Annotated in this window: 34 protein-coding genes and 6 pseudogenes (1 of these 40 only partly in view); 24 read left to right on the top strand and 16 right to left on the bottom strand. The window is 70.0% G+C overall.

The annotated features are described in order from the left end of the window. Nucleotides 1-170 precede the first annotated feature (170 nt). A complete protein-coding gene (locus IE262_RS31880; RefSeq protein ID WP_134038361.1) occupies nucleotides 171-1,871 on the bottom strand; it encodes a Stk1 family PASTA domain-containing Ser/Thr kinase in 1,701 nt (566 codons plus the stop codon). A 356-nt stretch (nucleotides 1,872-2,227) separates the two neighbouring features. Here IE262_RS31880 and IE262_RS31875 point away from each other — a divergent pair, with 356 nt between their 5' ends. From IE262_RS31875 to IE262_RS31860, 4 genes are all read left to right on the top strand, one after another. Further along, the gene (locus IE262_RS31875; RefSeq protein WP_189878613.1) at nucleotides 2,228-3,796 is read left to right on the top strand and encodes a protein kinase domain-containing protein; all 1,569 of its coding nucleotides are present in this window, start codon (nucleotides 2,228-2,230) and stop codon (nucleotides 3,794-3,796) included. Between the two features lie 612 nt (nucleotides 3,797-4,408). Continuing rightward, nucleotides 4,409-5,635 (top strand): pyruvate dehydrogenase (acetyl-transferring) E1 component subunit alpha, encoded by a 1,227-nt coding sequence (gene pdhA / locus IE262_RS31870; RefSeq protein WP_134038367.1) that lies wholly within the window; start codon nucleotides 4,409-4,411, stop codon nucleotides 5,633-5,635. Then, on the top strand, nucleotides 5,632-6,627 hold the full coding sequence (locus IE262_RS31865) for an alpha-ketoacid dehydrogenase subunit beta (RefSeq protein WP_189878586.1): 996 nt from the start codon (nucleotides 5,632-5,634) through the stop codon (nucleotides 6,625-6,627). The genes pdhA and IE262_RS31865 overlap by 4 nt, the downstream gene beginning before the upstream one ends. A 10-nt stretch (nucleotides 6,628-6,637) precedes the next feature. Further along, on the top strand, nucleotides 6,638-8,110 hold the full coding sequence (locus tag IE262_RS31860) for a dihydrolipoamide acetyltransferase family protein (RefSeq protein ID WP_189878585.1): 1,473 nt from the start codon (nucleotides 6,638-6,640) through the stop codon (nucleotides 8,108-8,110). A 95-nt stretch (nucleotides 8,111-8,205) separates the two neighbouring features. On the opposite strand, the gene IE262_RS31855 is transcribed toward IE262_RS31860, so the two are convergent. Continuing rightward, entirely contained in the window at nucleotides 8,206-9,036 is an 831-nt protein-coding gene (locus tag IE262_RS31855) for a D-alanyl-D-alanine carboxypeptidase family protein (RefSeq protein ID WP_373305195.1), read from the bottom strand. A 284-nt stretch (nucleotides 9,037-9,320) separates the two neighbouring features. Here IE262_RS31855 and IE262_RS31850 point away from each other — a divergent pair, with 284 nt between their 5' ends. After that, entirely contained in the window at nucleotides 9,321-9,998 is a 678-nt protein-coding gene (locus IE262_RS31850; protein ID WP_134038378.1) for a GntR family transcriptional regulator, read from the top strand. Further along, nucleotides 9,995-11,302, top strand: a complete 1,308-nt coding sequence (locus IE262_RS31845) for an MFS transporter (RefSeq protein ID WP_189878583.1) — start codon at nucleotides 9,995-9,997, stop codon at nucleotides 11,300-11,302. The genes IE262_RS31850 and IE262_RS31845 overlap by 4 nt, the downstream gene beginning before the upstream one ends. Before the next feature lie 146 nt (nucleotides 11,303-11,448). On the opposite strand, the gene IE262_RS31840 is transcribed toward IE262_RS31845, so the two are convergent. After that, a complete protein-coding gene (locus IE262_RS31840; RefSeq protein WP_134038384.1) occupies nucleotides 11,449-12,273 on the bottom strand; it encodes a maleylpyruvate isomerase family mycothiol-dependent enzyme in 825 nt (274 codons plus the stop codon). A gap of 204 nt (nucleotides 12,274-12,477) precedes the next feature. On the opposite strand from IE262_RS31840, the gene IE262_RS31835 reads away from it, so the two are divergent. The 3 genes from IE262_RS31835 (at nucleotide 12,478) to IE262_RS31825 (ending at nucleotide 15,555) form a co-directional block, all read left to right on the top strand. Beyond that, complete coding sequence (locus IE262_RS31835) at nucleotides 12,478-13,329, top strand: carbon-nitrogen family hydrolase (RefSeq protein ID WP_189878581.1); 852 nt, start codon at nucleotides 12,478-12,480, stop codon at nucleotides 13,327-13,329. 166 nt (nucleotides 13,330-13,495) lie between these two features. Continuing rightward, complete coding sequence (ctaD, locus tag IE262_RS31830) at nucleotides 13,496-15,208, top strand: aa3-type cytochrome oxidase subunit I (RefSeq protein WP_189878579.1); 1,713 nt, start codon at nucleotides 13,496-13,498, stop codon at nucleotides 15,206-15,208. Next, nucleotides 15,205-15,555: a cytochrome C oxidase subunit I gene (locus IE262_RS31825; RefSeq protein WP_308432821.1), complete on the top strand. Its 351-nt coding sequence runs from the start codon at nucleotides 15,205-15,207 to the stop codon at nucleotides 15,553-15,555. The genes ctaD and IE262_RS31825 overlap by 4 nt, the downstream gene beginning before the upstream one ends. Before the next feature lie 4 nt (nucleotides 15,556-15,559). Here IE262_RS31825 and IE262_RS31820 read toward each other — a convergent pair whose 3' ends face one another. Both IE262_RS31820 and IE262_RS31815 read right to left on the bottom strand, forming a co-directional pair. Then, complete coding sequence (locus tag IE262_RS31820) at nucleotides 15,560-16,069, bottom strand: LURP-one-related/scramblase family protein (RefSeq protein WP_134038653.1); 510 nt, start codon at nucleotides 16,067-16,069, stop codon at nucleotides 15,560-15,562. A gap of 72 nt (nucleotides 16,070-16,141) precedes the next feature. After that, nucleotides 16,142-16,315: pseudogene (locus IE262_RS31815) on the bottom strand (AraC family transcriptional regulator); the annotation flags it as partial. 51 nt (nucleotides 16,316-16,366) lie between these two features. Between IE262_RS31815 and IE262_RS31810 the strand changes: the two are divergent. Continuing rightward, the gene (locus tag IE262_RS31810) at nucleotides 16,367-16,762 is read left to right on the top strand and encodes a cupin domain-containing protein (RefSeq protein WP_229877660.1); all 396 of its coding nucleotides are present in this window, start codon (nucleotides 16,367-16,369) and stop codon (nucleotides 16,760-16,762) included. 120 nt (nucleotides 16,763-16,882) lie between these two features. Here IE262_RS31810 and IE262_RS31805 read toward each other — a convergent pair whose 3' ends face one another. Beyond that, the gene (locus IE262_RS31805) at nucleotides 16,883-17,074 is read right to left on the bottom strand and encodes a hypothetical protein (RefSeq protein ID WP_189878576.1); all 192 of its coding nucleotides are present in this window, start codon (nucleotides 17,072-17,074) and stop codon (nucleotides 16,883-16,885) included. Nucleotides 17,075-17,483: 409 nt separating this feature from the next. On the opposite strand from IE262_RS31805, the gene IE262_RS31800 reads away from it, so the two are divergent. Next, nucleotides 17,484-17,702: an SH3 domain-containing protein gene (locus tag IE262_RS31800; RefSeq protein ID WP_189878574.1), complete on the top strand. Its 219-nt coding sequence runs from the start codon at nucleotides 17,484-17,486 to the stop codon at nucleotides 17,700-17,702. Between the two features lie 106 nt (nucleotides 17,703-17,808). Further along, complete coding sequence (locus IE262_RS31795; protein WP_189878572.1) at nucleotides 17,809-19,644, top strand: NHL domain-containing thioredoxin family protein; 1,836 nt, start codon at nucleotides 17,809-17,811, stop codon at nucleotides 19,642-19,644. Nucleotides 19,645-19,660: 16 nt separating this feature from the next. Here IE262_RS31795 and IE262_RS31790 read toward each other — a convergent pair. Beyond that, nucleotides 19,661-19,893, bottom strand: a pseudogene (locus IE262_RS31790) (hypothetical protein). Nucleotides 19,894-20,047: 154 nt separating this feature from the next. Beyond that, nucleotides 20,048-20,704, bottom strand: coding sequence for a TetR/AcrR family transcriptional regulator (locus IE262_RS31785; protein ID WP_134038405.1), 657 nt, complete (start codon nucleotides 20,702-20,704; stop codon nucleotides 20,048-20,050). Nucleotides 20,705-20,818: 114 nt separating this feature from the next. Here IE262_RS31785 and IE262_RS31780 point away from each other — a divergent pair, with 114 nt between their 5' ends. Then, nucleotides 20,819-21,799 carry an NAD(P)-dependent alcohol dehydrogenase gene (locus IE262_RS31780; RefSeq protein ID WP_189878570.1) on the top strand — a complete coding sequence of 327 codons (981 nt, stop codon included), beginning with the start codon at nucleotides 20,819-20,821 and terminating at the stop codon, nucleotides 21,797-21,799. Between the two features lie 104 nt (nucleotides 21,800-21,903). On the opposite strand, the gene IE262_RS31775 is transcribed toward IE262_RS31780, so the two are convergent. Continuing rightward, a complete protein-coding gene (locus IE262_RS31775) occupies nucleotides 21,904-23,217 on the bottom strand; it encodes a M18 family aminopeptidase (RefSeq protein WP_189878568.1) in 1,314 nt (437 codons plus the stop codon). A 177-nt stretch (nucleotides 23,218-23,394) separates the two neighbouring features. Next, nucleotides 23,395-25,224 carry an acyl-CoA dehydrogenase gene (locus tag IE262_RS31770; protein ID WP_134038414.1) on the bottom strand — a complete coding sequence of 610 codons (1,830 nt, stop codon included), beginning with the start codon at nucleotides 25,222-25,224 and terminating at the stop codon, nucleotides 23,395-23,397. 150 nt (nucleotides 25,225-25,374) lie between these two features. On the opposite strand from IE262_RS31770, the gene IE262_RS31765 reads away from it, so the two are divergent. After that, nucleotides 25,375-25,851: an SseB family protein gene (locus IE262_RS31765; protein ID WP_134038417.1), complete on the top strand. Its 477-nt coding sequence runs from the start codon at nucleotides 25,375-25,377 to the stop codon at nucleotides 25,849-25,851. Nucleotides 25,852-25,986: 135 nt separating this feature from the next. Further along, nucleotides 25,987-26,688: pseudogene (locus IE262_RS31760) on the top strand (pirin family protein); the annotation flags it as partial. A 60-nt stretch (nucleotides 26,689-26,748) separates the two neighbouring features. On the opposite strand, the pseudogene IE262_RS31755 reads toward IE262_RS31760, so the two are convergent. The 3 genes and pseudogenes from IE262_RS31755 to IE262_RS31745 all read right to left on the bottom strand — a co-directional run. Beyond that, nucleotides 26,749-26,847 (bottom strand): annotated as a pseudogene (locus tag IE262_RS31755) (NUDIX domain-containing protein); the annotation flags it as partial. Between the two features lie 41 nt (nucleotides 26,848-26,888). Continuing rightward, nucleotides 26,889-27,248, bottom strand: coding sequence for an ASCH domain-containing protein (locus IE262_RS31750; RefSeq protein WP_189878566.1), 360 nt, complete (start codon nucleotides 27,246-27,248; stop codon nucleotides 26,889-26,891). Then, nucleotides 27,245-28,024 (bottom strand): annotated as a pseudogene (locus tag IE262_RS31745) (hypothetical protein); the annotation flags it as partial. The gene IE262_RS31750 and the pseudogene IE262_RS31745, both read right to left, overlap by 4 nt. Before the next feature lie 163 nt (nucleotides 28,025-28,187). On the opposite strand from IE262_RS31745, the gene IE262_RS31740 reads away from it, so the two are divergent. The 7 genes and pseudogenes from IE262_RS31740 (at nucleotide 28,188) to IE262_RS31710 (ending at nucleotide 37,576) form a co-directional block, all read left to right on the top strand. After that, on the top strand, nucleotides 28,188-29,210 hold the full coding sequence (locus IE262_RS31740; protein WP_189878564.1) for a WD40 repeat domain-containing protein: 1,023 nt from the start codon (nucleotides 28,188-28,190) through the stop codon (nucleotides 29,208-29,210). Between the two features lie 285 nt (nucleotides 29,211-29,495). Next, nucleotides 29,496-30,223 (top strand): annotated as a pseudogene (locus IE262_RS31735) (transposase); the annotation flags it as partial. A 74-nt stretch (nucleotides 30,224-30,297) separates the two neighbouring features. Next, nucleotides 30,298-31,116: a class I SAM-dependent methyltransferase gene (locus IE262_RS31730; protein ID WP_189878562.1), complete on the top strand. Its 819-nt coding sequence runs from the start codon at nucleotides 30,298-30,300 to the stop codon at nucleotides 31,114-31,116. Nucleotides 31,117-31,229: 113 nt separating this feature from the next. Continuing rightward, nucleotides 31,230-31,439: a hypothetical protein gene (locus IE262_RS31725; protein ID WP_189878560.1), complete on the top strand. Its 210-nt coding sequence runs from the start codon at nucleotides 31,230-31,232 to the stop codon at nucleotides 31,437-31,439. Further along, nucleotides 31,436-32,119: a hypothetical protein gene (locus tag IE262_RS31720; RefSeq protein WP_189878557.1), complete on the top strand. Its 684-nt coding sequence runs from the start codon at nucleotides 31,436-31,438 to the stop codon at nucleotides 32,117-32,119. The genes IE262_RS31725 and IE262_RS31720 overlap by 4 nt, the downstream gene beginning before the upstream one ends. A gap of 66 nt (nucleotides 32,120-32,185) precedes the next feature. After that, on the top strand, nucleotides 32,186-36,328 hold the full coding sequence (locus IE262_RS31715) for a CHAT domain-containing protein (protein WP_189878555.1): 4,143 nt from the start codon (nucleotides 32,186-32,188) through the stop codon (nucleotides 36,326-36,328). 126 nt (nucleotides 36,329-36,454) lie between these two features. Continuing rightward, nucleotides 36,455-37,576 carry an AI-2E family transporter gene (locus IE262_RS31710; RefSeq protein WP_229877658.1) on the top strand — a complete coding sequence of 374 codons (1,122 nt, stop codon included), beginning with the start codon at nucleotides 36,455-36,457 and terminating at the stop codon, nucleotides 37,574-37,576. 33 nt (nucleotides 37,577-37,609) lie between these two features. Here IE262_RS31710 and IE262_RS31705 read toward each other — a convergent pair whose 3' ends face one another. Further along, nucleotides 37,610-39,730: a SpoIIE family protein phosphatase gene (locus tag IE262_RS31705; protein WP_134038433.1), complete on the bottom strand. Its 2,121-nt coding sequence runs from the start codon at nucleotides 39,728-39,730 to the stop codon at nucleotides 37,610-37,612. 720 nt (nucleotides 39,731-40,450) lie between these two features. On the opposite strand from IE262_RS31705, the gene aspS reads away from it, so the two are divergent. Next, nucleotides 40,451-42,214 (top strand): aspartate--tRNA ligase, encoded by a 1,764-nt coding sequence (gene aspS, locus IE262_RS31700; protein WP_189878553.1) that lies wholly within the window; start codon nucleotides 40,451-40,453, stop codon nucleotides 42,212-42,214. A gap of 259 nt (nucleotides 42,215-42,473) precedes the next feature. Then, on the top strand, nucleotides 42,474-43,811 hold the full coding sequence (locus IE262_RS31695; protein ID WP_134038439.1) for an MFS transporter: 1,338 nt from the start codon (nucleotides 42,474-42,476) through the stop codon (nucleotides 43,809-43,811). A 176-nt stretch (nucleotides 43,812-43,987) separates the two neighbouring features. Here IE262_RS31695 and IE262_RS31690 read toward each other — a convergent pair whose 3' ends face one another. Then, nucleotides 43,988-44,902, bottom strand: a complete 915-nt coding sequence (locus tag IE262_RS31690) for a hypothetical protein (protein WP_229877656.1) — start codon at nucleotides 44,900-44,902, stop codon at nucleotides 43,988-43,990. A gap of 80 nt (nucleotides 44,903-44,982) precedes the next feature. After that, a protein-coding gene (locus tag IE262_RS31685; protein ID WP_189878552.1) for an ATP-binding protein crosses the window boundary here: on the bottom strand, nucleotides 44,983-45,182 show its final stretch. It continues 250 nt past the right edge of the window; 200 of the gene's 450 nt are visible here — the last part of the coding sequence; its start codon lies beyond the right edge, outside the window; the stop codon is at nucleotides 44,983-44,985.

The following is a 45,182-nucleotide window of genomic DNA, read 5'->3' as shown; positions in this document are numbered from 1 at the left end:
CGCCCGCGAACTGCAGTTACTCCTCGCGGTCTGGACCGGCGCCTGCCCCACCTGTCACCGCAACACGCCACAACCCATACCGACCTGACCAAGCACTACTAGCGCTCATGGGAGGGGGCCCGGTGGATTCACCGGGCCCCCTCCCATGAGCGGTGACGGGATCAGCCCGGTCAGGAGGCCGGGTTGCCCGTCGAGACGTCCAGGATGATCGTCGGCATGTCATCGGGGTCGACGTTGTCGTTGGTCGAGGGGTACTGCTGCATGACCGTGCCCTCGCCGTAGGTGTTCTCGTCGACCTTCTTGGTCTCGTACCGCCAGCCGGCCGCCTGGAGACACTTCTTCACCGAGTCGATGTTCTTGAACTCGAAGCTCGGGAGCTTGATCTTGTCGGGCTCGGTGTACGACTTCAGAGGCTCCGTGCACCTCTCCGTCTCGATGGTCTTCGAGGGGTCCGGACCCTTGTGCCCGGCCGCATCCGGGGTCGAGTCGGGGGCACCGGTGCTCGTACCACCGCTCGCACCGCCCCCCTCCTCCTCGCCGCCGCCGTTCATGAGCATGGCCCCGAGCAGAGCCGTGATCGCCACGAGCGCGACGACGACCGCGCCGGCGATGACACCCGTGTTGCTCTTGCCACCCCCTGAGGATCCCGAGGCGGATGTCGGTTGCTGCGGGGTGATGTTGTACGGAGGCGGGGTCGCCGGCCCCGGCTGCGGCGAGTACGCGGCGTTCTGCGGCGCCATCTGATAGCCGCTCTGCCCGCTCTGCTGCGGATAGCCGTACGCCGGGGAGGGCGGCTGCGGAGCCGGGGTGGGGGTCGGCGGACTGTACGGGCCGGGCTGGTACGGCGTCTGTACGTTCCCCTGCGGTGCCGGGGCCGACTGGTCGACCGGCGGGAAGACGGCGGAGCCCACACCGGCGCCGCTCGACGTCTGCGCGCCCGGGACGATGCTCGGCGGCGGGGCGGCCTGGAGCGAGGCGGCCACCCGCAGACACTCGCCGCGCATGGCCTCGGCGCTCGGGAAACGCTCGTTCGGGTTCTTCCTCAGGGCGCGGGCGACCAGCGCGTCCACCGCCGGGGGAAGGGAGCGGTTGATCGAGGAGGGGGCGACCGGCTCCTCCTGGACGTGCGCGTACGCGATCGCCAGCGGAGAGTCCGCCTCGAACGGCAGCCGCCCGGTGGCCAGCTGGAACAGCATGATGCCGACCGAGTACAGGTCACTGCGCGCGTCCACGCCCCGGCCCAGCGCCTGCTCCGGCGAGAGGTACTGCGGGGTGCCGACGACCATGCCGGTCTGCGTCATGGACGTGACGCCGGACTGCATGGCGCGGGCGATGCCGAAGTCCATCACCTTGACCACGCCGCGCTTCGTCATCATCACGTTGCCCGGCTTGATGTCGCGGTGGACCAGGCCCATCTCGTGGCTGATCTCCAGCGCCGCCAGCACATCCGCGGTGATCTTCAGCGCCTTGTCGGCCGGCATCGCGCCGTACTGGCGGACGTCCGCGTCGAGCACCGAGCCGAGCGGCCTGCCCTCGACGTACTCCATGACGATGTACGGAGTCGGCGCGCCGCCCCCAGGGGCGGAGCCGTCGTCGAAGAGGACGTCCTCGCCGGTGTCGAAGACCGAGACGATGTTCGTGTGCGTGAGTTTCGCCACGGCCTGGGCCTCGCGGCGGAACCGCTCGCGGAAGGCCTGCTCGCGCCCGAGCTCGGTGTGCAGTGTCTTGATCGCCACCTGCCGGTCGAGCACCGAGTCGTAGGCGAGGTGCACCGAGGCCATGCCGCCCTCACCGAGCAGGTCGCGCAGCTGGTAGCGGCCACCGGCGAACGACCGCCCCGCATACCGGCCCTGTGCGCCGTCGTGGCTCATGTTTCTGCGTCCCCCATCGGCGCGGGCGAATGTGCCGGCGTGGCTCCCGCGTTCGGCGATCCTCGTGCTGTTGTGAGTGATTCCCGGCCAAGTCTGCCCGAGGGCACTGACACGTCAAGCGCGGTGCCCGATCCGTGACCGTACGCGAAGGAAGCGTCGCGGAAGCGTTACCGGGGTCGTACCAGCGCTCCACACAATGTGCACGAGGGGTGGTGTGGAAGGTTTCATGGCCGGTCCCTCCTGAATCTTCCCCTCGCCAAGACGGACCGGGGCCTTGCGCGGAGGCTGTAGCGTGGCCCGACGGAAGACCGTGACAACGAGGCCGCGCGGACCGCGGGCAGAAACGACGGCGAGGACTGATGGCACAGCAGCGCGCTCAGGGCCCGTCCGACCCCGAGGCGGCTGGCGGCGGTATGTCAGACGCGCCGGAGATGTGGGGCAACAGAGGGCTTGTCGGGGACGGCCGGTACCGGCTGACCGGCAGACTCGGCCGTGGCGGCATGGCCGAGGTGTTCGCGGCCGAGGATGTGCGCCTCGGCCGTACGGTCGCGGTCAAGCTGCTGCGTTCCGATCTCGCCGAGGACCCCGTCTCCAAGGCGCGCTTCACGCGTGAGGCGCAGTCGGTGGCCGGGCTCAACCACCATGCGATCGTCGCGGTGTACGACTCCGGTGAGGACGTCGTGAACGGCACCCCCGTGCCGTACATCGTGATGGAGCTGGTCGAGGGCCGGACGATCCGTGACCTGCTGCTCAACGCCGAGGCCCCGGGCCCCGAGCAGGCGCTGATCATCGTCTCCGGGGTGCTGGAGGCGCTCGCCTACTCGCACCAGCACGGCATCGTGCACCGCGACATCAAGCCGGCGAACGTCATCATCACCCACTCCGGCGCCGTGAAGGTCATGGACTTCGGCATCGCGCGCGCCCTGCACGGGGCGTCCACGACGATGACGCAGACCGGCATGGTCATGGGCACCCCCCAGTACCTGTCCCCGGAGCAGGCGCTCGGCAAGGCCGTCGACCACCGCTCCGACCTGTACGCGACGGGCTGTCTGCTGTACGAGCTCCTCGCGCTCAGGCCGCCGTTCGTCGGCGAGACCCCGCTGTCGGTGGTCTACCAGCACGTCCAGGACCTCCCGGTGCCGCCCTCCGAGGTCTCCGACGGGGCGCCGCCGGAGCTCGACGGGCTGGTGACGCGCTCGCTGGCCAAGGAACCGGACGACCGGTTCCAGACGGCGGAGGAGATGCGCGGACTGGTCCAGTACGCCCTGCAGATGCTGTACGACCAGGGCGGCCACACCGGCACCTGGAACACCGGGCCCGTGACCGCGCACGACGGCAGGCAGACCCCGGCCGCGGGCTTCGCGGGCACGGCCGCGATGCCGCACCCCGGGGATTCCGGTACCGCGCAGATCCAGCAGCCGATCCTGCCGAACGGTGGCGGCCGGGACGACGGGGGCTTCGAGGGGCACGGCAACCGGGGCAGCGGCCGCGGCAAGCTGTGGATCCTCGCGGTGCTCGCGGTCGTCGCCATCGCGGCGGGCGTCGCGCTGGCGCTGCAGAACACGGGCGGCGGGGGAGACGGTGGCGGGACCCGCGAGTCGCCGACCGCCACGCAGTCCAAAGAGCAGAAGGACCCCACCGCGTCGCCCAGCGACGAGGCGACGGGCGAGGCCACGCACGAGGACACCGGAACGGGTTCCGGCTCTGACTTCACGCCCTCCGACGCACCGTCCCCGAGCTTCACCCCGTCCTTCACGCCGAGCGAGCCGTCGGGCGGTGAGCCCTCGAACACCGCCAGCCAGAGCCAGGAGGAGCCGCCCACGGACGAGCCGACGACTCCGCCGGACGAGGGAGACGACACCCCGAGCCTGCCGACGGACGGCGGCATCACGGGTGGCGCAGGCAACGAGGGGGGCGGGACCTGACGAGGGTTCCGGACGCCCCGGACCGGCCGGACTGAGATACCACCGGCCGGACTGACACCACCGCGGACTGATACCACCAGCCGGACTGGTACCACCGCTGAACACAACCCCACGCGCGCGTGTGGCCCGAAAACGGGCTTCACGCGCGCGTGGCGTTTCTTCCCGGCGCGGCGGAGGAGGGCGCCCAGAGGGGCGTGTGGAGCACAAGGGGTGGTACAGAGGAGCGCGGCAGGCGCTTCCCGCTCCGCCGTGCGGCATGAGGGACGCGGGAGGAGAACTCTTCCCGAGGCCGGGGTGACCGGGATAACGTGCCGGTGTTCCGGCCCCCTGCGAGGCTGTAACCAGTGCTGTGGCCAGCAGCTGTTCCCGATGATGCGAGTTACTTGGAAATCCGACAAAAAGTACTTGGAAATCCAAGAAAAAACGCAGGTCAGGAGGGGTTTCACAGGAATGTGCGGCACTGGGTAACGTGCTTTCTGCAGGGCGCTCGCCGGGGCACCTGTCACGCCTGTTCCCGGCCGAGGGCACCCACCCCGTGCACGGGTATCGGGACCAGGCGAGCCGCACTGGTTACCCGGCAATCCCGGGGGCCGGACCGACGGAGGAGCACACGTGACCGTGGAGAGCACTGCCGCGCGTAAGCCGCGACGCAGCGCCGGAGGCAAGGCCGGCACCACCGGCACCAAGAGCAGCACCACCGGCACCAAGCGCACCACCAGCCGTACCGCCGCGAAGAAGGCGCCCGGCACCGAGCCCGAGCTCATCCAACTGCTGACGCCCGAGGGCAAGCGGATCAAGAACGCCGAGTACGACCCGTACATCGCCGGCATCACCCCCGAAGAGCTCCGCGGCCTGTACCGCGACATGGTGCTCACCCGGCGCTTCGACGCCGAGGCCACCGTGCTGCAGCGTCAGGGCGAGCTGGGCCTGTGGGCCTCGCTGCTCGGCCAGGAGGCCGCCCAGATCGGTTCGGGCCGGGCCGTGACCGACGACGACTACATCTTCCCGACCTACCGCGAGCACGGCGTCGCCTGGTGCCGCGGAGTCGACCCGACCAACCTGCTCGGCATGTTCCGCGGCGTGAACAACGGCGGCTGGGATCCGAACAGCAACAACTTCCACCTCTACACGATCGTCATCGGCTCCCAGACGCTGCACGCGACGGGGTACGCGATGGGCGTCGCCAAGGACGGCGCGAACTCGGCGGTCATCGCGTACTTCGGTGACGGCGCCTCCAGCCAGGGCGACGTGGCCGAGGCGTTCACCTTCTCCGCGGTCTACAACGCCCCCGTCGTGTTCTTCTGCCAGAACAACCAGTGGGCGATCTCCGAGCCCACCGAGAAGCAGACCCGCGTGCCGCTCTACCAGCGCGCCCAGGGCTTCGGCTTCCCCGGCGTGCGCGTCGACGGCAACGACGTCCTGGCCTGCCTCGCGGTCACCAAGTGGGCCCTGGAGCGCGCCCGCAACGGCGAGGGCCCCACCCTCGTCGAGGCGTACACGTACCGCATGGGTGCCCACACCACCAACGACGACCCCACCCGCTACCGCCACGACGACGAGCGGGCGGCCTGGGAGGCGAAGGACCCGATCGCCCGCCTGCGCAGCTACCTCCAGTCCCAAACTGACACGGACGAGGGATTCTTCGCGGAACTCGAAACCGAGAGCGAGGCGTTGGGAAGGCGAGTGCGCGAAGTGGTGCGTTCCATGCCGGACCCGGACCACTTCGCCATCTTCGAGAACGTGTACGCGGACGGGCACGCCCTCGTCGACGAGGAGCGCGCCCAGTTCGCCGCGTACCAGGAGTCGTTCGCCGATGTGGAGGAGGGGACGCAGCGATGACCGCACAGGCTGTGGCAGGAAAGAACATGGCGCTGGCCAAGGCGATCAACGAATCGCTGCGCAGGGCCCTTGAATCCGACCCCAAGGTCCTGATCATGGGCGAGGACGTCGGCAAGCTCGGCGGCGTCTTCCGGGTGACGGACGGACTGCAGAAGGACTTCGGCGAGGACCGGGTCATCGACACCCCGCTCGCCGAGTCGGGCATCGTCGGCACGGCGATCGGCCTCGCTTTGCGCGGCTACCGCCCGGTGGTGGAGATCCAGTTCGACGGCTTCGTGTTCCCGGCGTACGACCAGATCGTCACCCAGCTCGCGAAGATGCACGCCCGCTCGCTGGGCAAGGTGAAGCTGCCGGTCGTGGTCCGCATCCCGTACGGCGGCGGCATCGGCGCCGTCGAGCACCACTCCGAGTCCCCGGAGTCGCTGTTCGCGCATGTGGCGGGCCTGAAGATCGTCTCGCCGTCGAACGCGTCCGACGCCTACTGGATGATGCAGCAGGCCATCCAGAGCGACGACCCGGTGATCTTCTTCGAGCCGAAGCGACGCTACTGGGACAAGGCCGAGGTCACCCCCGAGGCCATCCCGGCCCCGCTGCACAAGGCGCAGGTCGTCCGCGCGGGCACCGACCTCACGCTCGTCGCGTACGGCCCGATGGTGAAGCTCTGCCAGGAGGTCGCGGACGCGGCCGCCGAGGAGGGCAGGTCCCTGGAGGTGCTGGACCTGCGCTCGGTCTCCCCCCTGGACTTCGACTCGATCCAGGCATCGGTGGAGAAGACCGGCCGCCTGGTCGTGGTGCACGAGGCCCCGGTGTTCTTCGGCTCCGGCGCGGAGATCGCCGCCCGCATCACCGAGCGGTGCTTCTACCACCTGGAGGCACCCGTGCTGCGGGTCGGCGGCTACCACGCCCCGTATCCGCCGGCGCGGCTGGAGGAGGAGTACCTGCCGAACCTGGACCGGGTACTGGACGCCGTCGACCGCTCGCTGGCGTACTGAGGAGAGGGTCGTGACGACGATGACTGAAGCGTCCGTGCGGGAGTTCAGGATGCCCGACGTGGGCGAGGGACTCACCGAGGCCGAGATCCTCAAGTGGTACGTCCAGCCCGGTGACACGGTCACCGACGGACAGGTCGTGTGCGAGGTCGAGACGGCGAAGGCGGCCGTCGAGCTCCCCATCCCGTACGACGGTGTCGTGCGTGATCTGCACTTCCCCGAGGGCACCACCGTGGACGTGGGCACGTCCATCATCGCGGTGGACGTGACGGGCGGCGCTCCCGCCGAGGTCCCGGCGACTCCCGCGCCGGCCAAGGAGGAGACGGCCAAGGGAGAGACGACCAACGGAGAGACGGCCAAGGAGGAACCGGCCGAGCCCGAGGGCCGTAAGGCGGTCCTCGTCGGCTACGGAGTCGCCGAGTCGTCCACCAGGCGCCGCCCCCGCAAGGGAATCCGGCCCGTGGAGCCCCCGCCCGCCGAGGGCAAGCTGTACACGGCCTCCGCCCTCCCGGGCGTCCAGGGCGAGCTGAACGGACACGGGACCGGTGCGCCGCCCCGCCCGCTCGCGAAGCCCCCGGTGCGCAAGCTGGCCAAGGACCTCGGGGTCGACCTGGCGACGGTCACCCCGTCCGGCCCGGACGGCATCATCACGCGCGAGGACGTGTACGCGGCGGTGGCCCCTCCTCCGGCCGCCGAGCCGGTCGCCGGGACGCCCACGGCCGCCCCGGCCGCGCCCACCGCCCCCGCGGCACCGGTCTCGGCACCGGCGGTGCCGTACGCCGGCGCCCGTGAGACCCGCGTCCCGGTCAAGGGCGTCCGCAAGGCGACCGCGCAGGCCATGGTCGGCTCGGCGTTCACGGCGCCGCACGTCACGGAGTTCGTGACCGTCGACGTGACCCGCACGATGAAGCTGGTCGAGGAGCTGAAGCAGGACAAGGAGTTCGAGGGCCTGCGGGTGAACCCGCTCCTGCTGATCGCCAAGGCCCTGCTGGTGGCGATCCGGCGGAACCCGGAGATCAACGCGTCCTGGGACGAAACCAACCAGGAGATCGTGCTCAAGCACTATGTGAACCTGGGCATCGCGGCCGCGACCCCCCGCGGTCTGATCGTGCCCAACATCAAGGACGCCCACGACAAGACGCTCCCGCAGCTGGCCGAGGCCCTGCGCGAGCTGGTGGGGACGGCGAGGGAGGGCAGGACCTCCCCGGCGGCCATGCAGGGCGGCACCGTCACCATCACGAACGTCGGCGTCTTCGGCGTCGACACGGGCACGCCGATCCTTCCCCCCGGCGAGTCCGCGATCCTCGCCGTCGGCGCCATCAAGCTCCAGCCCTGGGTCCACAAGGGCAAGGTGAAGCCCCGCCAGGTCACGACCCTGGCGCTGAGCTTCGACCATCGCCTGGTGGACGGGGAACTGGGCTCGAAGGTACTGGCCGACGTGGCGGCCATCCTGGAGCAGCCGAAGAGGCTGATCACCTGGGCGTGACGAAGGGGGCCACCGACGAGCGGTGGCCCCCTTCGGGTAGTCCTGCGACTTCGGGCCGTCCTGCGACCTCGGGCAGCCCTGTGACGGCCTGAGCCTCAGACGGCGAAGCCGTAGGTCATGATCTTCTTCGCGTCCGACTCACGCGCCGCGATGGAGGTCGAGGCGAGGACGGTGCCGATGACGGTCTTGCCGTTGCGGGTGGCGGCGAAGACGAGGCAGTACTTGGCCTCGGGGCCGGAGCCCGTCTTCACGCCGATGGTTCCGCTGTAGCTGCCGAGCAGCCCGTTCGTGTTCGTCCACGGGCTCATCGTGCGGGTACTGCCCGTCTTGGTGATGGTCTTCGCCGTGTACGACTTCGTCTTCACGATCGTGCGGAACGTGGAGTTCTTCATCGCGCTGCTGGCGATTTTCGTCAGGTCGCGCGGCGTCGAGTAGTTGGACCCGTTGCCGATGCCGTCGAACGAATCGAAGTGCGTGTTGGTCAGACCGAGGTCCTTGGCCGACTTGTTCATCTTCGAGATGAACGACTTCACGCGGTCCGCACGCGTCGTGCCCGAACCGAACTTGTCGGCGAGGGCGTACGCCGCGTCACAGCCGGACGGCAGCATCAGGCCGTACAGCAGCTGACGGACCGTGACCTTGTCGCCCACGATCAGGCGGGCGGACGAGGCGTTGTTGCGGACGATGTAGTCGCTGTAGGCCATCTGGATCGTGACCTTGGCGTCGAGGTTGAGGTTCGGCTGCGCCAGCACGACCTTCGCCGTCATGATCTTCGTGGTGGAGCCCGTGGACAGCCTGGTGTCGGCTGCCTTGGTGTAGAGCGACTTGCCGGTCCCGTTGTTCATCGCGTAGCCGCCCTTGGCGGCGATCGTGGGCTTGGTCGCGGCCTGCGCCGGGGCCATGCCGAGGGCGCCGGTGGTGAGCAGCGCGCCGGTGGTGACGACTACGGCGGCGGCTCTGCGGACACGCCTGTCCCGAATGACGGTATTCAAGTTAAGTACCCCGATTGCGTCAAATGTCTGAGGAGAGCGGCCGGTTGGTGGTCGAGCGCCAAAAGGGCCGCTCTCGTGTGACACGTAAGTAGCACAAAAGGTTGTGCTGTTGCCGAGGGGGGTGCCTGTTGCGCGTCGGCGGTCCCGTGCTGGTGGGCCGTCATCCCGGATCGTGGACGGGAAAAGCCATGCGTACGTGTTGTATCTATGCTGTGGGCATGCCTTCAGCCCCGCCCGTGACCGAGAACCTGACCAGCCAGAAGCAGCCCCCCGCCGCCGACCGTGTCTACGCACACGTCAAGCAGGGCGTCCTGGAGCGCCGTTACGAGGGTGGGACGCTGCTCACCGAGGGCGAGCTGGCCGAGGCGGTCGGGGTGTCCCGCACCCCCGTGCGGGAGGCGCTGCTGCGGCTGGAGGTCGAGGGGCTGATCAGGCTCTACCCGAAGAAGGGCGCCCTCGTGCTGCCCGTCTCCGCACAGGAGATCGCGGACGTGGTCGAGACCCGCCAGCTCGTGGAGGAGCACTCGGTTCGCAAGTCGGTGCCCGCCTCGCCGCAGCTCATCGCCCGCCTGGAGGAGCTCCTGGAGCAGCAGCGGGCGCAGGCGGCCGCGGGGGACCTGGCCGCGGCGGCCGTGACGGACCGCTGCTTCCACGCCGAGATCGTCCGCAGCGGCGGCAACGAGATCCTCTCCCGGCTCTACGACCAGCTCCGCGACCGGCAGTTGCGCATGGGGGTGGCCGTGATGCACGCCCACCCGGACCGCATCACCAAGACGCTGGCCGAGCACCAGGAGATCCTGGAGGCGCTGCGCTCGGGCGACGCGCAGGCGGCGGTGGACATCGTCCACCGGCACGTCAGCTGGTTCTCCAACCTGGCGCGGGGCGAGGTGCGATGAGTACGCGTTCGAGCGCGGGTTCCGTCTCCCTGCCCGGAGATCCGCCCGGTGGCCGCCGCGCGGTCGCCGTCTGGGGCATAGGTGTCGCCGTCTACTTCGTCGCGGTCATCTTCCGTACGTCGCTGGGGGTCGCCGGTCTCGACGCCGCCGACCGTTTCGACGTGGGCGCCTCCGCCCTGTCCACCTTCTCGATACTCCAACTGCTCGTGTACGCGGGCATGCAGATACCCGTGGGCCTGCTGGTCGACCGGCTCGGCACCAAGAGGGTGCTGACGATCGGTGTGCTGCTCTTCACGGCGGGCCAGTTGGGGTTCGCCTTCTCCCCCTCCTACGGCATGGCGCTGGCCTCGCGCGCGCTGCTGGGCTGCGGTGACGCGATGACGTTCATCAGCGTGCTGCGGCTCGGCTCACGCTGGTTCCCGGCCCGGCGCGGGCCACTGGTCGCGCAGCTCGCGGGGCTCGCGGGCATGGCGGGCAACCTGGTCTCGACGCTGGTGATCGCGCGGCTGCTGCACGGCGTGGGCTGGACGGCCGCGTTCGCGGGCAGCTCGGCGGCGGGCGTCCTGGTCCTCGTACTGATGCTCCTGTTCCTGAAGGACCACCCGGAGGGGCACGAGCCGGAGCCGTTCCCGCACCACGGGGCGGCGTATGTGCGGCGGCAGATCGCGGCGTCCTGGCGCGAGCCCGGTACGCGGCTCGGGCTGTGGGTGCACTTCACGACGCAGTTCCCGGCGATGGTGTTCCTGCTGCTGTGGGGCCTGCCGTTCCTGGTCGAGGCGCAGGGGCTCACCCCGGCGTCGGCCGGTGACCTGCTCACCCTGATCGTGCTGTCCAACATGTTCGTCGGTCTGGTGTACGGGCAGGTCGTCGCCCGGCACCACGCGGCCCGGCTGCCGCTGGCGCTGGGCACGGTGGGGACGACCGCGGTGGTGTGGGCGACCACCCTCGCGTACGACCGGGCGCCGATGTGGCTGCTGGTCGTCCTGTGTGTGGTCCTCGGCGCGTGCGGCCCCGCCTCGATGATCGGCTTCGACTTCGCCCGGCCGGCGAACCCGCCCGAGCGTCAGGGCACGGCCTCCGGCATCACGAACATGGGTGGTTTCGTCGCCTCGATGACGACGCTGTTCGCGGTCGGCCTCCTCCTGGACGCGACCGGCGGCGCGTACCGCATCGCCTTCTCGGTCGTGTTCGTCCTCCAGGCCCTGGGCCTCGTCCAGATCCTGCGCCTGAGCCGCCGCGCGGCCCGCCGGGAGCGCGAGCGCCTGGTGGCGAGCCGGGTGGAGACGGTGCATGTGCCCGCGTGACGCGGGTGCCTGGTCGTAAGGGCTGTTCGCAGCCGAGGTGTTGCGTCTCCCCTTCCGACCGGACCTTCGCCGAGGCCCGCTACACCGGCACCCGCACTACGCCGGCACCCGCACTACCCGCCACCCGCGCTGCACCACCAACCGCACTACACCGTCACCGCGAACGACCGCAGGATGGCCTTGACCAGCTCGGGGTCACCCTCGCCCTTGACGCGGTCGGCGACTCCTTCGGCGGTGACGCGGCCGCAGGCCAGGCGGACGTAGGTCTCCCAGTCGAGGCTGAGGGTGGCGGCGGGCCCGAGGGAGGGGGCGGTCTCCAGGGTGCCGCGGCCCTGGATGTCCACACGGACGGTACGGATGAACTCCACCGGGCCGTGCACGTCGAAGACGATCGCCGAACTGCGGGGTGCCTGGGCGTCCTCGGCGACGACCTTCGGCAGGACGGAGAGCAGCTCGTCACGGGCCACGTAGGCGCCGGGCGAGTCGAGGTTCCCCGGCTGGCCGAGGGCCGCACGCAGGTCCTGCTCGTGCACCCAGACATCGAACGCCCGGTTCCGCATGGCCTGCTCAAGGGTGAGCTCGACGCCGAGGGGGCCGCGCACCTTGGCGTCCGGCTGCCGCGACTCGTTCCGCAGCTGGCGGTTGCGGCGGATGATCGTGTACTCCAGCTCGGAGGTCATCTCCGGCGCCGTGTGGTGGCGGCGGACGTCGACCTGCATCTCCATGTACCGCTGGTGGTCGTTCGTCACGTGGTACAGGTCACGCGGCAGCGTGTGGATCGGGCGCGGGTCGCCGAGCATTTCGCATTCCATGCCGATGACGTGGGAGACGATGTCGCGGACGGACCAGGCGGGGCATGGGGTCCTCCGGTTCCACTCGCCCTCCACGAGCGGCTGCACCAGCTCGGATATCGCGTCCACGGAGTGGGTCCAGGCGTCGGCGTAGGGCTGAAGAGTGGGATGCAGACTCACGGAACGGGACCCCTCGGGCGGTCGGTACGGGAACTGTGTGGGCGGTGGTGTGGATGGGGGGTGGGGGGTGGGTTGCGGGTGTCGGCGGCTGTCGGTGGGCGTCGTGGAACGTTAAGTTACGCTGCTACGAGGCAGCCCGGCAGTGCTTTCGTGTGACGATCGTAGGCCCGTATGGACGGCTCCCCATGCCAGGACGGTGGTAGTGTGCGCGCCTCGCTCATCCAGATCGGCGTAGACGAGGGCGAATCGGTCGACTCGCGTCGACGGCGGGCCGCCTCCCTGGTCCGCGAACAGTCCGGTGCCGATCTCGTCGTCCTTCCCGAGCTGTGGACGACCGGCGCCTTCGCGTACGAGGAGTTCGCGACCGAGGCCGAGCCGCTTCAGGGGCTCACGTACGAGGTGATGGCCGAGGCCGCCCGGGACGCGGGCGTGTGGCTGCACGCGGGCTCGATTCCCGAGAAGACGGCATCCGACAGCGGCTCCGCCGCGGGTGCGGGCCCCCACGGTTCTCTCTACAACACGTCTCTCATCTTCTCCCCCTCCGGTGAACTCGCCGCCGCCTACCGTAAGATCCACCGCTTCGGCTTCGACAAGGGCGAGGCCGTGCTGATGGGCGCGGGCGCCGAACTCGTGACGGTCCGGCTGCCCGGCCCCGCCACCACCCCCGGCCTCGCCACCACCCTCGGCCTCGCGACCTGCTACGACCTCCGCTTCCCCGAACTCTTCCGCGGTCTCGTCGACGCCGGCGCCGAGATCCTCGTCATCCCGGCGGGCTGGCCGGAGCGCCGCCGCTCCCACTGGACGCTGCTGGCTCAGGCGCGGGCGGTGGAGAACCAGGCGTACGTCCTCGCGTGTGGAACGGCCGGTAGCCATGCGGGGGTTCCTCAGGCGGGTCACTCGATCGTGGTGGATCCGTGGGGCGAGGTGCTGGGCGAGGCGGGCTCCGGTGAGGAGGTTCTCACGGTGGAGTTCGACCCGGGGAAGGTGGCCGCCACCCGGGAGCAGTTCCCGGCCCTGAAGGACCGGATGCTGGGGCTTCGGCCTCCCGCGCGCTGAGCAGCCGCCGCGTCGCTCTGATTGCCCTGATTGCTCCATGCGGGTGTGTCCGTCACGCGATCGGCCGAGTGTCGACCGCTCGGGGCGTCGGCCCCGACCGCGGTGACCGCGAGGATGACGGGCGACTGACGCGGGGGAACCGCCAGCATGGGGAGACGCACGGCTTGTGAGCATTCTCAACGATTCCGAGGGGTCGATCGCCGCCTACGACAGCGAGTTGCCCGTCCGACGCAGGCAGCCCGGCAACGTCGTGGTGAAGTGGCTGACGACCACCGATCACAAGACGATCGGAACGCTGTATCTGACGACATCCTTCGGCTTCTTCTGCCTGGGTGGCGTCCTGGCGCTGCTCATGCGGGCCGAACTGGCCCAGCCCGGCACGCAGGTCATGTCGAACGAGCAGTACAACCAGGCGTTCACGATGCACGGCGCCGTGATGCTGCTGATGTTCGCGACACCGCTGTTCGCGGGCTTCACGAACTGGATCATGCCGCTGCAGATCGGCGCACCGGACGTGGCCTTCCCACGGCTGAACATGATCGCCTACTGGTTCTACCTGTTCGGCTCGCTGATCGCCGTCGGCGGCTTCCTCACGCCGCAGGGCGCCGCCGACTTCGGCTGGTTCGCCTACTCGCCGTTGACGGACATCGTCCACTCCCCGAACATCGGCGCCGACATGTGGATCATGGGTCTGGCCTTCTCCGGCTTCGGCACCATCCTCGGCGCGGTCAACTTCATCACCACCATCATCTGCATGCGCGCACCCGGTATGACGATGTTCCGCATGCCGATCTTCACCTGGAACGTGCTGCTGACCTCGGTCCTGGTCCTCTTCGCCTTCCCGGTCCTGGCGGCGGCGCTGTTCGCGCTGGAGGCGGACCGCAAGTTCGGCGCGCACATCTTCGAGGCGGCCAACGGCGGTGCGCTGCTGTGGCAGCACCTGTTCTGGTTCTTCGGCCATCCCGAGGTGTACATCATCGCGCTGCCGTTCTTCGGCATCGTCTCCGAGGTGATCCCGGTCTTCTCCCGCAAGCCGATGTTCGGCTATCTGGGCCTGATCGGCGCGACGATCGCCATCGCGGGACTTTCGATCACCGTGTGGGCGCATCACATGTTCGTCACCGGCGGTGTGCTGCTGCCGTTCTTCTCCCTCCTGTCCTTCCTGATCGCCGTGCCCACCGGGGTGAAGTTCTTCAACTGGATCGGCACGATGTGGAAGGGCAGTGTGTCCTTCGAGACGCCGATGCTCTGGGCGACCGGCTTTCTCGTCACGTTCCTCTTCGGTGGCCTGAGCGGTGTCGTCCTGGCCTCGCCGCCGATGGACTTCCACGTGTCCGACTCGTACTTCGTCGTGGCGCACTTCCACTACGTGGTGTTCGGCACCGTCGTCTTCGCGATGTTCTCCGGCTTCCACTTCTGGTGGCCCAAGTGGACGGGCAAGATGCTCGACGAGCGCCTCGGCAAGGTCACCTTCTGGACGCTGTTCGTCGGATTCCACGGCACGTTCCTCGTCCAGCACTGGCTGGGTGCCGAGGGCATGCCGCGCCGTTACGCCGACTACCTGGCCGCCGACGGCTTCACCACCCTGAACCTGGTCTCGACGATCAGCTCCTTCGTGCTGGGCCTGTCGATCCTGCCGTTCCTCTACAACGTCTGGAAGACCACCAAGTACGGCAGGAAGGTCGAGGTCGACGACCCGTGGGGCTACGGCCGTTCGCTGGAGTGGGCGACCTCCTGCCCGCCGCCGCGGCACAACTTCCTCACCATGCCGCGGATCCGCAGCGAATCCCCGGCGTTCGACCTGCACCACCCCGAGATCGGAAGGGCCGAGGCCGAGGCGTACGGAGTTCCGGCGATGACCGACCGAGGACAAGGGTGAGCGATCTGCCCGGGCCGGGCCGCGGGGCTGACAGCGGGCTCAGCAACGAGGTGGAGGGATACCTGCTGTGGCAGTCCCGCATCGCGGAGGCGACGAGGCGCGCGCAGGCGTTCGTCCGGCCCATGGAATGGCTGACCACGGCGCAGCGCACGGAAATCGAGCAGCACTACATCGCCGACAGTCTCGTGCAGGCGCGAAAGGACCTCGAACGTATCGCGGCCCGGTGCGTGTCGCTGCGTGCCGAGTACGAGAGCCGCTATCGAAGCCTGCGGCGCCGCTGTGTGGGCTGGACGCTCGCCGCCTGCGCCTGCTTCACCACGGTGGCCACGCTGTTGCTGATCCTTTGAGGCCTCACGGAGCGCCGTTCGCACCACTTTCCCGCTCCCGTTCCGCCAGGTGGATCACGCACACCGTCACGGCGATCAGCAGCGCGGGGTCCGCGTCCTCCCGGACGACGTCCACCCCGTACGTCTCCCGGATGTGCAGCCATCTGCGGGAGATCACCGCCAGGAGTTCGCCGTCGTACTCGACGGCGAACTCACGGTCGAGGATCTTGCCGCTGACGTCGAGTTCGGTGTCGTCCACGAGGGACACCCGGTAGTGGTTGCGCAGCAGGGAGAGGCGTTTGCGGCGGACGGTCGCCAGGGGCTGCCCGTCCCGCTCGATCACCATCGTGTCCCGGAGCGCGAACATCTTCTGGCGGATGTCGATCAGGACGCGCCCCTGGGTGTCCTTCAACTCGAAGGTGTCCCGCAGCCGCAGCGCCTTGCCGTCGACGAGGAACGCCTTGCGGCCGTGGTCGTCCTCGATCCAGTAGTCCTCGCCGATGCCGAGGAGCCGGTCCCGTACCAGGTATCTCATGCCTCCACCGGTTCCCCGGGGGGCGGTCCGAAACGCCGCCGGTAGGCCGACGGGCTGAGTCCCGTCTCCCGCCGCAGCCGCGCACAGCGTGAGCTCGTACAGCGGCCGCGCGAGCCCGAGTTCGGGTCGTGGCAGACCGGACAACTCGGTGGCGACGCCCACCTCGAACGGGTTCGTGGCCTCGTCGACGATCACCACGACACGGTGCGGGGGCGATGTGTGTGCGTGCGAGGATCCTTGCGGAATATGCGATTTCTAGCACTCGTACGCGCGGGCGGCAGCCCCGACGATGGCCCTATGGAACCCACGGAACCGATCTCTCTCGCCAAGGCGCTCGCGTCCTTCGACGCCCTGTGGAGCCCCCGTGTCGTCACGACCGTCAACGACTACGACGTACGCCTCGCCAAGGTGGCCGGCGAACACGTCTGGCACGCGCACGACCACACCGACGAGTTCTTCCTGGTGCTGGACGGCGAACTGCACATCGCGCTGCGCGAACCGGCCGGTGAACGGACCGTCGTGCTGCCCAAGGGGGCGGTCTTCACCGTCCCGCGCGGGACCGAGCACAAGCCGATCGCGCCGGAGGGTGCCACGATCCTGATGTTCGAGCCGTCGGGGACACTCAGTGTGGGTGACCGCCATGACGAGGTCCCGGACCATGTGGACGCGACGACGGGACACGCGCTCGGCTGAGCCGGTGCCGCTGCCGGCGTCCGCAGGGGCGGTGTGCGCGGGGGCGGTGTGCGCGGCGGCGGTGTGCGCGGGGGCGCCGGAGCGGTCCGGGCGCCCCCGCGCTGGGTCAGGACCCGCCGGTTACCGGTAACCCTCCCGTATGTCCAGGTCCCGCTCGTCGTGGCAGGGGTCGTAGGAGCGGCGCGGCTCCTCCTGGGTGCCGTGGCGCTCGGGCATCTCCCTGGGGTCGTGCCGGTGCGCGCCGCGGTCCTGTCTGTCGTCCTGGTGCGCGGCGCGGTCGCGGGTGCCGGGGCCGCCGGTCTCGTCTGCCATGGAACTGCTCCTCGGAGTCGGCCCCCCTGCTTGCGTCGAATATCCCTCCAACGCCCCCCGTACGCATCCGGTGCGGCATCGGCTACGGAACGTGACAGTAGGGGGTGGTGCGGGGAGGGCTGCCCGGCCGTGGACGGAACATCAAAGAACCGTCGACGGAGGATCAACGACACGACCCTGACTGTCCTGACAGCCTCGAAGGACAGCAATCAGGGGAGGTTGAATGTCACATCCTGTGCATGCAAACGCCGACAGCGGCAGCGGGTACCGAAGGGCGGGTCTGCTCGGCAAGCGTGGCTCTTCGGTGGCCGTGGCCGCCCTCGCGACAGTCATGATCGGCGCGAGCGGCGTCGCAGCGGCGGGCCCGGCGGCGGCAGCGCCTGTCAAAACCGCTTCGTGCACCACATATGTGGCGACGCAGACACTGAACGTCCGCAGCCAGCCGTCGACGTTCGGCGACATCACCGGCAGCCTCACCCAAGGCGACTCGGTATGCGGCAGCCGAGTCGTCAGCACGCTGAAGGGCGGGACCTACACGGCGTGCGGGGCGACCTCGTCCACCTGGGTCACGTTCGGCAAGGCCGCCCGCTACGTCGCCGCCACCTGTATGAGAGCGCTCAAGGGATAAGCCTTCCGAAGGGCCGCAGCATCCGACTCGCTCGGCCATCCGTGACTCGGGCTGGTTCCCGGGCGGCCCGGGAACCAGCCCGAGTCACGGATGGCACTCTTGACGCATGAACGCTGCCTCTCCCGTCCCGCGCCGTGCCCGTGTCCGTGCCCCTGAGCTGATCGGCAAGGGCGGCTGGCTGAACACGGGAGGCAAAGAGCTGACCCTCGCCGACCTGCGAGGTAAGTGCGTTGTTGTAGATTTCTGGACGTTTTGTTGCGTGAACTGCCTCCACGTCCTGGATGAGCTCCGGGAGCTGGAGGAGAAGCACCGGGACACGGTGGTGGTCATCGGCGTCCACTCGCCGAAGTTCGTGCACGAGGCCGACCACCGGGCGGTCGTGGACGCGGTCGAGCGGTACGGCGTCGAGCACCCCGTCCTCGACGACCCCGAGCTCGCCACCTGGAAGCAGTACGCGGTACGGGCATGGCCGACGCTGGTGGTGATCGACCCCGAGGGGTACGTGGTCGCGCAGCACGCCGGCGAGGGGCACGCGCACGCGATCGCGCGGCTGGTCGAGGAGCTGGAGGCGGAGCACGAGGCGAAGGGCACGCTGCGCCGCGGCGACGGCCCGTACGTGCCCCCGGAGCCCGAGCCCACGGTGCTGCGCTTCCCCGGCAAGGCGCTGCCGCTGCCCTCCGGCACCTTCCTGGTCAGCGACACCACCCGGCACCAGCTGGTGGAGCTCGCGGCGGACGGCGAGACCGTCGTCCGGCGCATCGGCTCGGGCGCCCGCGGCTTCGCGGACGGTACGGGGGAGACGGCGAGCTTCAGCGAACCGCAGGGTCTGGCGCTGCTGGACGACGGCTCCGTGGTCGTCGCCGACACCGTCAACCACGCCCTGCGGCGCCTGGACCCGGCCACCGGTGAGGTCACCACCCTCGCGGGCACGGGCCGCCAGTGGTGGCAGGGCTCGCCGACGTCCGGTCCTGCGCGCGAGGTGGACCTGTCGTCCCCGTGGGACGTCGCGGTCTTCGGGGGGCGGGTGTGGATCGCCATGGCCGGCGTCCATCAGCTGTGGACGTACGACCCGGCGCAGCGCACGGTCGCGGTGGCGGCGGGCACGACCAACGAGGGGCTGGTCGACGGGCCCGGCCCCGAGGCCTGGTTCGCGCAGCCCTCGGGTCTCGCGGTGTCGGCGGACGGGGACCGGCTGTGGCTGGCCGACTCCGAGACGAGCGCCCTGCGCTGGGTGGACCGGGACGGAGCGGTCCACACGGCCGTCGGCACCGGACTGTTCGACTTCGGGCACCGTGACGGCGCCGCCGAACAGGCCCTGTTCCAGCACCCGCTGGGTGTGACGGCCCTGCCGGACGGCTCGGTCGCGGTCAGCGACACGTACAACCACGCCCTGCGCCGCTACGACCCGGCGACGGGTGAGGTGACCACGCTGGCCACGGATCTGCGGGAGCCGTCGGACGCGGTGCTGGCCGGCGACGACATCGTGGTCGTCGAATCGGCCCGCCACCGGCTGACCCGGCTGCGGCTGCCGGAGGAGGCCGTGCAGGTCGCCTCGGTGGCCCACCGCACCCAGCGCGCCGCCACGGACGTCGCGCCCGGCACGCTCCGGCTGGACGTCGTCTTCCAGGCCCCGAAGGGCCAGAAGCTCGACACGCGCTACGGCCCGTCGACCCGCCTCCTCGTCTCCTCCACCCCGCCCGAGCTGATCCTCAAGGGCGAGGGCGCGGACACGGATCTCTCCCGCACGATCGAACTCGACCCCGCCGTGCCGGAGGGCGTGCTGCACGTCTCGGCGATGGCGGCGTCCTGCGACGACGACCCGGCGAACGAGTACCCGGCGTGCCACGTCCACCAGCAGGACTGGGGCGTGCCGGTCCGTGTCACGGAGGGCGGGGCGGACCGGCTGCCGCTGGTGCTGGCGGGGATGGACGAGGACGCCTGACCGGGCTCGCTCGCGGTCACACGCCGCCGTACCCGTCGCGGTGATGGTGGTGCCCGTCCTCGTCGATCACTGGCGTCGCGGGCGGCACCACCACGCGCCGCCGCTTGGCGATGCTGCTGAACGTCGCGACCCCGATCAGCCCGACGATCATGAAGATGACGCCGACCAGGTCGAGGTTGACCCCCTGCATGTCCCAGTCGGTGGCGAAGGTGAGGTGGCGATCAGAATGATGCATCCGCCCAGGCCCATGAGTCACTGCCTCCCTGTGTGGTCCGGTCGTTCCGGTCGACTCCGGGTACCCGGGAGGCCCATGCCCATGCCGGGGCATCCCTTGCGAAGGGTGCCGGGGAAACGACCCTGCGTAACAACGGGCCGGATGATCTGAGGACCTGGGGCTGCGCCGCTATGAGCCGCCGGCCGCGAGCGGAAGGCTGCGCAGCGACAGTGCGCTCGGCGGGGGCAGCGCCCTAGGGGGCGCGTCGGCGCGGAACGACTGGAGCAGGTACGCCAACAGGCGCCGGGACGCCGCACGGTCATGCGGCAGCGCGTTGACCAGAGCGCAGTGGGACAACAGGGCCACGGCGATGTCGGAAGGGTGGAAGTCGGCGCGCAGCGCGCCCGCGGCCTGGGCCCTGCGGACCAGGGTCATGAGGTCCCGCTCGGCCCGTTCCCGGGCCCGCGCGTGGTCCACCGTGCTGTCCGGGAAAGCCGCGACGAACGCGGCCGGGAATCCCCTTTCCTCCCGCTGAAGTTCGCAGGCCGTCTCGATCAGCCGCTGGAAGCCCCGCCACGGGTCGGGGTCGGCCAGCGCCTCGGCGAGCGCCCGAACGCAGGTCTCCATCTGCTGCGCGAACGCGGCCCGCACCAGGGCGTCCCGGGTCGGGAACCGCCGGTACAGCGTCGCCACGCCGACCCCCGCTCGGCGGGCCACGGTCGCCATGGGCGCGTCGATCCCGTGCTCGGCGAAGACCGCGCGGGCGGCGACGAGGATGCGCTCCCGGTTGCGCCGGGCGTCCGCCCGAAGCCCGTCCGGGTCCGCGATCCGAGAGGATTCCCCCACCACTGTCTCTCACCTCCGTCCAACCGGACGATGTCGTCCGATTCACAGCCTACGCTCGCGCCCAGATGCCCCGACGGCCGCTGGTGCCCCAGGTGAGAACGATGGGTGAGAACGATGGACGACCGCACGATGAAAGCCGTGCTGTTCGACCGCTTCGGCGGTCCTGAGGTGCTGTACGTGGGCCGGGTGCCACGCCCCGAACCGGCACCCGGCGAGGTCTTGGTCCGGGTGCGGGCGTTCAGCGTCAACGGCGGCGAACTGGCCGCTCGTTCCGGCCGCGTCCGCCTCATCACCGGCCGGAAGTTCCCGCAGCGCGTCGGGTTGGACTTCACCGGCGAGGTCGCCGCACTCGGCACCGGCGTGACGGGCGTCGCGGTCGGCGACCGGGTGTGGGGCTGCGTGGGTCGCACCTCCGGATTCGGCACCGCCGCCGAGTACGTGGCCGTGCGGGCCGAGTGGCTCGGCCGGGTCCCGGACGGACTGGACCTGGTGGCCGCCGCCGCGCTGCCCGTGGCCACCACGGCCGTCACCGCGCTCCGCGACAAGGTCGCGCTGCGTCCCGGCGAACGACTGCTCGTACGGGGCGCGGCGGGCGGCGTCGGCAACGCCGCCGTCCAGCTCGGACACGCCTACGGCGCCGAGGTCACGGCCCTGGCCCGCGCCGCCAACCTCGACTTCGTCCGCACGCTCGGCGCCCGCCACGCCGTCGACCACCGGACCGTCGACCACCGGACTGTTCCGCCGGCGGGACTGGAACCGTTCGACGTGGTCCTCGACACGGCGGGCACCGACCTGCGGGCCTTCCGACGCCTGCTGAAGCCCGGCGGACGCATGGTCACCATCGCCTTCGACCTGACGCGCCCCGCCGCCTCGCTCGGCTACATCGCGGCCAGCGCCGTACACGGACCCCGCCGGGTGCGCTTCTTCAGCGGCAACCCCAAGCGGGCGCTCTTCGACGACCTCGCCCGCCAGGTGGCCGAGGGCAAGCTGCGCCCGGCGGTGGACACGGTCTTCCCGCTGGAGGAGACAGCGGCGGCACACCGGGCGCTGGAGGCGGGTGGGGTGCGGGGCAAGTACGTGGTCAGGGTCGACTAGGCGTGCTGTTGCCTGGTCGGAACGTGCTGTCACAGACCGCACAGGCTGGTGACAGCCACTCTTCGAGACGGAGGCCGCCGCCTCAGCCCTGCCTCACCCTTGCCTCACCCTTCCAGGAACGCCGCCAGCGAGTTCGCCAGCAGATACGGGTCATCCGCGGCGCACAGCTCCCGCGCGCTGTGCATCGACAGGATGGCCACGCCGATGTCGACGGTCTTGATGCCGTGGCGGGCCGCCGTGATGGGGCCGATGGTGGTGCCGCAGGGCATGGAGTTGTTGGAGACGAAGGACTGGAAGGGGACGCCGGCCTTGTCGCAGGCGGCGGCGAACACCGCGCGGCCCGCACCGTCCGTGGCGTAGCGGTTGTTGACGTTCACCTTGAGGATGGGCCCGCCGCCCGCGCGCGGGTGGTGCGTCGGGTCGTGCCGCTCGGCGTAGTTGGGGTGGACGGCGTGGCCCGTGTCGGAGGACAGGCAGACGCTGCCCGCGAAGGCCCGCGCCCGGTCCTCGTACGCGCCGCCGCGGGCGAACACCGAGCGCTCCAGCACCGAACCGAGCAGCGGGCCGTCCGCGCCCGTGTCGGACTGCGAGCCGTTCTCCTCGTGGTCGAAGGCCGCGAGGACGGGGATGCAGGGCAGCGTCACATCACCGGCGGCCTCGGCGGTGGCGATCGCGACGAGTGCCGCCGCGGCCGCGTGCACGGACAGCAGGTTGTCCATGCGCGGGCCCGCCACGAGTTCCTTGTCGCGGCCCAGGTAGGCGGGCGCCTCGACGGAGTGCGTCATCAGGTCCCAGCCGGTGACGTCGCCCGAGTCCAGGCCCGACTCCCGCTCCAGGAAGGAGATGAGGTCGCCGTCTCGGACGTCGTTGCCGAGGCCCCAGATCGGCTGCAGATGGCGCTGTTTGTCGAGCTTGAGGCCCTCGGACGACACCGAACGGTCCAGGTGGATGGCGAGCTGGGGGACCCGGAGCAGCGGGCGGTCGATGTTCACGAGGCGGGTCGAGCCGTCGCGGAGGGAGAGGCGGCCGGCGAGGCCCAGGTCGCGGTCCAGCCAGGAGTTGAGCAGCGGGCCGCCGTAGATCTCGACGGCGACCTGACGCCAGCCGTGCGCGCCGCTGTCGGGCAGCGGCTTCACTCTCAGGTTGGGGGAGTCGGTGTGCGCGCCCACGATACGGAAGGGGGTGTGCGGCTCGGCGCCCTCGGGGACGTACCAGGCGACGATGGCGCCGCCGCGCAGCACATACCGGCCGCCGGCCGTACCGTCCCACGCGTCCGTCTCCGCGACCTGGCGGAAGCCGGCCTTCTCCAGCCGCTCGGCGGCGTTCGCCACGGCGTGGTACGGCGACGGACTGGCCGCCAGGAAGGTCATGAGGTCGTCGGTGTGGCCGCGGTCGAAGCGGGCGACTGTGCTGCTCATGGGTTCACCTTAACGACGTACGAGGGCCCGCTCCCGGGGATGGGGAGCGGGCCCTCGTAAGGGGGCTGTGGAAGAGTCGGACCCCTTACCGGACGGACAGGCTCCGCTTAGTCGCCCAACTCGGCCGGAAGCGGCATCAACCACCCCGCGGGGCAGTCACCCCAAGGGGTACGGGGCCTAGAACGCCGCCTCGTCCAGCTCCATCAGATCCAGGTCGACGCCCTCGGCGACCTTGCGGGCCAGGGTCACCCCCGGCAGGACGTTGGCCGCGAAGAACCTCGCCGCCGCGATCTTGCCGGTGTAGAAGGCCTTGTCCTTGGCCGAGGCGCCGGACTGAAGCTTTTCCGCCGCGACCGCCGCGCCCCTGAGGAGCAGGTAGCCGACGATCACGTCACCGGAGGCCATCAGCAGGCGGGTGGTGTTGAGCCCCACCTTGTAGATGTTCTTGACGTCCTGCTCGGTGGCCGCGAGGTCCGTCAGCATCAGGCCGACGATCGCCTCCAGCTCCACCGCGGCCTTGGCGAGGTGGTCGCGGGCGCCCGCCAGTTCCTCGCCGCCCTCGCCGAGTGCCAGGAACTTCTTGATCTCCTCGGCGAGCGAGTTCAGCGCGGCACCCTGGTTGCGGACGATCTTCCGGAAGAAGAAGTCCTGGCCCTGGATCGCGGTCGTGCCCTCGTACAGGGTGTCGATCTTGGCGTCGCGGATGTACTGCTCGATCGGGTACTCCTGCAGGAAGCCGGAGCCGCCGAACGTCTGCAGCGACTGGGCGAGCTGCTCGTAGCCCTTCTCGGAGCCGTAGCCCTTGACGATCGGCAGGAGCAGGTCGTTCAGCGCGTGCTCCGCCGAGGCGTCCTCGCCGTTCGCCTCCTTCACGGCGATGGCGTCCTGCACCGACGCCGTGTGGAGCACGAGGGCGCGCATGCCCTCCGCGTACGCCTTCTGCGTCATCAGCGAGCGGCGCACGTCCGGGTGGTGCGTGATGGTGACCTTGGGGGCGGCCTTGTCCATGAAGTTCGCCAGGTCCGGGCCCTGGACGCGCTCCTTGGCGTACTCCAGCGCGTTCAGGTAGCCCGTCGACAGCGTGGAGATCGCCTTCGTGCCGACCATCATCCGCGCGAACTCGATGATGCGGAACATCTGGCGGATGCCGTCGTGCTTGTCACCGATCAGCCAGCCCTTGGCGGGGTGACGGTCGCCGAAGGTCATCTCGCAGGTGTTGGAGGCCTTCAGGCCCATCTTGTGCTCGACGTTCGTGGCGTACACGCCGTTGCGCTCGCCCAGCTCGCCGGTCTCGAAGTCGAAGAGGTACTTGGGCACGAGGAAGAGGGAGAGCCCCTTGGTGCCGGGCCCGGCACCCTCGGGCCGGGCCAGCACGTAGTGGAGGATGTTCTCCTCCATGTCGTGCTCACCGGACGTGATGAAGCGCTTCACGCCCTCGATGTGCCAGGAGCCGTCCTCCTGCTGGACGGCCTTGGTGCGCCCGGCGCCCACGTCCGAACCGGCGTCCGGCTCGGTGAGCACCATGGTGGAGCCCCAGGTCCTCTCGACCGCGATCTCGGCGATCTTCCGCTGCTCCTCGGTGCCCTCGTCGAACAGGATGCGGGCGAAGGCCGGACCGGACGCGTACATCCAGATCGCCGGGTTGGCGCCGAGGATCAGTTCCGCGTACGCCCAGATCAGGGACGGCGGAGCGGTCGTGCCGCCGACCTCCTCGGGCAGGCCCAGACGCCAGTACTCCGCGTCCATGAAGGCCTTGTAGCTCTTCTTGAAGGACGCCGGGACCGGAGCGGTGCCGGTCTCCGGGTCGAAGACCGGCGGGTTGCGGTCGGCGTCCGCGAAGGACTCGGCCAGCTCGTTCTCCGCGAGGCGGGTGAGCTCTTCCAGGATGCTCCTGGCGGTGTCCGCGTCCATCTCCGCGAACGGGCCGGTGCCGTACAGCTTGTCGCGCCCGAGTACTTCGAAGAGGTTGAACTCGATGTCGCGGAGATTCGACTTGTAGTGCCCCATGGCGACAGCTCCGTGGAGAGATCGGCGAGGCACTGTCTCCTCGCGGCTGGTTCATCTACTAACAAGTAGCTACGGCTACCGATGATGCTACCCATGGGTAATAAGAAGCAAGCCTGATCGGGGCAACTGTGACTGGTTACTCTTTGCGGCATGTACGGATACGGCCAGCCGATGGGCGGTACAGACCCGCAGCAGCAGTACGCCCCGCCGCCGCAGCAGCCGATGGGCGGCGGGTACGGGCAGCAGACGCCGCTGTACCCCGAGCCGTCCCCGCCGTCGCTCGCGGACGCGGTGCGGGCCTTCACCACGGGTCAGACGTCCGCCGAGGACTTCCAGCAGGTCTTCGCGACGTCCAAGGTCTACTGCCCACGCGGTGACAACCCCGGCTTCCTCGCGCTGCACAACACGCAGCAGCCCGTGATCCCGATGTTCACCTCGCTCAAGGAGCTGCGCCGGTACGCCGGCAAGGAGTCCAAGTACTTCGTGATCACCGGCGCCGAGGTCATCGACCTGCTGCCCACCGGCTACGGCTTCGTGCTCGACATGGAGGGCGAGCACCGCATGGTCTTCGACGCGAAGGCGGTCGAGCAGATGGTCGAGTTCGCGATGCGGCGCATGTACGGCTGACGCGTACGGCTGGACATGTACGGCCAGGTATCGGACGCCCGGAGGGAATGCCCTCCGGGCGTCCTGCGTTTGGGGTGGCAGAAAGTTCAACAATCAACTAACCTGAGCGCACAAGGAGGTACCGACATGCCTGCAGTAATCGACGGGATCTTCGACCACCAGGACAGCCAGGGCGGTGGCGGCACCATCACCAACGGCGACACCCAGTGGATGACGGCCGGCTCCGGCCTCCTCCACATCGAGGCGCCGCCGGAGCAGCTCGTCCTGTCGGGCGGCCTCTTCCACGGCCTCCAGCTGTGGGTGAACCTCCCGGCCAAGGACAAGATGATGGCCCCGAGATACCAGGACATCCGGGGCGGCCAGGTCCAGCTGCTCACCTCCCCCGACGGCGGCGCGCTCCTGCGCGTCATCGCCGGTGAGCTGGACGGTCACCAGGGCCCCGGTATCACGCACACCCCGATCACGATGATCCACGCGACGCTGGCACCCGGCGCGGAGATCACGCTGCCGTGGCGCGAGGACTTCAACGGCCTCGCGTACGTGCTGGCGGGCAAGGGCTCGGTGGGCGCGGAGCGCCGTCCGATCCACCTGGGCCAGACGGCGGTCTTCGGCGCGGGCGGCTCCCTGACGGTCCGCGCGGACGAGAAGCAGGACGCCCACACGCCGGACCTGGAGGTCGTCCTGCTGGGCGGACAGCCGATCCGTGAGCCGATGGCCCACTACGGCCCGTTCGTGATGAACACCAGGGACGAGCTCCAGCAGGCGTTCGACGACTTCCAGAAGGGGCGGCTGGGGACGATTCCGGCCGTGCACGGGATGTCGGAGGGCGGGCTGTAGGGCTTGCTGGGGCTACATGCGGACGAGCCCGTCTGGACAGGGCCGGGGCTCGTCCGCGCCTGCCCGGTTCAGGACGATGACGGCGGCAACCAGCAGGGTCATGGATTCGAGGGCGGGCGGGAGTGCTTTGGGCTGGTCGTCAGTCTGCGGCTGAGCCACTGTCCCGTCCCTTCGTTGGCCGGTTGGTGGGCCGCTTCGGCCTACTGATCAGCGGTACGTACGATTTCGATCGCGAGCGCGCCAAGGGCTTCCTTCTCGGGTGGGTAGATGGCTCGGATGTTGTTGAGCTGCTGGTCTCGGGTGGCGGTGGGGTTGACGTTGGCCGGGCCTTCGCCGTCAAGCAGGGCCGCGAAGCCGGGGTACTCGGTGACCCGCTTGACCTTCACGTCGCAGGTTTCGTCGGTGCCCTTGATCCGGAAGCGGATGATGTCGCCGACGGTGAGGTCTGCGAGGTGCGGGTATTTCACCCGCACCTCGATGGTCTTGGTGCCCGCGGCGACGAGGTCGAAGTACTGGCGGTAGAGGTTGAGCTCGCGGACGCGGGCACTGGTGTCGGTCATGGGGCGGAAACGCTCCTGGGGGCCGGCGCGGTCATCATGCGGCTGATTTCGGCGGCCAAGTACGAGCGGAAGAAGTGGCGGGGGTCGGACAGCAAGGTATCGGTCATGGTCAGCAGCTGCTCGGCGTACTTCGCGATGGTGCCGGGCCACTGACGGGTGTCGAGCATCCAGTCGGTGGCGCCCTCGGGCAGGGGAGCGCGGCCCTCGCGGATCAACGACTTGGACAGCTTGGCGCCGGTGTCGGTGAGGACTTGGGGGCAGAACAGCCGAGCCGGGAGCTGTCCGCGGGTGAGGCCGACTGCTTGGAGGGCTTCGTCGACGAGGTGGGAGCCGAAGACCCAGTCGCCGCCCTTGACCATGACATGCAGGGTGCCGTGCGGGCTGGACAGGGCCAACTCCTTGACCATGTTGCGGTACAGAGTGGCCAAGTCGAGGTAGGCGCCTCCGGTTGGGGTGATGGTGGCCTGGTGGCAGACGGCGGCCACGTGCGCGGTCTCGCGGTCGGTGAGGTGCACGTGGGTGCGTTCAGCGTGTTTCTCGGCCCAGCCGCAGCCGGGCTGCGGGCAGGGGATGCGCAGGTGTGGGATGCCGGTGGAAGGGGCGAGCCACCAGCGTGCGGCGTCGAGGCGGGGCAGGAGCCGTAGCCACGTGCAGCGGAAGTACGCGTCGGCCTGCTGCTGGCTGTAGGTCTCGACTCGGTGTGGGATGCCCAGTCGTCGCGAGAGGGCTGTGAACAGGGGCTGATAGAGGGCGGCGACAAGGTCGCTGAGCTTGTCGTTCAACCCCGCTGGTTCACCCGACCTGCTGCGTCCGCCGACGCTCGACCACCCTGGTGATCACTGGTCAGCCCGTTCCGGCCTGAGTTGACATACGTCGAGACTTCCGCCATGACGGACAACTCCAACCTCCGTGTCACACCCCGTGGTTAGCATGCCGCGCATGACTGACACCCGGTTGATCAAGAGCAGTGTGAATCCATCCGAGACGAACATCCAGGACTTCGTCGTGGCTCATGTGAAGGGTCGGCCACTGGTGGTGTGCGCCACCCACGTCCACGAGGTATGGACATGGGACATGGCGAGCGACGAGTGGGTGGAGCGCCCGCTGGCGGATTTCGACAACGGGGCTTACGGGATTCCGGTGTATCCGGACTTCCTGCATGTCGCCGTGGCGGTCGTCGATGGGCGGGTGCTGTTCGCTGCCGGCGGGGCACGTCAGGGGCCGGGCCTATGGGACCTGATGAGCGGCGATCTGCTGAACGCCCCGCCGGAGTTCCGCACTTGGGTTCACGGTGGGCTGGCTATGTTCCAGGACGGCCAGCGTACGGTCCTGGTGGCCGGTGGTTCAGGTCCCGCGGTGTGGGTCTGGGACCCGTCCGATGACGAGGTGGAGCCGTGGGGTCCCTCGGATGACGAGTACGCCGAGGAACAGGAGCCGCGAGAGCTTCCCGGGCATGGTGACGATGTGCGCGGTCTCGCGGTGGGGCTGCTGCGCGGGAGGCCGGTCGTGGTGTCGAGCAGCGACAATATTCTGCTGTCGGACCTTGAGTCCGGGGAACTGCTGCACGAGTGGTCTGCCGACGGGTTGGTCCACGCTGTCGCGCTTTCCGAGATCGGTGGCCGCCCCGTTGTGCTGGCAGTGATGGAATCCGACGAGACTGCTGGAGAGATACGGGTCTGGGACGCGGTCGACGGCGACCTGATCGAAGATTTCTCCACGGGCCATACCGACCGTGTTTCCGCAGTGGACGTCGCGGTGATCGGAGATCGGACCCTCGCGGTCACAGGCAGCGACGACGGGACGGTCCGGGTCTTCGACCTCTCCGACGGTCAGCAGATCGGGGCACCACTCGCCCACGAGGGCGAAGTCTGGACCGTGGCGGTAACACCGCTGGAGGGACGTCAGGTCGTACTCACGGCAGGACGAGGCGGTGCCGTACGCGTCTGGGACCCGTTGCCCTGACGACGCATGGGGCCTGCCTCTGCCCGTGGTCGGCCTGCGGCTGACCACGGGTTTGGCGTTCTCCACACGGCAGAACGGCCTTGGGGTGATCATGTGTGCTGTCGAGGCGCTGTGATCCAAACCCAAGACCGTGAAGGTGAGTCTGCCGAGCTTGTCTTTTACCTCGGGAGTCGAACGGCGTCCCGAACGGTGTCACTCACCAGGGAGTTTTCGGGGCAGGCGGATGGCCTTTGTATGAGCATGCGTTCCGCCACGGAATCACGTTCATACAAGGGCCGCGCAGAGGTGAGTGTGCTGCACGACGATGCCCGGCGGGACGCGTTCGACTTCGCGTCACACTTCCGGGAGGACCTGTACGCGTGCTTCACCGCACGCGGTGACACCCTGTTCGAGCTGTGCGACGCGATGCTCTGCGAGAACGGGCCGGTGACCTCGCCGGTCGACCTGACGCTGCTGGCCGAACACCGGCGTGGGCACGGCGCGTTGTACGACGCGCTCAACCAGGGCCGCATCGACGTGGGCGGGCTGCGCAAGGCGCTGGGCCGGAGTTCCGCTTCGCCAAGCCGGACACCTGGGCTGAGCCGGACGCCGAGACCGTGCAGGTCACCGACCGCTACGGTACCGCGCAGGCGATGGCCCGGGACCGCATCCACCCGCGGCTCACCACCCGCTCCGCGTGGATCGACCACGTCGGCGAACTTCCCGTCATCGAGGGGACCCTGATCCGCCTGCAGGTGGACCACCTGCCCGGCGGAGGCGACCCGCTGCCCGTCTGACTGTGGTCCTCCAGGACTGGCATGACCAGCGAGGACGTCGACCTGCGGTGGCAAGCGTTCCTCCGCAGGTTCGATCTTGAACATACTTGGCGTTTTGTAAAGCAGACGCTCGGCTGGACGCGTCCCAAGCTGCGTACTCCCGATGCCGCGGACCGCTGGACATGGCTTGTGATCGCGGCGCACACCCTGGGCAAAACGACCAGACGCCCCGAGACCATCGCCGAACGTAATCAACCCAAAGCCCGCAAACCATAAAAGACAAGCTTAAGGGCGTGGATGGTATCCCCAGCCCACCCTCCGGAGTTGCCGACGTGACCGAACTGTCCGCCGCACATGCAGCCGCTGTCACCGACCGGGGGCGGCTCGCTGGAAGCGCCTACAGCAGCGACCGGGATCTGGCTGCCCGCCAGTCGCTTTATCAGTGGCAGGCGCCTCGTTACGACCTGCCGGGCATCGTCGTCGAGCAGCTGAGGGGCGTGCGCGGGCGCGTGGTCGATGTCGGCTGCGGCAACGGCAAGTTCATCCAGCGGCTCCGCGACGACCGGCCCGACCTTGCCCTGCTGGGCCTGGACATCGCTCCTGGCATTCTCGCCGGTGTCCCCCGTCCGGTGGCCGTTGCGGACGCCACCCGCTTGCCACTGGCCACGGGGAGCGCCGATGCCGCCTTGGCGTTGCACATGCTCTACCACGTCCCGGACATCCCTCGGGCGGTGGGGGAGCTGTCCCGCGTGGTCGGCCGTGATGGGCTGGTGATCGCCTCCACCAACAGCGATCGGGACAAGGCCGAACTCGACGACCTGTGGCAGCGGGCTGCAGGCGACGTTCTCGGCACCGGACGCGGCCCAGCCCGCATCTCGCTCAGCGCCCGCTTCTCCCTGGAGAAGGCCCCGGCCTTCCTGGGGGAGGAGTTCGGCCGCTTGGAGACGATTGAACTGCCCGGCATCATCACGGTCCACGATCCCGAACCGGTCATTGCGCACATGGCCTCCTACCGGGCCTGGGCGGACCAGCACGATGTGCCCTTCGACGCCACGATCGAACGGGCACGCACGATCCTTCTCGATCACATCGCCCAGCGCGGGGTCTTCGAGGTCACGTGCTTGGGCGGCATCCTCGTCTGTCGCCGCTGAGGGCCGACTCCACTATCGGGGTCGGCCGGTTCCGTAGGCCGTTCGAAACTCATGGGTTCGTGGGCGGTAGCCTCTCCCTCACCCATGTGCCTCTGCTGGTGGGAGTTGCAGGCGTGAGCGAGCAGGTGCGAGGACACGGTGCCGCATCGGAGAGCGTGAAGCCTCCGGAGATCGGTGACGTTCGGACCGACGATGAGGGCCGGGTCGAGTACTACGACGGCAGCGCGTGGCTTCCGTATGGGGAGTTGCCCGACAACAGCGACCATGGGCTGCACGACATCAAATTCCGGGGCAACGACGGCGTAGGTCCCACGCCCTCGTGAGCGCCCTGTCCCCCGAGGCGTCGCAGCCCCAGGACCCCGTGGCGGTCGGGGAACAGGCGGTCGTCGGCACGCATGCGGACGCCGCTGTCGCTGACATGCGGGCTGTGGCGCGCTGGACGATCATGGCCACTGCGGCCGTCGGCGGACTGTTGCTCGGGGGCTTCCCGCTGGCCGCCATCGGTAAGATCCATGGCCGCGGCGACGTCGCGCTGGCCGCGGGCGGGCTCGGTCTGGCACTGGTGGGGGTGTTCTGGGCGATCTGGTGGACCGGCGAGGTACTGACCCCACGGTTCACCACCCTCCGGTCACTCGATGACCCTTCCCTCGCCGACCTCCGCGCCGAGATCGAGGCTGCCCCCGAGCTGTTCTTCGGCCCGTTCGGCACGACCGTCGACGAACTCGTCCGGTCCTGCCGTCTGCACGCCACCGTGGCCGTGAACCTGACGGAACGTCTCGCCCGGGAGCGGGACGGGGATCGGCACGCCGAACTGAACCGCGCTCTCACCGCGGCTCGCGTCAACGTCGCGCACTCCGCCGCCCGCCGCCGGGCTCTGCTGGAGCTCGTCCATGCCTGGCAGGTGCGCGGAGCCCTGCGCCGGGCCCGGGTGCAGACGATGCTGGGGTCGCTCCTCGTGGTCGTCGGGGCGGTGCTGTTCCTGCTGGCCACCGACGGCGGCTGACCGGCCCGGAGAAGAGGACCGGAGAAGAGTCGGAGAAGAGAGCCGGAGAAGAGAGGGCGAGACGTCTTGGGTAGGTCAGGAGACGACGACGCCATCCGCATGGGTGCCCAGGCCCTGGAGCTGTACGCGCGTTGGGGCGCCGTACGCGATCCTCAGGCGCTCGACGGGGCGATCGCGCTCCTGCGGCGCTGCCGTGACCTCCTGCCCGAGGGGCACCCCGGCCGTCCCATGGCGGTGTCCAACCTGTGCGCGGCGTTACGGGACCGCTATGCGCTGCGCCGGGACGAGGCGGACCTGGACGAGGCGGTGGACTCGGGGCGGCGCGCGGTGGCCTCCGCGTACCCCGGTGATCCGAACCGGTGGATGTACCACGGCAACCTCGCGGGCGCCCTCAACCTGCTGGCCCAGACCCGGCAGTCGAGCGCGGACGCTGTGCTGGACGAGGCCGTCGGATGCGCCCGCGAGGCGGTGCGGTCGGCGCCGCAACCCGTCGCCGTGTTCCACTCCCATCTGGGCGTGGCGCTCACCGCCCGTGCCGCCCGGGGCGGGGACGGCGCCGCCGGGGATGTGCGGGCAGCCGTGGACGCCTTACGCGAAGCCGTACGCGTCACGGATCCGCGTGACCCTCAACTCGCGATGTACCTGACCCACCTCGGGGTGGCGCTACACCAGCGCGCCCGGGGCACGAGGAACCCGCGCGAGCGGGCCGACGATCTCGGGGAGGCGCTGGACCATACCCGACGGGCGGCACGGCTCTGCTCCCCCGACGATCCGGAACACGTCCTGTACCTGGCCAATCTCGCCGCCGTCATGTCGACGAAGGCCGAACACTGCGAGGAGACCGCCGAGTTCGACGCTCTGGTGGACCTGGAGCGCCGCGAACTGGCGGCCGTCCCCGCCGAGTGGCGGGTGCGGCGGATGTGGCTGCTCGTGGTGATGCTGCGGCTGAGGTACGACCGTACGCGCCAGCCGCGCGACATCGACGAAGCCGTCGAGCTCTGCCGGGAGGCGCTCCGGGTGGGTGAGGGCGCTGTCGTCGCGCCGTACCTCTACGAGCTGGGCAGCGCGTACCTCGCGCGCTTCCGGCAGTCGCGGGACCCCGCGGACGGCGACGCCGCGGTCGATTTTGCCCAGCGGGCCGTGTCGGCTGCCGCCGGGCCCGAACGGGAGCGCGCCGAAGGGCTGTTGGCGGAGGCGCTGGCAGTGCGGTACCAGCTCACGCCGGGCGGCGCGGACAGCGGCGGCGGGGACTCGGACAAGGGCGGTGGGGCGCTGGCCGCCGACGGGGACGACGACGGCGACGAAGCCATCGCGGCTCTGGAAGCCGTCCGCCGCCGGCTGCCCCCTGGCAGTGCGGAACTCGCCCTGTGCCTCTCCGAGCTGGGGCTCACCTATATGACACGGGCCATCCGTCTCTGGCATACCGGGGCCGCCGACCCGTCCGAAGCGCTGGACCGGTCCGCCGCCGTCCTCCGGGAGGCGGCGGACCTGCGGGTCCTCGCGGGAGCGCAGGCGCTGCCGGTGCTGTTCAACCTCGGCCGCGTCCTCGGTCTGCTGTACGAGCGCCGCGGCGACGCCGCGCTGCTGGACGAGGCGGTCCGGCGTCTGGAGGAGGCCGTGGCGATCGCGGCCGAGGCCGGGGGCCCGGAGTCGGCGAAGGCGCTCTCCGCGCTCGGTATGGCGCTGCGGCAGCGGGCCGAACACCTCGACAGCGTGTCCGATCTGCACCGGGCGGTGGACCTGACCGGGCAGGCCGTGGAAGCCCTGCCGCCCGGTCATCCGGAGCGCGCGCTGTGGCGTGCGCATCTCTGCACCGCCCTGACCTCCCGGTACCTCCGGCTGAACACGGTGGCGGACCTGGAGGAGGCGGTGCGGGTGGGCCGGGAGGCCGTCGCCGCCGTACCGCCGGGGACACCGCCGTACGACCGGGCTGTCCTGCTGACGAGCCTGGGCGTGGTGCTGCGCAGGAGGTACGAGCGGGCGGGCGCGTTCGCCGACCTGGACGAGGCCGTCGAGGTGCTGCGGGAGGCCGTGGGGGCGGTGGCCCCCGGCAGCGAGGGCGCGGGTGAGGCGGCTGTCAGCCTCTGTCTGGCGCTCGCCGACCGGTACGAACGCACGCAGGCGATCGAGGAGTTGGACGAGGCGGTCGACGCCGGTCGGGTGGCCGTGCACGCGTACCCGCAGGGGCATGCGCGGCGGTTCGTGGCGCTGTCGAATCTGGCCCTGGTCCTCCTGGACCGCTGTGGGCGGCTGGAGCGGCGGGGTGACGCGGACGAGGCCGTCCGCTGCTGCCAGGAGGCCGCCGACACCACCCCGGACGGTCATCCGGTCCGGGGCAGAGCCCTGCTCGTACTCTCCTGGGCCTTCCTCACCCGGTACGACCTGACGCTGTCCGCAACCGATCTGGACGGGGCGATCGAAGCGGCGGAAGCGGCGCTGCGGGTGATCCCCGACGACGACGTGCGTCGCGTGTCCTTCCTCATCACCCTGGCAACGGCGCACTCCTTCGCGGCCGTACAGGGGAGCAGTCACCGTGACCTGGAGAAGGCGTGCGCCTTGTTCCGGGAGGCGGCGGGTGTCGAGGGCGTGCCGGCCAAGGTGCGGTTCTCCGCCGCCGCGCACTGGGGACTGCGGGCCGCCCTGCTGGAGGACTGGGCGCAGGCCGTCGACGCCTACCAGGTGGCGGTCGCCCAGCTTCCGCTGATGGCCTGGCACGGCCTGGAGCTGGAGGACCGCATCAGCGGGCTGGCCGTCTCGGACAGCATCGCCTGCGACGCGGCGGCCGCCGCCCTCTCCGCGGGCCGGCCGGATACGGCGCTGCACCTGCTGGAGCAGGGCCGCGGGGTGCTCCTGGCCCAGGCGGTGGACTCCCGCTTCGACCTGACGGCGCTGGAGGAGCAGGAACCGCGACTGGCCCACCGCATCGCGGAGATCCGCTCCGTCCTCCACTCGGCGGACTCCTCCCTCACCGACCCGACGGCACCCGTCCGCGAGCAGCGGGCCGAGGCCCACCGGCACCGCGAACTGGCCGCCGAGCTGGACGAGCTGACCCGCGACGCGTACCGCCTGCTCGGGCTCGACGACCTCCTGCGGCCGCCCTCTCCCGAGGAACTGCGCGAGGCGGCCGGTGACGGGACCGTGGTCGTCGTCAACACGAGCTTTCTGCGCTGTGACGCGCTCGTCGTCACCCGGGGCGCACTGCGGACCGTACCGCTGCCCGGTCTGAGCCTTGAGGGGCCCGGCGGACTCAAGGAGCGGACGGAGGCGCTGCTCGCCGCGCTCTCCTCGGCGAGCCGGTCCCCGGACGAGGCCGGCCGCGCGCTCCGGGACACCCTGGAGTGGCTGCGGGAGACGGTCGTAGAACCGGTCCTGGCCGGACTGGGACCCGCCAAGCGCCTGGAACCAGGCCGGCTGTGGTGGTGCCCCACCGGCCTGCTCGCACTCCTCCCGCTGCACGCCGCCGGAGAGCTTCCGGAGCGGTACGTCTGCTCGTACACCACGACGCTGCGGTCCCTGGCACAGGCGCGGCGACGGCAGGACGAACGGGATGACCGGGACGACCGGGACGACCGGGACGACCGGGACGCCGGGGAGCGTACGGCCGGTGGTGTCCTGATCGTCGACCAGGCGAGCGTGCCGGGCCTCCAGCCGCTGCCGTTCGCCCGCAAGGAGGCCCTGCGGCTGGTCACGCAGGTGAAGGAGCGGAAGCTGCTGGCCGGGCCCACGGCCGACCGGCGTGCCGTCCGCAGGGCCCTGCCGAACCACTCCTGTCTGCATTTCGCGGGCCACGCCCGCCACGATCCGGCCCGCCCGGCCAGGAGCGGGCTGTTCTGCCACGGAGACCAGCAGCCCGCCCTCCTCACCGTCGAGGACATCGCCCGCCTCCGGCTCGACGCCGCCGACCTGGCCTTCCTGTCGGCCTGCGAGACGGCCCGCGGCACGGCTGGGCTGCCCGATGAGGCCCTGCACCTCGCGGGAGCCCTGCAACTGGCCGGCTTCACCCATGTCGTGGCCGCCCAGTGGATGGCCGAGGACATGACGGCCCAGGAACTGGCCGCGCGCTTCTACAGCGAACTCCGCCGCCCCGACGCCCCCGACCGTCTCGACCCCGCCCGTTCCGCGTTCGCCCTGCATACGGCCGTCCGCCGTATCCGGCAGCAGAACGACGACCCCCTGCTCTGGGCGGCCTACGTGCACACCGGTCCGTGAGTCGCCGCACCGTTGAACGCAGACCGTTGAACGCAGACCGTTCTTCGGGGAGGGGAGCGGTCCGTGTGTCACCCGGGTGGGCCGGTCGCGCACGACAGGTCCGGTCGGTCGTGTTCGGCTGGAGGCGTGCAGGACACCAAGCCGCTGGGCCCGGGCCCCGGGCCCCTGCTCCCCGACCCCGTCCGCCGCCTTGCCGCATGGTGTGCCGTCGTCCTGCTCGTCGCCGGGGTCGTCTATGTCGGGATCCGGCTCTGCGTCGAGTTCCGTACGGCCGTGGTGCCGGTGCTGCTGGCGCTGCTCGGGACCGCGTTGCTGCGGCCGATGCACCGGCGCCTCGTCGGCGCGGGGGTCCACCGGTCGATCGCGGCGGCGGTCACCTGTGTCGCCGTCGTGGCCGTGGTCGGCGGGGCCGTCTACATCGTCGTCGCCGCGATCGTCGACTCCGGTGACCAGATCGTCCACTCGCTCAGGGAGGCGGCACGCTCCCTGAGCGCGCGCTTCGGGCCGGCCGGTAGCTCGTTGGAGGACGTGGCCACCAACGCCCCGAAGCTGCTGGGCAGGTTCGGGGGGACGGCCGCCTCCGGGGTGCTCAGCGGAGTCAGCGTCGTCGGCGAGGCGATCGCCATGGCGGTGCTGGCGCTGCTGCTCGTCTTCTTCTTCCTCCGGGATTTCCACCGGGCCGGGGACGCCCTGCGCGCCGTGGCCCCCGCCGGCACCGCCGACACCCTGGAGGCCATGGCGCGGCGGGCCTTCCACGCCGTCGAGGGTTTCATGCGCGGGACCACCTTCATCGCCCTGATCGACTCCGTCTGCGTCACCGCGGGGCTGCTCATCCTCAGGGTCCCGGGTGCCGTCGGGCTGGGCGCGCTGGTCTTCGTGGGCGCGTACATCCCGTATCTCGGCGCCTTCCTCTCCGGTGCCGTGGCCGTGCTCGTCGCGCTCGCCGACCGCGGGTTCGTCATCGCGCTCTGGGCGCTCGGGGTCATCGTCGCCGTGCAGGCCCTGGAGGGGCACGTCCTCCAGCCGATGGTCCAGAGCCGTACGGTCCAGATGCACCCGGCCGTCGTCATGGTCACCCTCACCGCGGGCGCGTCCGTCGCCGGGATCGTCGGCCTGCTGCTCGCCGTACCGCTGACCGCGGCCGCCTCCGGGGTCGTCCACGAACTGAGGACGCGGTACGAGGCGGGCGAGGCCGAGGACGAGGCGGGCGATGCTGGGGCGGGTGAGACCGGGGCGGAGGAGGCGTGAGCGCATCCGCACGGGGCCTGTTCGCGTACGGCGCTACCGCGCGTCCACAGGGGCCTCGTACAGCTCGAACCAGATGGTCTTGCCCTTGCCCCGCGGGTCCACGCCCCACGCGTCCGCCAGCAGCTCGATCAGCATCAGCCCGCGCCCGAAGGAGGCGAGTTCGCCGGGATGGCGCCTGTGCGGGAGGTCGTCGCCGGCGTCCGTGACCTCGACCCGTATCCGGCGCCGCTCCTGCCCGTCGGTGGCCTCGGTGACCTCGGCGATCAGGAGGGCGTCCGCGTCCGTGTGGACCAGCACGTTGGTGACCACCTCGGAGACCAGCAGGACGGCCGAGTCGACCTGGTCCTCGCGGGCCCAGTCCTGGAGGAAGTCGCGCACGTGCCGGCGGGCACCGGCGACCTGGTCGGGCCCGTCCTGGGCGACCGTCAGGGCCGTACGGCGCACGGAAGGCCGTACGGGGGCGGTGTCGCCGTGGCCCTCGCCCTGCCGGCCCAGCAGCAGGACCGCGATGTCGTCCTCGCGGCGGTCGGCCAGCGGGCCGGGGGTGTGGTGGGAGGACGGGCCGTGCACGCCTTGGACCAGGGCGTCCGCCAGCGCCTCCAGGTCGCCCTCGTGCGACTCCAGGATGCGGCGGATGCGGTGCCAGCCGGTGTCCAGGTCGTGGCCGCCGGTCTCGATCAGGCCGTCCGTGCAGATCAGCATGGTCTCGCCGGGCTCCAGGGCGATCCGGGTCGTCGGGTAGTCGGCGTCCGGGTCGATGCCGAGGGGGAGCCCGCCCGCCGTGTGCCGCGTCAGGACCGTGCCGTCGGACATCCGCACCGCCGGTTCGGGGTGCCCGGCGCGAGCGATCTCCAGCGTGCCGGTCGCCGGATCGACCTCGATGTAGAGGCAGGTCGCGAAGCGCAGGTCGGTGCTGTCCTCGTCGGACGTGATCCCGTACAGGAAGCGGGAGACGCGGGCGAGGACCGCGTCCGGGCGGTGGCCCTCCGAGGCGTACGCGCGCAGCGCGATGCGGAGCTGGCCCATGAGGCCGGCCGCGCGCACGTCATGGCCCTGGACGTCGCCGATGACGAGGGCGAAGCGGCCGCCCGGCAGCGGGATCAGGTCGTACCAGTCGCCGCCGACCTGGAGGCCGCCGCCGGTCGGTACGTAGCGGGCGGCGACGCTCATGCCGGGGATCTCCGGGCCCAGGGTCGGCATCATCGAGCGCTGCAACCCGTCGGTGAGCTCGCGCTCGGTCTCGGCGGTGCCCGCGCGGGAGAGGGCCTGGGCGAGCATGCGGGCCACGGTGGTGAGGACCGAGCGCTCGTCGGGCGTGAAGGAGACCGGATACGTGAAGGCCGCCATCCACGCGCCCATCGTGCGGCCGGCGACGGTGAGCGGCAGGAAGGCCCAGGAGTGGCGGCCGAACGGCTCGGCGAGGGGCCAGGAGGCGGGGTGGCGGGACCTGTAGTCCTCGGGGGAGGAGATGTAGACGGCACGGCCCGTCCGCACCACCTCGGCGGCCGGGTAGTCCATCTCCAGCGATATCTGGGTGAAGGGGCGCTCGTCGCCCGGCTTCTGCCCGTGGTGCCCGATGACGGTGAGCCGGTCGGCCTCCACGCCGAAGACGGCGAGGCCGTCGGGCGAGAAGCCCGGCATGGACAGCCCGGCCGCGACCCGCAGCACCTCCTCCGTGGAGCGCGCCTCGGCCAGCGCACGGCCGGCGTCCAGCAGGAACGCCTCGCGTGAGCGGCGCCAGTCGCCGGTGACGGGGGTGCGGGCGGCGGTGCCGGGAGGGGGTTCGGAGACCTCCTGGAGGGTGCCGATCAGCTGGTACTTCCCGGTGACGGGGTCGACGATCGGCTTGGAGCGGCTGCGCACGAGGCGCACCACTCGTCCTCGCTCGTCCATGACCCGCATCCGGACCTCGGCGATGGTCCCCTCGGTGACGGCGAGCCGGACGACGCCGTCGACCTCGATCCAGTCCTCCGGGTGGAAGCGGGCGCGGATACCGCCCTCGGTGATCGTCGTCGGCTCCGGCGGCAGCCCGAGGAGCCGCGCGGCCTCGGCGTCCAGAGTGACGACCCCGGCCTCGATGTCCGAGCGCCACAGGCCGGTCGCGAGAGCGGACAGGACGTCCCCTACGGCGGGCAGGGGCTCACCAGTGAGCATTGACCCACTTTAGGAACAGCTGATCGGACACTGCCACCGAAGCCGTGGATCAGGCCCGGCCACCGTGGCCGGGAGCCGACGGTGTCCCGGGAGCCACGGCGAAAGGAGAAAGCGCTGTCCCCGAACGGGCGCCAGTAGCCCGAGGCCACTACCTCGCTGGTGGCAGGTGCACGCGGCGGGGTGTTCATTGGCGGGGAACCACCGTCGCACGTCCGCGGGCGCGCGCCGCTGGGTGGGGCGGGCGCCTGGGGTCTGTTCGTGGGTCGGGCACGGTGGATACCGGTGCGGTGGGGTGCGGTGCGGGGTGCCGGGCGGTGCGGGATGCTGTGCGGGGCGGTGCGGGGTGCCGGGCGGTGCGGGATGCTGTGCGGGGCGGTGCGGAGTGTTGGGCGTTGCGGTGCGGTGCGGTGCGGGATGCGGGTGCTGTGCGCGGTGCGGGATGTGGTGCGGTGCGGGATGCGGGATGTGGTGCGGTGCGTTGCGATGCCGGGTGCGCCCGAGCTGTTAGGGGCGCGGGGAACTGCGCGACAAGCCACAACGAACCCGCAGCCACCCACCATCAGAACCCGGCAGACGAACCCCACCCCCCACCGGCACAGGAAACGCACCCCCAAACCGCCGGAGGCGCCCGGTACCCTGGCAGTTCCGGGCTCAACCCCGCCCGGTGCCCCGGGGTGCGACCCCGGCGAAACCCGATCCGCGAAGACTGGATGAACGACGATGCATCGGTACAGGTCCCACACCTGCGGCGAGCTCCGCGCCTCTGACGTCGGCACCGACGTCCGGCTGAGCGGCTGGCTGCACAATCGGCGCGACCTGGGCGGCATCCTCTTCATCGATCTCCGCGACCACTACGGCATCACGCAGCTGGTGGCCCGCCCGGGCACGCCCGCGTACGAGGCGCTGGACCGGCTCTCCAAGGAGTCGACCGTCCGCGTCGACGGCAAGGTCGTTTCACGTGGAACCGAGAACGTGAACCCGGACCTGCCCACCGGCGAGGTCGAGGTCGAGGTCGGCGAGGTCGAGCTGCTCGGCGCGGCCGCCCCCCTCCCGTTCACGATCAACACCGAGGACGGGGTGAACGAGGAGCGCCGCCTGGAGTACCGCTTCCTGGACCTGCGCCGCGAGCGCATGCACCGCAACATCATGCTGCGTACGGCGGTCATCTCGGCCATCCGTCACAAGATGACGGCGCTGGGCTTCAACGAGATGGCGACGCCCATCCTCAGCGCCACCTCCCCGGAGGGCGCCCGCGACTTCGTCGTGCCGTCGCGCCTGAACCCGGGCAAGTTCTACGCGCTGCCGCAGGCCCCGCAGCAGTTCAAGCAGCTGCTGATGATCTCTGGCTTCGACCGCTACTTCCAGATCGCGCCCTGCTTCCGTGACGAGGACGCCCGCGCGGACCGTTCGCCGGGCGAGTTCTACCAGCTCGACGTGGAGATGTCCTTCGTCGAGCAGGAGGACGTGTTCCAGCCCATCGAGAAGCTCATGACGGAGCTGTTCGAGGAGTTCGGCAACGGCCGGCACGTCACCTCCCCCTTCCCGCGCATCCCCTTCCGCGAGGCGATGCTGAAGTACGGCTCCGACAAGCCCGACCTGCGGGCCCAGCTGGAGCTCGTCGACATCACCGACATCTTCGAGGGGTCGGAGTTCAAGGCCTTCGCGGGCAAGCACGTACGTGCCCTGCCGGTGCCGGACGTGTCCGCGCAGCCCCGGAAGTTCTTCGACCAGCTGGGTGACTTCGCGGTCTCGCAGGGTGCGAAGGGCCTGGCCTGGGTGCGGGTGAACGAGGACGGTTCGCTGACGGGCCCCATCGCGAAGTTCCTGACCGAGGAGAACGTCGCCGAGCTGACCAAGCGCCTGTCGCTGGCCTCCGGCCACGCGGTGTTCTTCGGCGCGGGCGACTTCGACGAGGTCTCGAAGATCATGGGCGCGGTGCGGGTGGAGGCCGCGAAGCGCGCCGGGCACTTCGAGGAGGACGTCTTCCGGTTCTGCTGGATCGTCGACTTCCCGATGTACGAGAGGGACGAGGAGACCGGGAAGATCGACTTCTCGCACAACCCGTTCTCGATGCCGCAGGGGGGCCTGGAGGCCCTGGAGACCCAGGACCCGCTGGACATCCTCGGCTGGCAGTACGACATCGTCTGCAATGGCGTCGAGCTGTCGTCCGGCGCCATCCGGAACCACGAGCCGGAGATCATGCTCAAGGCCTTCGAGATCGCGGGCTACGACCGTGAGACCGTCGAGGAGCAGTTCGCGGGCATGCTCCGCGCCTTCCGCTTCGGTGCCCCGCCGCACGGCGGCATCGCCCCCGGTGTCGACCGCATCGTCATGCTGCTGGCCGACGAGCCGAACATCCGCGAGACGATCGCCTTCCCGCTCAACGGCAACGCCCAGGACCTGATGATGGGTGCGCCGACGGAGCTGGACGAGACGCGACTGCGGGAGCTGCACCTCTCGGTGCGCAAGCCCCAGCCGAAGTAAACCCCGGGCTCTGCGGAAAGGGTCCTGAAGTCGCTCGTCGACTTCAGGACCCTTTTCCGTGTGCCGGGCCCATGGTGCGAGCACGGGTTCGCGGGGTTCGGTTCGCGGGGTTCACGGTGTTCGCGGAATTCATGGCGTTCACATACATGATTACCGAACCAACCCATTGACCTGGAAGTTCGGCCTCCGTTAGGTTCCCCAAGTTCTTGCGTACGTGATTGCGGTTCACGTATGTGCACGACCCTGAGGGGAGACAACGATGTCACAAGTCGTGATACCCGATGTGGAACGCCGCGCAGTCGGCAAGTTCCTGCGCCGTATGCTGCCGATCCTGGTCCTGATGCTGCTGATCAACCAGATGGACCGGACGAACGTGGGCTTCGTCCAGGACGAGCTCAGGGCCGACGTCGGGGTGAGCGCCACCGCGTACGGTCTGGGCGCCGGGCTGTTCTTCATCGGGTACGCCCTGTTCGAGGTGCCCAGCAACATGCTGCTGGAGCGGTTCGGCGCACGCGTGTGGCTGACCCGGATCATGATCACCTGGGGTGCGGTGATCGTGGCGATGTGCTTCATCCACAACGTGTGGATGTTCTACGCGCTGCGCTTCCTGCTCGGCGTCGCGGAGGCCGGCTTCTTCCCCGGTGTGCTCCTCTACTTCACCCAGTGGCTGCCCGACTCCAGCCGGGGCCGGGCGAGCGCGATCTTCCTCGGCGGCTCGGCCACCGCGTACATCGTGACCGGCCCGATCACGGGCGCGTTGCTGGAGCTGGACGGGATCGGCGGATTCGCCGGCTGGCGCTGGATGTTCGCCCTCGAAGGGCTCCTCTCGATCGTCGTCGGGTTCATCGCGGGCTTCTTCCTCGTCTCCCGCATCCAGGACGCCCGCTGGCTGACCCAGGAGGAGAAGGACGCGCTGAGCTCGGCGGTCGCCCGGGACGAGGAGGCCCGCAGCCGCGCACCCAAGGTGTCCCGGCTCAAGCTCCTGATCCACCCCCAGGTCGCCCTTCTGACCACCGTGTTCTTCGCGATGGCGCTCACCGGGTACGCGATCACCTTCTGGCTGCCGAGCCTGGTCGACGAGATCGGCGGGCTGTCGCCGTTCCAGGTCGGCCTCCTCTCGGCCATCCCCTGGATCTGCGCCGTGATCGCGATGTATACGGTGAGCCACTTCACCGACGGCGCCCCGGACCGCCGCCCGTACCTGGCGATCGCCCTCGTCCTGTCGGCCATCGGCACCTTCCTCGCCACCCTGGGCTCGCCCTGGTTCGGTCTGGCCGCCATCACGCTGGCCGCGGTCGGCGGGAAGGTCGCGGCCACCCTGTTCTGGCCGATGGCCCAGTCGGGGCTCGACCTGAAGATCGCCGCGCCCGGTCTGGCGGTCGTCAACTCCATCGGAAACCTGGGCGGTTTCGTCTCCCCCACCCTCTTCGGCTACCTCAAGGACACGACCGGCTCCACGAACGGCGGCCTCTACACCCTGTCCACGGCGTCCATCCTGGCGGTCATCGGCGTCGCCCTCATCCGCCGGAGCGGCGGCTCGGCGACCGGATCGGGCACCCCGGCCGCAGCGAAGGGGCAGGTGGCGACCGGCGGCTGAGCCGAACGACGGCGCCCGGGACTGTGAAGCTCTGGGCGCCTTCCGACGTTCCCTCGATCAGCACCCAGCACCACCCGCGCACCGCGCAGGGGGCCCATTCCAGCGGGCGGTCCGTCAGGAACCCCAGGCGGACACCACGTCCTGCGCACCCCACACCAGCCCGACTCCGCGCTGTGTCATGCGGGGGCATCCTCGGGGGTTTCCGGGTCCTCGTCGAACAGTTCCTCCGCGTGTGTGACCGTGACGGCCCTGCGGAGCCAGGTGTTGACACGGTCGAGGTCAGTGCAGGTGGTCACGCGATCGCGGATGTCGTCGGAGACAGGGATCTGGCGTACCTCCAGGACGGCCAGGACTCCCTTGGCCTCGCCCCTGGCCTCGCCCTTGGCCTCGCCTTCGAGGTAAGCCTTCTCCAGGATCGTGCCTTGGCCGGGGAAGTAGTTGACGAACGTCATGATGTCCCTCCATTTGTGTCCGGCTGGGGTCTTCCCCAGGGTTCTGTCCAGGAATTGGTAGAAGTAGTTGCCGGCGTTCCAGTCCATCTCCGCGAGGGCACGGCCCAGTGCGTCCAGTATGGCGTCGATGTCGGGGCTCTTGGCGTGTGCCAGGGCGGAGAACGCGGCCATTGCGGGTTTCTCCGCCGCGGTTCTCGTATCGGTGATCACCGGGAGGTTGTCCGGTCCGACGACCAAGGGGTAAGTCCGCTGGGCGGTCCAGCCTCGGGCCTCGCAGACGAAGGGACCGGTCGCCCACTTGGTCGTGGCCCTGTCGCGGCAGACCACGAGCAGGAGTACTGGCAGGCCGTATTTCGCCTGGAGGTAGGCGACATAGTACGGCCAGCTCGACTCCTTCTTCGGGTCCCGCCTCTCCTGTGCTTCGACGGCGAGCAGGAAGTCGTCACCGTCGGAGGGGCCGATGCGCAGCACTGTGTCTACGTGGCGCGCCAGTGGCTTGGTCTCCGTCGCGTCGGTGGCGATCACGTCCACGGTCGCCTTCTCCGGTAACGCGATGCCCAGCACCCCGAAGACGGGCGCGAGAATCTCGGGCCGCTCCTGGAAGATGCGGTGCATGCCCTCGTGAGCTGATGTGACCATGTGTGCAACCTAGGTGGCTCAAGGTGTGGGATGTCCGGATGATCGGGATGCGTTCACTCTTTCGGGGGCCGAAGAAACGTTCACGCCGCCCTCGCCAGCTCGCACCACACGAACTTGCCGTTTCCGTCCGGGGGTTGGGTGGCCGTTCCCAGGGCGTACCACCCCCAGTTGTCGGAGCACCCTTCGACGAGGGTGAGGCCGCGGCCCGATTCGAGGGCGGGGTTCAGGGTGGTGTCGATGCGCGGTGCCGGGATCGGCGGCTTGGGGTCCGTGTCCCATA

Source organism: Streptomyces bluensis (assembly GCF_014650715.1).
GTDB classification, from domain to species: Bacteria; Actinomycetota; Actinomycetes; order Streptomycetales; family Streptomycetaceae; genus Streptomyces; species Streptomyces bluensis.
This window is presented reverse-complemented; position numbering and strand designations above follow the sequence as displayed.

Bases quoted from the DNA above. Each gene is read 5' to 3' on its own strand.
- IE262_RS31750 (WP_189878566.1), bottom strand. From the start codon at position 27,248: ATGACCGACACCAGTGCCCGCGTCCGCGAGCTCAACCTCTACCGCCAG.
- IE262_RS31705 (WP_134038433.1), bottom strand. From the start codon at position 39,730: ATGCTCACTGGTGAGCCCCTGCCCGCCGTAGGGGACGTCCTGTCCGCT.
- IE262_RS31880 (WP_134038361.1), bottom strand. From the start codon at position 1,871: ATGAGCCACGACGGCGCACAGGGCCGGTATGCGGGGCGGTCGTTCGCC.
- IE262_RS31775 (WP_189878568.1), bottom strand. From the start codon at position 23,217: ATGAGCAGCACAGTCGCCCGCTTCGACCGCGGCCACACCGACGACCTC.
- IE262_RS31820 (WP_134038653.1), bottom strand. From the start codon at position 16,069: ATGAGATACCTGGTACGGGACCGGCTCCTCGGCATCGGCGAGGACTAC.
- IE262_RS31795 (WP_189878572.1), top strand. From the start codon at position 17,809: ATGAACGCTGCCTCTCCCGTCCCGCGCCGTGCCCGTGTCCGTGCCCCT.
- IE262_RS31845 (WP_189878583.1), top strand. From the start codon at position 9,995: ATGAGTACGCGTTCGAGCGCGGGTTCCGTCTCCCTGCCCGGAGATCCG.
- IE262_RS31850 (WP_134038378.1), top strand. From the start codon at position 9,321: ATGCCTTCAGCCCCGCCCGTGACCGAGAACCTGACCAGCCAGAAGCAG.
- IE262_RS31780 (WP_189878570.1), top strand. From the start codon at position 20,819: ATGGACGACCGCACGATGAAAGCCGTGCTGTTCGACCGCTTCGGCGGT.
- IE262_RS31690 (WP_229877656.1), bottom strand. From the start codon at position 44,902: ATGGTCACATCAGCTCACGAGGGCATGCACCGCATCTTCCAGGAGCGG.
- IE262_RS31695 (WP_134038439.1), top strand. From the start codon at position 42,474: ATGTCACAAGTCGTGATACCCGATGTGGAACGCCGCGCAGTCGGCAAG.
- IE262_RS31810 (WP_229877660.1), top strand. From the start codon at position 16,367: ATGGAACCCACGGAACCGATCTCTCTCGCCAAGGCGCTCGCGTCCTTC.
- IE262_RS31770 (WP_134038414.1), bottom strand. From the start codon at position 25,224: ATGGGGCACTACAAGTCGAATCTCCGCGACATCGAGTTCAACCTCTTC.
- IE262_RS31740 (WP_189878564.1), top strand. From the start codon at position 28,188: ATGACTGACACCCGGTTGATCAAGAGCAGTGTGAATCCATCCGAGACG.
- IE262_RS31765 (WP_134038417.1), top strand. From the start codon at position 25,375: ATGTACGGATACGGCCAGCCGATGGGCGGTACAGACCCGCAGCAGCAG.
- IE262_RS31805 (WP_189878576.1), bottom strand. From the start codon at position 17,074: ATGGCAGACGAGACCGGCGGCCCCGGCACCCGCGACCGCGCCGCGCAC.
- aspS (WP_189878553.1), top strand. From the start codon at position 40,451: ATGCATCGGTACAGGTCCCACACCTGCGGCGAGCTCCGCGCCTCTGAC.
- IE262_RS31865 (WP_189878586.1), top strand. From the start codon at position 5,632: ATGACCGCACAGGCTGTGGCAGGAAAGAACATGGCGCTGGCCAAGGCG.